56 protein-coding genes and 2 tRNA genes (1 of these 58 running past the window's edge) are annotated in these 54,971 nt (G+C 62.3%); 35 read left to right on the top strand and 23 right to left on the bottom strand.

The window, feature by feature from the left end; all coding sequences use genetic code 11:
* The 3 genes in view from GTW25_RS17135 to purM are tightly spaced (at most 56 nt apart) and all read right to left on the bottom strand, a layout consistent with a single transcriptional unit that may run on beyond the window.
* On the bottom strand, positions 1-8 hold the 5' end (the start) of the coding sequence (locus GTW25_RS17135) for a type II toxin-antitoxin system ParD family antitoxin (RefSeq protein WP_252913434.1). 268 nt of this gene lie to the left of the window's left edge; only the first 8 of its 276 coding nucleotides appear in the window; it begins with the start codon at positions 6-8; its stop codon lies off the left edge, out of view.
* Positions 9-64: 56 nt separating this feature from the next.
* The gene (gene purN, locus GTW25_RS17130) at positions 65-775 is read right to left on the bottom strand and encodes a phosphoribosylglycinamide formyltransferase (RefSeq protein WP_252913433.1); all 711 of its coding nucleotides are present in this window, start codon (positions 773-775) and stop codon (positions 65-67) included.
* Entirely contained in the window at positions 772-1,836 is a 1,065-nt protein-coding gene (purM, locus tag GTW25_RS17125; protein ID WP_252913432.1) for a phosphoribosylformylglycinamidine cyclo-ligase, read from the bottom strand. Before purM ends, purN begins: the two co-directional genes overlap by 4 nt.
* 153 nt (positions 1,837-1,989) lie before the next feature.
* Here purM and GTW25_RS17120 point away from each other — a divergent pair, with 153 nt between their 5' ends.
* The 3 genes from GTW25_RS17120 to GTW25_RS17110 all read left to right on the top strand — a co-directional run bounded on the left by GTW25_RS17120 (position 1,990) and on the right by GTW25_RS17110 (position 4,090).
* Positions 1,990-3,117: an AI-2E family transporter gene (locus GTW25_RS17120; protein WP_252913431.1), complete on the top strand. Its 1,128-nt coding sequence runs from the start codon at positions 1,990-1,992 to the stop codon at positions 3,115-3,117.
* Between the two features lie 7 nt (positions 3,118-3,124).
* Entirely contained in the window at positions 3,125-3,805 is a 681-nt protein-coding gene (gene hdaA / locus GTW25_RS17115) for a DnaA regulatory inactivator HdaA (protein WP_252913430.1), read from the top strand.
* Positions 3,806-3,868: 63 nt separating this feature from the next.
* Positions 3,869-4,090: a hypothetical protein gene (locus tag GTW25_RS17110; protein WP_252913497.1), complete on the top strand. Its 222-nt coding sequence runs from the start codon at positions 3,869-3,871 to the stop codon at positions 4,088-4,090.
* 26 nt (positions 4,091-4,116) lie between these two features.
* Here the strand turns inward: GTW25_RS17110 and GTW25_RS17105 are convergent, their stop codons facing one another.
* From GTW25_RS17105 to GTW25_RS17085, 5 genes are all read right to left on the bottom strand, one after another.
* A complete protein-coding gene (locus tag GTW25_RS17105) occupies positions 4,117-4,317 on the bottom strand; it encodes a hypothetical protein (RefSeq protein WP_252913429.1) in 201 nt (66 codons plus the stop codon).
* Between the two features lie 252 nt (positions 4,318-4,569).
* Positions 4,570-4,646, bottom strand: a tRNA-Arg gene (locus GTW25_RS17100).
* 13 nt (positions 4,647-4,659) lie between these two features.
* On the bottom strand, positions 4,660-4,965 hold the full coding sequence (locus GTW25_RS17095; RefSeq protein ID WP_252913428.1) for an ETC complex I subunit: 306 nt from the start codon (positions 4,963-4,965) through the stop codon (positions 4,660-4,662).
* Positions 4,966-4,987: 22 nt separating this feature from the next.
* Positions 4,988-5,064: transfer RNA gene (locus GTW25_RS17090), tRNA-Pro, on the bottom strand.
* Positions 5,065-5,144: 80 nt separating this feature from the next.
* On the bottom strand, positions 5,145-6,311 hold the full coding sequence (locus GTW25_RS17085; protein WP_252913427.1) for a cystathionine beta-lyase: 1,167 nt from the start codon (positions 6,309-6,311) through the stop codon (positions 5,145-5,147).
* A gap of 336 nt (positions 6,312-6,647) precedes the next feature.
* Here GTW25_RS17085 and GTW25_RS17080 point away from each other — a divergent pair, with 336 nt between their 5' ends.
* The 4 genes from GTW25_RS17080 to GTW25_RS17065 are packed head-to-tail and all read left to right on the top strand — an operon-like array spanning position 6,648 to position 10,921.
* A complete protein-coding gene (locus tag GTW25_RS17080; protein WP_252913426.1) occupies positions 6,648-7,676 on the top strand; it encodes an amino acid ABC transporter substrate-binding protein in 1,029 nt (342 codons plus the stop codon).
* A gap of 60 nt (positions 7,677-7,736) precedes the next feature.
* Positions 7,737-8,930, top strand: coding sequence for an amino acid ABC transporter permease (locus GTW25_RS17075; RefSeq protein WP_372493226.1), 1,194 nt, complete (start codon positions 7,737-7,739; stop codon positions 8,928-8,930).
* A 4-nt stretch (positions 8,931-8,934) separates the two neighbouring features.
* Positions 8,935-10,092 carry an amino acid ABC transporter permease gene (locus GTW25_RS17070; RefSeq protein ID WP_252913424.1) on the top strand — a complete coding sequence of 386 codons (1,158 nt, stop codon included), beginning with the start codon at positions 8,935-8,937 and terminating at the stop codon, positions 10,090-10,092.
* Between the two features lie 25 nt (positions 10,093-10,117).
* Positions 10,118-10,921, top strand: coding sequence for an amino acid ABC transporter ATP-binding protein (locus GTW25_RS17065; protein ID WP_290128104.1), 804 nt, complete (start codon positions 10,118-10,120; stop codon positions 10,919-10,921).
* A 56-nt stretch (positions 10,922-10,977) separates the two neighbouring features.
* Here GTW25_RS17065 and GTW25_RS17060 read toward each other — a convergent pair whose 3' ends face one another.
* Genes GTW25_RS17060 through GTW25_RS17050 form a run of 3 tightly spaced genes read right to left on the bottom strand, consistent with a single transcriptional unit; the run spans position 10,978 to position 12,912 of the window.
* Positions 10,978-11,442 (bottom strand): GNAT family N-acetyltransferase, encoded by a 465-nt coding sequence (locus GTW25_RS17060; RefSeq protein WP_252913423.1) that lies wholly within the window; start codon positions 11,440-11,442, stop codon positions 10,978-10,980.
* The gene (locus GTW25_RS17055) at positions 11,439-12,665 is read right to left on the bottom strand and encodes an FAD-dependent monooxygenase (protein WP_252913422.1); all 1,227 of its coding nucleotides are present in this window, start codon (positions 12,663-12,665) and stop codon (positions 11,439-11,441) included. Before GTW25_RS17055 ends, GTW25_RS17060 begins: the two co-directional genes overlap by 4 nt.
* Before the next feature lies 1 nt (position 12,666).
* Positions 12,667-12,912 carry a zinc-finger domain-containing protein gene (locus tag GTW25_RS17050; RefSeq protein WP_252913421.1) on the bottom strand — a complete coding sequence of 82 codons (246 nt, stop codon included), beginning with the start codon at positions 12,910-12,912 and terminating at the stop codon, positions 12,667-12,669.
* A gap of 139 nt (positions 12,913-13,051) precedes the next feature.
* Here GTW25_RS17050 and GTW25_RS17045 point away from each other — a divergent pair, with 139 nt between their 5' ends.
* The 3 genes from GTW25_RS17045 to GTW25_RS17035 all read left to right on the top strand — a co-directional run bounded on the left by GTW25_RS17045 (position 13,052) and on the right by GTW25_RS17035 (position 17,664).
* Entirely contained in the window at positions 13,052-15,250 is a 2,199-nt protein-coding gene (locus tag GTW25_RS17045; RefSeq protein ID WP_252913420.1) for an RNA degradosome polyphosphate kinase, read from the top strand.
* Positions 15,251-15,257: 7 nt separating this feature from the next.
* On the top strand, positions 15,258-16,766 hold the full coding sequence (ppx, locus tag GTW25_RS17040; protein WP_252913419.1) for an exopolyphosphatase: 1,509 nt from the start codon (positions 15,258-15,260) through the stop codon (positions 16,764-16,766).
* Positions 16,767-16,938: 172 nt separating this feature from the next.
* The gene (locus GTW25_RS17035) at positions 16,939-17,664 is read left to right on the top strand and encodes a DNA helicase (RefSeq protein ID WP_252913418.1); all 726 of its coding nucleotides are present in this window, start codon (positions 16,939-16,941) and stop codon (positions 17,662-17,664) included.
* A 14-nt stretch (positions 17,665-17,678) separates the two neighbouring features.
* On the opposite strand, the gene rnd is transcribed toward GTW25_RS17035, so the two are convergent.
* Both rnd and GTW25_RS17025 read right to left on the bottom strand, forming a co-directional pair.
* Positions 17,679-18,842 carry a ribonuclease D gene (gene rnd / locus GTW25_RS17030; RefSeq protein WP_252913417.1) on the bottom strand — a complete coding sequence of 388 codons (1,164 nt, stop codon included), beginning with the start codon at positions 18,840-18,842 and terminating at the stop codon, positions 17,679-17,681.
* A gap of 54 nt (positions 18,843-18,896) precedes the next feature.
* Positions 18,897-20,132 carry an MFS transporter gene (locus GTW25_RS17025; RefSeq protein ID WP_252913416.1) on the bottom strand — a complete coding sequence of 412 codons (1,236 nt, stop codon included), beginning with the start codon at positions 20,130-20,132 and terminating at the stop codon, positions 18,897-18,899.
* Positions 20,133-20,321: 189 nt separating this feature from the next.
* Here GTW25_RS17025 and GTW25_RS17020 point away from each other — a divergent pair, with 189 nt between their 5' ends.
* The 4 genes from GTW25_RS17020 (at position 20,322) to GTW25_RS17005 (ending at position 23,827) form a co-directional block, all read left to right on the top strand.
* The gene (locus tag GTW25_RS17020) at positions 20,322-20,693 is read left to right on the top strand and encodes an SH3 domain-containing protein (RefSeq protein WP_252913415.1); all 372 of its coding nucleotides are present in this window, start codon (positions 20,322-20,324) and stop codon (positions 20,691-20,693) included.
* A gap of 122 nt (positions 20,694-20,815) precedes the next feature.
* The gene (aspS, locus tag GTW25_RS17015) at positions 20,816-22,609 is read left to right on the top strand and encodes an aspartate--tRNA ligase (protein WP_252913414.1); all 1,794 of its coding nucleotides are present in this window, start codon (positions 20,816-20,818) and stop codon (positions 22,607-22,609) included.
* Between the two features lie 19 nt (positions 22,610-22,628).
* Positions 22,629-23,240, top strand: coding sequence for a pyroglutamyl-peptidase I (locus tag GTW25_RS17010; protein WP_252913413.1), 612 nt, complete (start codon positions 22,629-22,631; stop codon positions 23,238-23,240).
* Positions 23,240-23,827 carry a DUF922 domain-containing Zn-dependent protease gene (locus GTW25_RS17005; RefSeq protein WP_252913412.1) on the top strand — a complete coding sequence of 196 codons (588 nt, stop codon included), beginning with the start codon at positions 23,240-23,242 and terminating at the stop codon, positions 23,825-23,827. Before GTW25_RS17010 ends, GTW25_RS17005 begins: the two co-directional genes overlap by 1 nt.
* Positions 23,828-23,836: 9 nt before the next feature.
* Here the strand turns inward: GTW25_RS17005 and GTW25_RS17000 are convergent, their stop codons facing one another.
* Positions 23,837-25,018 carry an aq_1923 C-terminal domain gene (locus GTW25_RS17000; RefSeq protein ID WP_252913411.1) on the bottom strand — a complete coding sequence of 394 codons (1,182 nt, stop codon included), beginning with the start codon at positions 25,016-25,018 and terminating at the stop codon, positions 23,837-23,839.
* Between the two features lie 171 nt (positions 25,019-25,189).
* Here GTW25_RS17000 and parC point away from each other — a divergent pair, with 171 nt between their 5' ends.
* Both parC and GTW25_RS16990 read left to right on the top strand, forming a co-directional pair.
* Positions 25,190-27,475, top strand: a complete 2,286-nt coding sequence (gene parC, locus GTW25_RS16995) for a DNA topoisomerase IV subunit A (protein ID WP_252913410.1) — start codon at positions 25,190-25,192, stop codon at positions 27,473-27,475.
* 39 nt (positions 27,476-27,514) lie between these two features.
* Positions 27,515-27,760 (top strand): PepSY domain-containing protein, encoded by a 246-nt coding sequence (locus tag GTW25_RS16990; protein WP_252913409.1) that lies wholly within the window; start codon positions 27,515-27,517, stop codon positions 27,758-27,760.
* Between the two features lie 334 nt (positions 27,761-28,094).
* Here GTW25_RS16990 and GTW25_RS16985 read toward each other — a convergent pair whose 3' ends face one another.
* From GTW25_RS16985 to cysP, 5 genes are all read right to left on the bottom strand, one after another.
* Entirely contained in the window at positions 28,095-29,849 is a 1,755-nt protein-coding gene (locus tag GTW25_RS16985; RefSeq protein WP_252913408.1) for a DEAD/DEAH box helicase, read from the bottom strand.
* A gap of 93 nt (positions 29,850-29,942) precedes the next feature.
* On the bottom strand, positions 29,943-30,965 hold the full coding sequence (locus GTW25_RS16980; protein WP_252913407.1) for a sulfate/molybdate ABC transporter ATP-binding protein: 1,023 nt from the start codon (positions 30,963-30,965) through the stop codon (positions 29,943-29,945).
* A complete protein-coding gene (gene cysW, locus GTW25_RS16975; RefSeq protein ID WP_252913406.1) occupies positions 30,962-31,849 on the bottom strand; it encodes a sulfate ABC transporter permease subunit CysW in 888 nt (295 codons plus the stop codon). The genes GTW25_RS16980 and cysW overlap by 4 nt, the downstream gene beginning before the upstream one ends.
* Before the next feature lies 1 nt (position 31,850).
* Positions 31,851-32,675 carry a sulfate ABC transporter permease subunit CysT gene (cysT, locus tag GTW25_RS16970; protein ID WP_252913405.1) on the bottom strand — a complete coding sequence of 275 codons (825 nt, stop codon included), beginning with the start codon at positions 32,673-32,675 and terminating at the stop codon, positions 31,851-31,853.
* Between the two features lie 243 nt (positions 32,676-32,918).
* Positions 32,919-33,920, bottom strand: coding sequence for a thiosulfate ABC transporter substrate-binding protein CysP (gene cysP / locus GTW25_RS16965; protein ID WP_252913404.1), 1,002 nt, complete (start codon positions 33,918-33,920; stop codon positions 32,919-32,921).
* 233 nt (positions 33,921-34,153) lie between these two features.
* Here cysP and GTW25_RS16960 point away from each other — a divergent pair, with 233 nt between their 5' ends.
* Together GTW25_RS16960 and GTW25_RS16955 are read left to right on the top strand one after the other, a co-directional pair.
* Positions 34,154-34,633, top strand: coding sequence for a pyridoxamine 5'-phosphate oxidase family protein (locus GTW25_RS16960; RefSeq protein WP_252913403.1), 480 nt, complete (start codon positions 34,154-34,156; stop codon positions 34,631-34,633).
* A gap of 134 nt (positions 34,634-34,767) precedes the next feature.
* Positions 34,768-36,276, top strand: coding sequence for a helicase HerA domain-containing protein (locus tag GTW25_RS16955; RefSeq protein ID WP_290128103.1), 1,509 nt, complete (start codon positions 34,768-34,770; stop codon positions 36,274-36,276).
* A gap of 7 nt (positions 36,277-36,283) precedes the next feature.
* Here GTW25_RS16955 and GTW25_RS16950 read toward each other — a convergent pair whose 3' ends face one another.
* From GTW25_RS16950 to hemB, 3 genes are all read right to left on the bottom strand, one after another.
* Positions 36,284-37,030 carry an arginyltransferase gene (locus tag GTW25_RS16950; RefSeq protein ID WP_252913402.1) on the bottom strand — a complete coding sequence of 249 codons (747 nt, stop codon included), beginning with the start codon at positions 37,028-37,030 and terminating at the stop codon, positions 36,284-36,286.
* Positions 37,031-37,117: 87 nt separating this feature from the next.
* Positions 37,118-37,597 carry an RDD family protein gene (locus tag GTW25_RS16945; RefSeq protein WP_252913401.1) on the bottom strand — a complete coding sequence of 160 codons (480 nt, stop codon included), beginning with the start codon at positions 37,595-37,597 and terminating at the stop codon, positions 37,118-37,120.
* 70 nt (positions 37,598-37,667) lie between these two features.
* Positions 37,668-38,699 carry a porphobilinogen synthase gene (gene hemB, locus GTW25_RS16940; RefSeq protein ID WP_252913400.1) on the bottom strand — a complete coding sequence of 344 codons (1,032 nt, stop codon included), beginning with the start codon at positions 38,697-38,699 and terminating at the stop codon, positions 37,668-37,670.
* A gap of 161 nt (positions 38,700-38,860) precedes the next feature.
* Here hemB and GTW25_RS16935 point away from each other — a divergent pair, with 161 nt between their 5' ends.
* From GTW25_RS16935 to GTW25_RS16890, 10 genes are all read left to right on the top strand, one after another.
* On the top strand, positions 38,861-39,220 hold the full coding sequence (locus GTW25_RS16935; RefSeq protein ID WP_252913494.1) for a DUF6163 family protein: 360 nt from the start codon (positions 38,861-38,863) through the stop codon (positions 39,218-39,220).
* Between the two features lie 159 nt (positions 39,221-39,379).
* Positions 39,380-39,895, top strand: coding sequence for a transcriptional regulator LdtR (ldtR, locus tag GTW25_RS16930; protein ID WP_252913399.1), 516 nt, complete (start codon positions 39,380-39,382; stop codon positions 39,893-39,895).
* A gap of 242 nt (positions 39,896-40,137) precedes the next feature.
* Complete coding sequence (locus GTW25_RS16925) at positions 40,138-41,388, top strand: L,D-transpeptidase family protein (RefSeq protein WP_252913398.1); 1,251 nt, start codon at positions 40,138-40,140, stop codon at positions 41,386-41,388.
* A 168-nt stretch (positions 41,389-41,556) separates the two neighbouring features.
* On the top strand, positions 41,557-42,870 hold the full coding sequence (glyA, locus tag GTW25_RS16920; protein ID WP_252913397.1) for a serine hydroxymethyltransferase: 1,314 nt from the start codon (positions 41,557-41,559) through the stop codon (positions 42,868-42,870).
* Between the two features lie 36 nt (positions 42,871-42,906).
* Positions 42,907-43,377 (top strand): transcriptional regulator NrdR, encoded by a 471-nt coding sequence (gene nrdR / locus GTW25_RS16915; protein ID WP_252913396.1) that lies wholly within the window; start codon positions 42,907-42,909, stop codon positions 43,375-43,377.
* Positions 43,374-44,480, top strand: coding sequence for a bifunctional diaminohydroxyphosphoribosylaminopyrimidine deaminase/5-amino-6-(5-phosphoribosylamino)uracil reductase RibD (ribD, locus tag GTW25_RS16910; protein WP_252913395.1), 1,107 nt, complete (start codon positions 43,374-43,376; stop codon positions 44,478-44,480). Before nrdR ends, ribD begins: the two co-directional genes overlap by 4 nt.
* The gene (locus tag GTW25_RS16905; RefSeq protein ID WP_252913394.1) at positions 44,480-45,091 is read left to right on the top strand and encodes a riboflavin synthase; all 612 of its coding nucleotides are present in this window, start codon (positions 44,480-44,482) and stop codon (positions 45,089-45,091) included. The genes ribD and GTW25_RS16905 overlap by 1 nt, the downstream gene beginning before the upstream one ends.
* Before the next feature lie 421 nt (positions 45,092-45,512).
* On the top strand, positions 45,513-45,977 hold the full coding sequence (ribH, locus tag GTW25_RS16900; RefSeq protein WP_252913393.1) for a 6,7-dimethyl-8-ribityllumazine synthase: 465 nt from the start codon (positions 45,513-45,515) through the stop codon (positions 45,975-45,977).
* The gene (gene nusB, locus GTW25_RS16895) at positions 45,974-46,480 is read left to right on the top strand and encodes a transcription antitermination factor NusB (RefSeq protein WP_252913392.1); all 507 of its coding nucleotides are present in this window, start codon (positions 45,974-45,976) and stop codon (positions 46,478-46,480) included. Before ribH ends, nusB begins: the two co-directional genes overlap by 4 nt.
* A gap of 157 nt (positions 46,481-46,637) precedes the next feature.
* Positions 46,638-48,779, top strand: coding sequence for a sodium-translocating pyrophosphatase (locus tag GTW25_RS16890; protein ID WP_252913391.1), 2,142 nt, complete (start codon positions 46,638-46,640; stop codon positions 48,777-48,779).
* Between the two features lie 76 nt (positions 48,780-48,855).
* On the opposite strand, the gene GTW25_RS16885 is transcribed toward GTW25_RS16890, so the two are convergent.
* On the bottom strand, positions 48,856-49,374 hold the full coding sequence (locus tag GTW25_RS16885) for an outer membrane protein assembly factor BamE (RefSeq protein ID WP_252913390.1): 519 nt from the start codon (positions 49,372-49,374) through the stop codon (positions 48,856-48,858).
* 119 nt (positions 49,375-49,493) lie between these two features.
* Here GTW25_RS16885 and GTW25_RS16880 point away from each other — a divergent pair, with 119 nt between their 5' ends.
* The 7 genes from GTW25_RS16880 (at position 49,494) to GTW25_RS16850 (ending at position 54,305) form a co-directional block, all read left to right on the top strand.
* Positions 49,494-50,060, top strand: coding sequence for a ubiquinol-cytochrome C chaperone family protein (locus GTW25_RS16880; protein ID WP_252913389.1), 567 nt, complete (start codon positions 49,494-49,496; stop codon positions 50,058-50,060).
* Positions 50,057-50,602: a YceD family protein gene (locus GTW25_RS16875; RefSeq protein ID WP_252913388.1), complete on the top strand. Its 546-nt coding sequence runs from the start codon at positions 50,057-50,059 to the stop codon at positions 50,600-50,602. Before GTW25_RS16880 ends, GTW25_RS16875 begins: the two co-directional genes overlap by 4 nt.
* Positions 50,603-50,773: 171 nt before the next feature.
* A complete protein-coding gene (plsX, locus tag GTW25_RS16870; RefSeq protein WP_252913387.1) occupies positions 50,774-51,835 on the top strand; it encodes a phosphate acyltransferase PlsX in 1,062 nt (353 codons plus the stop codon).
* Positions 51,836-51,845: 10 nt separating this feature from the next.
* Positions 51,846-52,817 (top strand): beta-ketoacyl-ACP synthase III, encoded by a 972-nt coding sequence (locus GTW25_RS16865; RefSeq protein ID WP_252913386.1) that lies wholly within the window; start codon positions 51,846-51,848, stop codon positions 52,815-52,817.
* Positions 52,818-52,928: 111 nt separating this feature from the next.
* Complete coding sequence (locus GTW25_RS16860; RefSeq protein ID WP_252913385.1) at positions 52,929-53,270, top strand: integration host factor subunit alpha; 342 nt, start codon at positions 52,929-52,931, stop codon at positions 53,268-53,270.
* Positions 53,271-53,385: 115 nt separating this feature from the next.
* Positions 53,386-53,928 carry a MerR family transcriptional regulator gene (locus GTW25_RS16855; RefSeq protein ID WP_252913384.1) on the top strand — a complete coding sequence of 181 codons (543 nt, stop codon included), beginning with the start codon at positions 53,386-53,388 and terminating at the stop codon, positions 53,926-53,928.
* Between the two features lie 68 nt (positions 53,929-53,996).
* Complete coding sequence (locus GTW25_RS16850; protein ID WP_252913383.1) at positions 53,997-54,305, top strand: ElaB/YgaM/YqjD family protein; 309 nt, start codon at positions 53,997-53,999, stop codon at positions 54,303-54,305.
* Positions 54,306-54,971 lie beyond the last annotated feature (666 nt).

Below are 54,971 nucleotides of genomic sequence, written 5' to 3'. Positions count from 1 at the left end.
GGGGCCATTGATTTTCTCCATGGTAGGAAATAATCTTACCATGGATTTCGGGTATCGCAACGACCTAAGGCGTGAACCGGGCGAGGCTTTCGAGGTCGGGCTCGTCGCCGCCGACGGCCGGCGAGAGGACGATCCCGCGCCCGCCCGACGTGCCGAGATTGTCATAGGCGACGCGATTGCCGACAAGTTGGGCGCGTCCGGTCGCGACGAGATCGAGCGCGAGCGGGTAGAGCTGGTGTTCGGCGGCAAGTACCCGGCGCGTCAGGCTTTCCTCGTTGTCGTCGGGCAGCACCGGCACGGCGGCCTGCGCGACGATCGGCCCATCATCCATTTCCGCCGTCACGAAATGCACCGTGCATCCGTGCACCCGCATGCCGGCGTCAAGCGCGCGCTTGTGGGTGTCCAGCCCCTTGAAAAGGGGAAGGAGCGAGGGATGGATATTGATCATCCGTCCCGTCCATTTGCCAACGAACTCAGGCGACAGAAGTCGCATGTAGCCGGCGAGCGCGACGATCTCCACATTCCAGCTCTTCAACTGCGCGTCGATCGCGGCTTCATGGGTTGCCTTGTCGGAATAATCCTTGCGTGGGAGCGCCCTGGCCTCGATATCGAGCGCTGCGGCGTGATTGAGCCCGGCAGCATCGGCCACGTCGGCGATGACGCCGACGATTTCATAGGAGGAACGTGCCCCACCGGCCGCTTCTGCAAGCGTCTTCATGTTCGAGCCGCGCCCGGAAATCAGGACGGCGACGCGCTTTTTCGGCAGTCCGTTCATAGGCCGAGATGCCCCCGATAGACGACGCCGGTCTCGCGGCGCGCGATGATGCGGCCGATCGTCATGACGCGCTCGCCTTCCTTTTGAAGAACGGCGGCGACCTGTGCGGCCTGTCCCGATGCGACGACGAGAATCATGCCGATGCCGCAATTGAAGGTGCGCTTCATCTCGACGGCCGACACGCCGCCGGTCTTGGCCAGCCACGAAAAGACGGGCGGAAGATCGATCGCGTCGAGGTCGAGTTCGGCCGCGAAGTCCTTCGGCAGGACGCGCGGTATGTTTTCGGGGAAACCGCCGCCCGTGATGTGGGCGAGCGCCTTGATGCCGTGCGTGGAGCGGATCGCGTTCAAGAGCGGCTTCACATAGATGCGCGTCGGCTCGAGCAGCGCTTCGCCCAGCGTGCGGTTCTGGTCGAACGGTGCCTTGGCCGACCAGTCGAGCCCCGAGAGTTCGACGATGCGGCGCACGAGCGAAAACCCGTTGGAATGAACGCCCGACGAGGCAAGGCCCAAAATGACGTCCCCTTCGGCAATGTCGTCGGCCGGCAGAAGCTGGCCGCGCTCGGCCGCGCCGACCGCGAAGCCCGCAAGGTCATAGTCGCCGTCGCGGTACATGCCGGGCATCTCGGCCGTTTCGCCGCCGATCAGCGCACAGCCGGCCTGCCGGCAGCCCTCCGCGATGCCTGAGACGATCGCTGCGCCCTGGTCGGGATCGAGCTTGCCGGTGGCGAAATAGTCGAGGAAGAAGAGCGGTTCGGCGCCCTGAACGACGAGATCGTTGACGCACATGGCGACGAGATCGATGCCGACCGTGTCGTGGATGCCCGCCTCGATCGCCACCTTGAGCTTTGTGCCGACGCCGTCATTGGCGGCAACCAGGACGGGATCGGTGAAGCCCGCAGCCTTCAGGTCGAACAGGCCGCCGAAGCCGCCGATCTCGCCATCGGCGCCCGGCCGGCGGGTGGAGCGCACCATCGGCTTGATCTTCTCGACCAGCGCATTGCCGGCGTCGATATCGACACCCGCCTGGGCATAGGTGAGCCCGTTTTTCAGCTCGCTCATCGTCAAACTCCGCCTGTCCGTCCGCGATCGTGCCGCTCTTGGCAGAAGCGGCGCTTAACTGCAAGGCGCCACGCTCATGGCGCACCCACTTGACCGCGCCAACTCGCGGCGCCTATGTCGTTGTTTTGCGCCGGAGCCGATCGGATCGCCGCCATGAAATCGCCCAAGCTTCCCATCCCGCCCGCAGCGGAACAGCCCCGCATGTCCTGGCGCATGCAGGTCATGTTCTGGATTCTGGCGATCCTGGTCCTCGTTCTGTTCCTCGTCGTCTTTTCGTCGGTGCTGCTGCCGTTTCTCGCCGGCATGATCCTCGCCTATTTCCTCGATCCTGTGGCCGACAGGCTCGAACGGATCGGATTTTCGCGCCTGTGGGCGGCCGTGACGATCCTCATCGTCTTCGTTCTCCTGCTCGTCGTAGGGCTTGCCATCGTCGGCCCTATCATGGCCAACCAGCTTGCGGATTTCATCTCGAACGTGCCCGATTATTTCGCGCGGCTGCGCGGTCTCGTCACGTCCGTCGACATCGAATGGCTCTCCTCGCGCGTCGGAATCGAGCCGCAAGGCCTCGAGGAGGGCATCAGTTCGATCTTCTCCGGCGGCGCGGACATCATGACGGGTCTTCTCAGTTCCTTGTGGAGCGGCGGACGCGCGCTGATCGATATCGTGGGGCTTCTCGTCGTCACGCCGGTCGTCGCCTTCTACATGCTCGTCGACTGGGACCGCATGATCGCGCGTGTCGACGAACTGATCCCGCGCGACAATGTCGCCACGGTGCGCCGGCTTGCGCGCGAGGTGGACAATTCCGTCGCCGGGTTCGTGCGTGGGCAGGGCACGCTCTGCCTCATTCTGGGCACCTATTATGCGATCGGTCTGACGCTCGCCGGGCTCAATTTCGGCTTGCTGATCGGCATGTTCGCGGGGCTGATCTCGTTCATTCCCTATGTCGGATCGCTGACGGGGCTTGTGCTCGCTGTCGGTGTCGCCCTGGTTCAGTTCTGGCCCGAATGGCAGATGGTGGCGCTCGTCGCGGCGATCTTCTTCTCCGGACAGTTCATCGAGGGCAACATTCTCCAGCCGAATCTCGTCGGCAAAAGCGTGGGTTTGCATCCGGTGTGGCTGATGTTCGCGCTGTTCGCCTTCGGCTATCTCTTCGGCTTCGTCGGTCTGCTTGTCGCGGTGCCGGCTGCGGCGGCGGTGGCGGTGCTGGTGCGCTTTGCGATCGAGCGCTACGAGGCGTCCGCGCTCTACGGCGGCACGCAGACGCCGCGCAAACCGCTCTGACGCCGCGATGTCGGCTCCAAAGCGCCCGCAGCAACTGCCGCTCGATCTTGCGCACCGTGCCGCGTCGAGCCGCGATGATATCGTGCCGTCGGCCTCGATCGCGCCGGCGCTTCACCTGATCGATCATTATCCGGACTGGCCGGCACCAGTGGTGGTTCTCGTAGGCCCGGCCGGCTCGGGAAAGACACATCTCGCGCGGGTCTGGCAGGATATGAGCGCAGCGGTCTCGCCAAGGCCGGGGCATCTGGCGGCCGCCGCACTCGATCTTGCCGAGCATGGGCCGGTCGTGATCGACGACGCCGATGCGTTGCCGATCGACGAGGCCGGGCTGTTCCATCTGATCAACGCGGTCCGGTCATCGGGAACGCATCTTCTGCTGACCGCGAGCACATCGCCAGCCGCCTGGCCGATCACGCTGCTCGATCTCGCCTCGCGGCTCAAGGCGGCGGCGATCGTGGAGATCGGCGCGCCCGACGACATGCTTCTCGAAGGCGTGCTGACCAAGCTTTTTGCCGACCGGCAGGTCGATGTCGAGCCATCGGTCGTGCAATATGTCGTCAAGCGCATGGAGCGCTCGCTGGAGGCGGCAGGCAAGCTGGTGGCCGAACTGGACAGGCTGGCACTGGCGCGCAAGTCGCGCATCACGCGCGCGCTCGCGGCGGAAGTGGTCGACGACCGTCACGCGTAACGGGCGGCAAGTTTTGGTCTGTTGTGCTCGTGCTGTTTTAGGATAGTCTTTCGTGCGGTGACCATGGAGAAGGCCGTGCCGCTTTATCGAAAGGCTGAGGAAGCCGGAATCATCAAGCCGGCCCAGCTCGCTTTGTTGTCACGGGTCTTTCAGGCGACGTCGCGGGCAGGGGAGAGCGATGCCGAACGCGAGGCGCGCGCGTCGCGAATTCTAGGCTACCATCTGGCTGGCATCGAAGACGAGAACGAACTGACGACGCTGGCAAAACAGCCGCTCCAGCGGTGAATGTGACCGTGTAGCGCTATCCGCGACTATCGGTAGCCGAGAGAGGAAAACTGGTTATGAAACCACCAGTAGCCTAACACCGAAAAAATAAAGATCACGCCGAATAAAGCCCAACCCTTCGGCGTGAGGTTGTCCCCCTTGGCATTACGATAGTCGATGTGCTCGCCCTTGATGAGGAAAACCAAGCCGAATACGACGCAAAGCGGGACTATTGCGAAAGCGCTCAATATATATCGTACGGTCGGCACACCGGCTTGAGCCTATTGCAATGGAGACCACAGAAAGGACCAGAAAACGCCCGCGCCGATTGCAATGGCGCACACGCCTCCAAGCCAAATAGCCAACGGTTGTTCATTGCGAAACTCCCCTGCCGTGCAGATTTTCTTGCACGAGACTCTAACGCTGGCAATAATTTGCGAAGGCTCGGGAACGAAAACTGTAACCGATCTGTAACGGCGATCGGTTGAAATTTGGGGAACTGGCGATCCCGGCAGGATTCGAACCTGCGACCATCGGCTTAGAAGGCCGGTGCTCTATCCATCTGAGCTACGGGACCTGAAGCGGCTGACCTAGTGCGTCCAGGGAATCTTGCGATCGTAGCGGAAGTTCTCCGCATAGGAAATCTGGCGGCGACGGGCGTCCTTGGGTTCCTGGACGCGAAACTCGATACCGTTGCGGGTTGCGTAGGCGACCGCCTCTTCCTTCGTCTCGAAGGTCAGGCGGATCTGGCTCTTCATGTCGCCGGACGTCGTGTATCCCATCAGGGGATCGATCTTGCGCGGCTGCTCGGGATCGAATTCGAGCACCCAGAAGCCGGTCTTTGCCTTGCCGGACTGCATGGCCGTCTTGGAAGGGCTGAAAATGCGTGCGGACATCATGGTCTCCGTTCCGTCCCGATGGTCGGAGCGGCAGGATTCGAACCTGCGACCCTCTGGTCCCAAACCAGATGCGCTACCAGGCTGCGCTACGCTCCGACATCCGGGCTGATGCGCCTGACTAGTTGGTCGTGCGCGGCTTCGCAAGGGGCAAAATGCGCTTTGCCCCTTGTAACGGCTCATGCCGACAGGGCGGCAAGTCCCCGTTCGATGTCCGCCTTGATGTCGGCGACGTCCTCGAGCCCGATCTGGAGACGGATCACCGGTCCCCCATAGTCCTTCTTCGAAACGGTACGGTCCGAAAGATCGACATGGACGGCAAGGCTCTCATAGCCGCCCCAGGAATAGCCGAGCCCGAAGATTTTCAGCGCGTCGAGAAACGCATGCGCCTCGCGCTGGCCGCCCTTTGCCAAAACGATCGAGAAAATGCCGCTCGAACCTTTGAAGTCGCGTTTGAACAATGCGTTGCCGGGGTGGCTTTCAAGCGCCGGATGAAGGACTTGTGCGACGTCCTCACGCCCTTCCAGCCATCTTGCGAGCGCAAGCGCGCTTTCCTGGTGCCGTTCGAGCCGCAGCCCCATGGTGCGCAGGCCGCGCAGCACCTGATAGACATCGTCAGGCCCGGCGCACACGCCTGTCGTCAGATAGGTGTCCCAAAGCCTCTCCCAGCAAGCTTCATTGGCCGAAACGGTGCCGAGAAGCACGTCGGAATGGCCGGCTGGATATTTGGTCGCGGCATGGATGGAGATGTCCACGCCGTGGTCGAGCGGGCGGAAGTAAAGCGGGGTTGCCCAGGTGTTGTCCATCATGACGACCGCCCCGCCCGCATGCGCGGCCTTGGAGATCGCCGGAATATCCTGCATGTCGAAAGTGTTGGAGCCTGGCGCTTCGGTGAAGACGACCGACGTGTTGGGCTTCATGCGATCCGCGATCGCCGCGCCGAGACCCGGCTCGTAATATTCGACCTCGACGCCGAGACGCTTCAGCATCGTATCGGCGAAACGGCGCGTCGGATTGTAGATCGAATCGACCAGCAATATGTGGTCGCAGGCCGACACGAAGCCCAGAAGCGGGATCGTGACGGCGGCAAGCCCCGAGGGAACCGCGATCGTTCCGACCGAGCCTTCCAATTCGTTGATGGCTTCACAAAGCGCGTCCGTCGTGGGGGTGCCACGCGTTCCGTACGTGTATTTCTGGCCGCGCGATGCCATCGTCGCGGCATCCTTGAACAGGACGGTCGATGCGTGGACTACGGGCGGATTGACGAAGCCGTGATAGTCGCGCGGATCGTAGCCGCCATGGGTAAGAACGGTGTTGGGCCCACGGGGACCGAAATCCTTGGTCATGCTTTTCCACCACTTGTTGCATTGCTTCGCGCAGCCTTAGCGTCCTGCACGATCTGGTGCAACGCAAGGATTTGCTCAACCTCTAGGCATTGACGCGGATCGAGGCGACGTTGGGGAACGTGGCGAAATCGTGTCCGTCCGACAGGGCCACAAACGTATTCAGGCTTGACCCAGCAAAATTTATGGCCTTCGATGCCGATTGTGGATGGGAGCACAATGTCGGTCGCCGACAATGAGGCGACGTCGTGGCGACCCGGCGGTCGTGCGGCCGCTTCCGGAAATATAACAAGACCGAAGCGCTGCAAGTGCTTCGAAATAAAGAGGGTAAGTGGGCAAATGAACAAGCTTTTGGTGGGTATTCTTGGCGGTGCGGTTATGGCGTTGGGCGTTTCGGCCGCGTCGGCCCAGACGCTGAACGACGTCAAGTCGGCCGGCTCCGTGAAGTGCGGCGTCCATACCGGTCTGGCCGGCTTCGCCGCGCCGAACGACGCGGGTGAATGGGCCGGCTTCGATGCCGATTTCTGCCGCGCCGTGGCGGCTGCGGTCTTTGGCGACGGCGAAGCGGTGACCTTCGTTCCGACCAACGCGACCGAGCGCTTCACCGCGCTTCAGTCCGGCGAAATCGATCTTCTGTCGCGCAACACGACGTGGACGCTCAGCCGCGATACCACGCTCGGCCTCACCTTCGCGGGCGTCAACTACTATGACGGCCAGGGCTTCATGATCAATTCGACGGCCCTGCCGGACATCAATTCGGCGTTGCAGCTTTCCGGCGCGGCGGTCTGCGTTCAGTCGGGCACGACGACGGAACTCAACCTGGCGGACTATTTCGCGGCCAACAACATGGAGTACAACCCGGTTGTTTTCCAGGGCTTCGAAGAGACGAACGCCGCTTATGAGGCTGGCCGTTGCGATGCCTACACGACCGACGCATCGGGCCTTTACGCACTTCGCCTGACGCTCGCCAATCCGGACGAACACGTCGTTCTGCCCGAAATCATTTCCAAGGAGCCGCTCGGGCCTGCCGTTCGTCAGGGCGACGATCAGTGGTTCAACGTCGTCAAGTGGTCGCTCTACGCGATGATTCAGGCCGAGGAACTGGGCGTCACCCAGGACAATCTCGAGGAGATGCTGAACTCGGAGAACCCGGAAATCCGTCGTATCCTTGGTCAGGAAGATGATTCCACCATCGGTGAGGGCCTCGGCCTCGAAAACGACTGGGTCGTCAACATCATCCGCGAAGTCGGTAATTACGGCGAGGTCTTCGACCGCAACATCGGCGCCGGCAGCCCACTCGCGATCGCCCGCGGCCTTAATGCGCTGTGGACCGACGGCGGCCTGCAATACGCAATGCCGATCCGCTGATCACCGAGTGATGTTACGGAAGGCGGGATTGTCCCGCCTTCCGCCTTTGCGGCCGGAGGGATGATGGCTTCGCAAACTCAAGTGAGCGGCGCGGAGCCTGCGCGCGCTTCATGGATCAATGATCCGAAATTCCGCGGAATTTTCTTTCAGCTCGTCGTCGCCGCAGCGATCATCGCATTCGTATGGTGGATCGTCGGGAACACGACGGAAAACCTGCGCCGTGCGAATATCGCATCAGGTTTCGGCTTTCTGAACGGCCGCAGCGGCTTCGATCTGAGCCAGTCTCTGATCGCCTATTCATCGAATTCGACCTTCGGTCGGGCGCTTGTCGTCGGTCTTTTGAACACGATGCTCGTCGCGGTGACCGGTATCATCACCGCCACCATCGTGGGCTTCATCGTCGGCATCGGGCGTCTGTCGAAGAACTGGCTGATTGCGCGCATCTGCACGGTCTATGTCGAGGTCTTCCGCAACATCCCGCCGCTGCTCGTCATCTTCTTCTGGTATCTGGGCGTTCTGTCGGTGCTGCCCGGACCGCGCGACAGCGTCGATCTCCCTCTCGGCTCCTACCTGAACAATCGTGGGCTCTTCCTTCCGCGCGTGATCTGGGATCAAGCCGCCTGGGTCATCCCCGTTTCCATTGCCGCCGCGATCATTGCGATCGTTGCGATCGGTATCTGGGCGCGTCGCAGACAGGCCGCAACGGGACGGATTTTCCCGATGTTCCGCGTCGGTCTGGCCATTTTCATCGGCCTTCCGGTCATAACCTATTTTCTTGCGGGCTCTCCCGCGACGGTCGAACTTCCCGAATTGTCGACCTTCAACATTCGCGGCGGCTGGACGATCCGACCCGAATTCCTGTCGCTCTATCTGGCGCTTTCCTTCTACACGGCCTCCTTCATCGCGGAGATCGTTCGCGCAGGCGTGCTCGGCGTGTCGAAGGGTCAGTCGGAAGCGGCCTACTCGCTCGGCCTTTCGCCGCGCCGCACTTTGCGGTTGGTGGTCGTCCCGCAGGCGCTGCGCATCATCATTCCGCCGCTGACCAGCCAGTATCTCAACCTGACGAAGAATTCGTCGCTTGCGATCGCGGTCGGCTATGCGGACCTTGTGGCCATCGGTCAAACGACCATGAACCAGACCGGTCAGGCGATCGAGGTCGTTGCGATCTGGATGGTGGTCTATCTCGGCCTCAGCCTGCTCACGTCCGGCTTCATGAACTGGTACAACGCCAAAATGGCGCTGGTGGAAAGGTAAGACCATGCAGGAACATGATCTCTCCTATGTCCGCATGGAAATGATCAATGCGCAGACGGCACCGGAGCGCGATCGCGGTGTCGTGAGGTGGCTGCGCACCAATCTTTTCGCCACGCCGATCGATACGGTGCTGACGCTGTTGGCGATCCTGCTGCTCGCCTACACTTTGCCGAATTTCCTGCGCTGGGCCTTCGTCGACTCGGTCTGGACGGGCGCCAACCGCGAGGTCTGCGCCACGGTCAGCCAGGGCGGCATCCAGCCTGACGGCTGGTCGGGTGCATGCTGGGCGTTCGTGAATGCGAAATTCGCGCAATTCATGTACGGTCGCTATCCCGTCTTCGAACGCTGGCGGGTCGACTACACGGCGATCGCCTTCGTGGTCCTTCTGGTGCCGCTCCTGATCCCCCGCATTCCGTTCAAGGCGATCAACGCGGCGCTGTTCTTCTTGGTCTTCCCGATCGCGGCCTATTTTCTTCTGGTCGGCGGTCATTTCGGCCTGCGCTACGTGCCGACCTCGCTGTGGGGCGGTTTGCTCGTCACCATGGTCCTGTCCTTCGTCGCGATCGTGATATCGCTGCCGATGGGCATCCTGCTGGCGCTCGGGCGACGATCGAAACTGCCGGTCATCAAGATGATCAGCGTGATCATCATCGAGACCGTTCGCGGCGTGCCGCTCGTGTCGGTCCTGTTCATGGCCAGCGTGATGCTGCCGCTGTTCCTGCCTGCCGGCATGACGTTCGACCGGTTTTTGCGCGCTCTGGTCGGGCTTTCGATTTTCGCGTCCGCCTATATGGCGGAGGTGGTGCGCGGCGGTCTTCAGGCAATTCCTAAGGGCCAGTACGAAGGCGCATCCTCGCTGGGTCTCGGCTATTGGCAGTCGATGCGCCTGATCGTTCTGCCGCAGGCGCTGAAGCTGGTCATTCCGGGCATCGTCAACACCTTCATCGGGCTCTTCAAGGATACAAGCCTGGTCTACATCATCGGCATGTTCGACCTGCTCGGCATCGTGCGCCAGAATTTCGCCGATGCGAGCTGGGCCTCACCGCAGACCCCGATGTCGGGCCTGATCTTCGCAGGCTTCGTCTTCTGGATGTTCTGCTTCGGCATGTCGCGTTACTCTATTTTCATGGAACGCCGGCTCGATACCGGCCACAAGAAATAAGGCCGCTGGCCAAGGGGAATGAACAATGGCTATGGATAATGCCGCAACGGCCAGCCAGATCGAGATCGATCGCTCCAGGATGCAGGTGTCGGACACCGATGTCGCGATCGAGATCATCGACATGCACAAATGGTATGGCGATTTCCACGTCCTGCGGGACATCAACCTCAAGGTCATGCAGGGCGAGCGCATCGTCGTGTGCGGCCCCTCGGGCTCTGGAAAATCGACCATGATCCGCTGCATCAACCGTCTGGAGGAGCACCAGAAGGGGCAGATCATCGTTGACGGCAAGGAACTCACCAACGATTTGAAGAAGATCGACGAGGTGCGGCGCGAAGTCGGCATGGTGTTCCAGCACTTCAACCTGTTCCCGCATCTGACGATCCTGGAAAACTGCACGCTTGCGCCGATCTGGGTTCGAAAAATGCCCAAGAAGAAGGCCGAGGAAATCGCGATGCACTATCTCGAGCGCGTCAAGATTCCTGAACAGGCGCTGAAATATCCCGGCCAGCTTTCCGGCGGCCAGCAGCAGCGCGTGGCGATCGCCCGCTCACTGTGCATGAATCCGCGCATCATGCTTTTCGACGAGCCGACATCCGCGCTCGATCCGGAAATGATCAAGGAAGTTCTGGAGACGATGGTCGGGCTGGCCGAGGAAGGCATGACCATGATTGTTGTGACCCACGAGATGGGTTTCGCGCGCCAGGTCGCCAACCGCGTGATCTTCATGGATCAGGGCCAGATCGTCGAACAGAACGAGCCGGAAAAGTTCTTCGATAATCCGCAGCACGAACGCACGAAGCTGTTCCTCAGCCAGATTCTGCACTGAGGGGCATCGGTCGCGGAAATCCCCGCCTGTGGCATTTTTGCGTGCGGCGGGTGCGGTCAGATGTGCTTTTGCATGATCGAAAAGCGTTCGCCTGCCTGGTCGAACGTTTCGATCGTCGTCCAGCCCACCTGGCGGTAGAGTTCCATCGCTGATGCGGTGTACAGCGACAGCCGACCGATATTCGCGTTGCGCACGAGCGTTTCGAGTCCATCGATCAGGCGCAGGGCATGGCCTTTGCCGCGATGCTCGGGCGCGACATAGAGGCCCGCCAGCCAGGGGTTGAGGTCAGGCCGGCCTTCGAGATCGTCAAGGCATAGCGTCACCATGCCGACCGGACGCTCGCCGTCGAGCAGGACGAGTACGGTAGGAAAAAGATCGGCGCTGGCCGCCGCAGCCTCTTCCTCCCGCAATACATCGGCGAGACCGATGCCGTCGTCCTTGAAGAACGCTTCCCACCGCCATGTGCCGGTGATCGAAGTGAGTTCCGGTCTTTGGCCTGTCGTGACGATGGTCAAAATCATCGGATAGATTCGTCAACCTGCCAGCCATAAAGCCAGTCGAGATCGGCCGCGAGCTTTTCGGGCGAGCGGGTCTTGAGGAAGAGGTTGCGCGCGATGGCGACTGGCCCGCGCGCGTGCCAGGCGAACTGGTTGAGGCCACCGCGCAGGCCCACGCGGCGAATGCGCGGGCGGCGCAGGGCGACATAGCGGGCGAGCGCTTCGGGCAGGGCGTTTTCGGCCACCAGTTTTACAAGCACGAACGAATCTTCGATCGCCATCGCCGCGCCCTGCGCTGCGAAGGGAGCCATGGCATGTGCTGCGTCCCCGATGAGCGCGAGCCCGTTCGGGTGCGTCCAGCCGCAGTTGGGGCTGGCGATGTGAAGCGGCCACATGGTCCAGTTCGGCACGAGCGCGGCGAGTTCGGCGATCGCCGGATGGGCGCCGTCGATGAGCTTTGCGAGCAGGACCGGATCGCCTTCGCGCACCCAGCCGGTGCGTGACAGCGTGCCGCTCGTGACGATGACGATATTGAGCGATCCATCGCCAAGCGGGTAGGCGACAGCATGGAATTTCGGCGAAGCGAATGTCGTGACCCGGTCGTCCGGCGCGATCCGGCGGAATGCCGCGCCTTCTTGGGGCGCAAGGGTTGCACGCCAGGCAACGGTTCCAATCGGACGCGTCTGCCCTTCAGGCCCACCATGGTCGCGGATCGTCGACCAGACGCCGTCGGCGCCGACGATAAGCCGCGTGGGGACCGTCCGTTCACCTTCATTTTCGCGGATTGCCAGTTGCGGGATGCCGTTATCGGTTTCGACATCGAAATCGCTGACTTCGGCTCCGGTCGTCAATGTGATGAGCGGTTCCTGCGCGACGCGCTTCAGCAGCGCCGATTGCAAAGCGCCGCGCGCGGCCACCAGATACGGCGCACCCCAGCGCTCCTGCCCGAACGCGCCGAGCCGCACCTCCGCGATCACCTTGAGGCTGATCGCATCGCGGATAGTGACGGCTTCGGGAATTGCATAGCGGCCGTCGAGCGCCTCGATCACGCCCAGACGATCGAGAATGCGCGTCGCATTGGGCGAGATCTGCAAACCTGCGCCGATCTCGTGAAGCTCGGGCGCGCGCTCGAATATCCGGACGGGCAGGCCGCGTTCGGCGAAGGCGAGGGCGGCCGTCAGCCCGGCAATACCGCCACCGACGATCGCGACGGGATGATCCTCGAATCCCTCGGCCGCAATCCCCACGTCAGACGGCGGGTTCGCGGTAGAGCGCGCCGGCGGGCACGGTTTCGGTCGCCTTCAGCGCTGCGTTGAAGCGGTAGAGCGTCGAGCAATAGGGACAGACCTTCTCGTCGCCGTCGCCCATGTCGAGGAAAACATGCGGGTGATCGAATGGTGCGTTTGCACCCACGCACATGAATTCCTTCACGCCGATCTCGATCGCCGCATGTCCGGCGTCGTTCTGAAAATGAGGAATTGCGTGGCCGGCCATGACGGACTCCGAAGATCTCAGGATATCAGGCCTTGAGCGTTTGCAGCATTGCCCCGGTCAATGCAAGATGGCCGATATGAAACTGTCGCAAAAGGCTGGCAGGAGTGGGTAAACTCCGCTCGAGGAATGGTCTGGACACATGAACGAGATGAAGCCGGTAGAACGCAGTTTCGCCAGCCCGGTAGCGCAACTGGCCAAGTCGCCCGAGGCGAACCCCGATCGGTTCGTCAATCGCGAGTTTTCCTGGCTCCAGTTCAACCGGCGCGTTCTGGAAGAATCGCACAATCCGAACCATCCGCTTCTCGAACGGCTGCGTTTCCTGTCCATCTCGGCCACGAATCTCGACGAATTCTTCATGGTGCGCGTGGCGGGTCTTGCCGGGCAGGTGCGCGCCGGCATCGCCATCAAGAGCCCGGACGGCCGCACGCCCGCAGAACAGCTCGAACAGATATTGCTCGAGGTTTCGAGCCTTCAGGCGGATCAGCAGCAAAGCTTTTCATTGCTGGCCGATCTTTTGCGGAAAGAACGGATCGAGATCGTACGCTCCGCCCCCTTGTCGAAGGAAGACAAGGCATGGCTCGAGGATCATTTCCTCGAAGCGATCTTTCCGGTTTTGACGCCGCTTTCCGTCGATCCGGCGCATCCTTTTCCCTTCATTCCCAATCTTGGGTTCTCGATGGCGCTGCAATTGCGTCACCGAAAGGAGGGGGAGGAAATGTCGGCGCTTTTACGCCTGCCGCAGGCGCTCAACCGCTTCGTCCGCCTGCCTGACAGGCGCGGGCATGTCCGCTTCATCGCGCTGGAGGACGTCGTCGAGCTGTTCATCGGGCAGCTTTTCCCCGGCTATGAGGTCAAGGGGTCGGGCACCTTCCGCATCATTCGCGACAGCGATATCGAGGTCGAAGAAGAGGCCGAGGATCTCGTGCGCCTGTTCGAAACGGCGCTGAAGCGCCGCCGGCGCGGGCAGGTGATCCGCATCGAGTTCGACGACGAGATGCCCGCGCCGCTGCGCGATTTCGTCGCCTCACAGCTCAATGTCGGCCCCTCGCGCATCAGCGTTCTGACCGGACCGCTCGCGATCAGCCAGATTTCGGAGATTGTTTCGCTGCCGCGCGACGATTTGAAGTTCCGGCCCTTCAATCCGCGTTTTCCCGAGCGCATCCGGGAACATGGCGGGGATTGCTTCGCGGCGATCCGCGAAAAGGACATCGTCGTCCACCATCCCTACGAGACCTTCGACGCCGTGGTGCAGTTTCTGCGGCAGGCGGCGCTCGATCCCGAAGTCGTCGCGATCAAGCAGACGCTCTATCGCACCTCGAACGACAGCCCCATCGTGCGCGCGCTGATCGATGCCTCGGAGGCCGGCAAGTCGGTCACGGCGCTGGTCGAATTGAAGGCGCGGTTCGACGAAGAGGCGAATATCCGCTGGGCGCGCGATCTGGAGCGTGCCGGCGTTCAGGTCGTCTTCGGCTTCATCGAGTTGAAGACGCATTCCAAGATGTCGCTCGTCGTGCGCCGTGAAGAAGGAAAGCTGCGCAACTACGTGCATCTGGGCACCGGCAACTACCACCCCATCACCGCACGCATCTACACGGATTTGTCTTTCTTCACGAGCGACCCGCAGATCGCGCGGGACGTGGCGCAGATTTTCAATTTCATCACCGGCTATGCCGAGCCGACGGACCAGATGAAGCTTGCGGTTTCGCCGTTCACGCTGCGCCAGAGGCTGCTCGATCACATTCGCTCCGAGATCGACTTCGCCGGGCAGGGCAAGCCCGCGCAGATCTGGCTGAAGCTGAACTCCCTGGTCGATCCGATGGTGATCGATGCGCTCTACGAGGCGAGCCGGGCGGGCGTCGAGATCGACATCGTCGTGCGCGGCATCTGCTGTCTGCGCCCGCAGGTGCCGGGTCTGTCGGACAACATAAGGGCGAAATCCATCGTCGGCCGTTTCCTCGAACATTCGCGAATCTACTGCTTCGGCAATGGCCACGGCCTGCCGTCCGATGAGGCGATCGTCTATTTTTCGTCGGCCGACATCATGCCGCGCAACCTCGACCGGCGGGTCGAAACCATGGTTCCCATCACCAATCCGACCGTCCACGAACAGGTTCTGGGTCAGATCATGCTTGGAAACCTGATGGACAACCAGCAAAGTTTCGAAGTATTGCCGGATGGGACCTCGCGGCGGATGGCGCCCGAGGAGGGGGAGGAACCCTTCAATGCGCAGGAATATTTCATGACGAATCCGTCGCTTTCCGGTCGCGGAAATGCCCTGAAGTCGCATGCGCCCAAGCGCATCGCGCGCCATCGCCGCAAGAAGCAACAGGCTGGCTGACCCCCGCATGATCGCAAATTCGCAGGGCCGCCTGCCGGATCGCCGTCCGGTATCGATCATCGATATCGGCTCGAACTCGATCCGTCTGGTGATCTATGAGGGCATTGCCCGCTCGCCGACCGTTCTGTTCAACGAAAAGATGTTGGCCGGTCTCGGTCGCGGCATCGTGACGACCGGCAAGCTCGATCCCGACGGCGTTCGCCGCGCGGTTGAGGAATTCGGCCGCTTCCGTGCCCTGTCGGAGCAGGCGGGCGCCGAAAGCCTTCATGTGATCGCGACGGCCGCCGCGCGCGAGGCCGAAAACGGCCCGGATTTCATCCACCGCGCCGAGGAAATCCTCGGCACGCCGATCAAGGTGCTGACCGGCCGGCAGGAAGCCTATTATTCGGCGCTCGGCATCATTTCCGGCTTTCACAAGCCGGACGGGATCGCAGGCGATCTGGGCGGCGGAAGCCTGGAGCTTGTGGATGTCAGGGATCGCGAGATCGGCGACGGAATCACGCTGCCGCTCGGCGGCCTGCGGCTTCAGGAAATGGCTCAGAATTCGACGACGGCCGCAACGCGCATCGCGCGCACCGAACTGATCCGCGCAAAGCTGCTGCGGGCAGGGCAGGGCCGAACTTTCTATTGCGTCGGCGGCACCTGGCGGAATCTCGCGCGGCTTCACATGCTGGTTCGCGGCTATGACCTCAACGTCATGCACAATTACGAAATGCCGATGGACGGGCTTTCCGATTTCCTGAAGCAGGTGGAAGCCGGCGAACTCGATAAGGCCGGCGGCATTGATCGCATCTCGAAGAGCCGCCGCGCGCTTCTGCCCTATGGCGCGACCACGCTGCTCGAGGTCCTGCGCGCGATGAAGCCGGACAGGGTCGTCGTCTCGGCGCAGGGCGTGCGCGAAGGCTATCTCTATTCGCTGCTGCCGCAAGACAAGCAACTCGACGATCCGTTGATTTCGGCGGCCGAGGAACTTGCCGTGCTGCGCGCGCGCTCGGTAAGGCATTCGCGCGAACTGGCCGAATGGGTCGGCGAAACCTTCCGCGTCTTCGGCATCGAGGAAACGGAAGACGACGCACGCTATCGCCACGCCGCATGCCTTCTGGCCGATATCGGCTGGCGCGCGCATCCCGAATATCGCGGAACGCAGTCGCTCAACATCATCGCGCATGCGTCCTTCATCGGCGTCGACCATCCCGGCCGCGCCTTCATCGCGCTGGCCAACATGTTCCGCCACGAGGGAATTTCCGCCGACGGCGTCTCACCGGAAATGCGGGCGCTCGCAACGCCCCATTATGTCGAGCGCGCGCGCATTCTCGGCGCATTGTTGCGCGTCGTCTATCTCCTGTCGGCGTCCATGCCGGGCATCATCCCGAGGCTGAAATGGGCGAGCGACAACGGAACGCTGCGCCTCGTCGTGCCGCAGGAGCATGCGGGCCTGAGGGGAGAACGTCCCTCAGGGCGCATGGCGCAGCTTGCAAAGGTGCTCGGCCGGCCGATGGAACTGGTTGTCGGCTGAGGCGTGTTTTCGCGAGCGTCGAATCATGTATTCTCAGCATCGGGTGCCGCCTGCGCCTCCTCCCTCCATCGGGGCAGCAGAATTCATGCAGGGCGTTTTCAACAAGCGAACCGACTATTCGAGCGCGCGCATGAGGAGGGGTTGCGACTATCGCTCGTTATAGGAGGTTTCGATGAAACTCACCCGACCTGTCTTCCGCCTGAAACGCGATGCCCGCATTGCTTCGAAGGCCCACGGCATCCCACTTCACAGCGCCCTCGATCGCGTCGCCGCCGACGAGGGATACAAGAGCTGGAGCTTGCTGGCAGCCGCTCATGCGTCGGCCTCGCCCGAGGATTTTCTGTATTCCCGACTCAGCCCCGGAAGCCTCATTCTGATCGGCAGCCGTCCCGGACAGGGAAAGACCATGATGGGAATGAAGCTTGCCGCCCGGGCAGTGAGATCGGGCAGCACCAGCACGTTCTTCACGCTGGAATATTCCGCAAAAAGCGCTGCCGAACGCGTCAGGCAACTCCAGATGCCGGAGGGCTGCGAGCAGTCGTTCCGCATCGATTGCTCGAACGACATATGCGCCGACTACATCGCAGCGCAATTGCAGACGTCGCCGAATGGCGCGCTCGCCGTTATCGACTATTTGCAGATACTGGATCAGCGCCGGGAAACGCCGCCGCTCGACGATCAGGTCAGGTCTTTGAAGGCATTTGCCAGGCGGCAGGGATTGATTTTCGCCTTCGTTTCACAGATCGACCGGTCGTTTGAAATGGCCGGCCGCTCATGTCCGGATTTGCGAGACGTTCGCTTGCCGAACGAACTCGACCTGTCCCTGTTCGACCATGCGGTGTTCCTGCATGACGGGCAGGTCAGGATGCACCAGCCGCGAAATCATCAGGCGAACTGACGAAAGACGGTGTTTCAAGCCTCGTCGCGAATGTCGAACGCGACGATCCGGCGCTTGTCGAACTTGATGCCGACTTCGCCGCGAACGAGCTTGAGCGCTTTCTCGCCGAAAACCTCACGCCGCCACCCCGACAGGGCGGGCACGTTGGCCTTCTCGCCTTCGCCGGCGATCTTGTCGAGATCGTCGCCGGAGGCGAGCACCTTGGGCGCGACGCCTTCCTGTTCGGCGATCATCTTGAGCAGAACCTTCAGGAGTTCGACCGCCGCGCCCGATCCTTCCGGCTGATGAACCTGCTTGGGCATCTTGGGCAGTTGGTCCTTCGGGATGTCCAGCACCTTGCCCACGACTTCGAGGAGTGACGCGGCGGTGGAGGAGCGCTCCCAGCCCTTCGGCGTCGAGCGCAGCCGGCCGAGTGCGGTCTGGTCGCGCGGGGCCTGCTGGGCGATCTCGTAGATCGCGTCGTCCTTGATGACCCGGTTGCGCGGCACGTCGCGTTCGCGCGCCTCGCGATCGCGCCACGCGGCCACTGCCTGCACGATGGCGAGTTCCAGCGGCTTGCGCATGCGCATCTTCAGGCGCTTCCAAGCGTCGTCGGGGTGCGGGTCGTAGGTCCCGCGTGCGGTGAGGATTTCCATTTCCTCGTTCAGCCAGTGCGCGCGGTCCTCGCGGGTGAGCTGATCCGTCAGATGCCGATAGACATCGATGAGGTGGGTTACGTCCGCCAGCGCATATTCGAGCTGCTTGTCGGTAAGTGGGCGGTGCCGCCAGTCGGTAAAGCGCGAGGACTTGTCGAGACGCTGGCCGGTCACCTTCTGCACGAGCTGGTCGTAAGAGACGCTGTCGCCGAAGCCACAGACCATGGCGGCGACCTGCGTGTCGAACACCGGGTGAGGGATGAGATCGCCCAGATGAAAGATGATTTCGATGTCCTGCCGCGCGGCGTGAAAGACCTTGGTGATCTTCTCGTTCGCCATCAGGCGGAAGAACGGCTTGAGATCGATGCCCTTGGCGAGTGGATCGATCAGCGCCGTGACGCCGGGCGCAGCCATCTGGATCAGGCACAGGATCGGCCAGAACGTCGTCTCGCGGATGAATTCCGTATCGACGGTGACGAAGTCGGATTTCTCGAATTCGGCGATGGCGGCCTCGAGTTCGGCCTGATCCTGGATGAGATGCATGTGTTGCGAGGTTTCCTGTCCTTTGCTTCTCCATTCCAGCCGGGGGCAGGCACGTCAACCGCTATCTTTGTCGCGAGGCCGATGCGCCAGCCGTGCGAAGAAGGGTGACGTGCGGATGAGCGCGGTGAACCGTCCGCGTTCTTCCGGCGGCGGTGCGGACCGCACACGCATGCGATAAAGCGTGACGGCGATGAAGAACGCATAGACGCCCGCCAGATAATAAAAGAGCGCCGGGTTGCCGAACTGCGTCAAAAGCAGCGACGAGGTGAGCGGGCCGATGACCGCGCCGATCGCGTAGAAGAACATCAGCGCTGCGGCGACCTTCACATAGCCGCCTTCGCCCGCATTGTCGTTTCCGTGCGCGGCGGCCAGCGAATAGATCGGCATGGCGAAGGCCGAGAAAATGAAGATCAGAACGAAATGGGAAAGTGCGCCGCTTTGCGTCATGAGCGCGATCGCAAGTGCCGCCAGCATGGCGGCGGCCGAGGTCAGGACAAGCACCTTGCGCCGGTCCCAGCGGTCCGACAGCGAGCCGAGCGGATATTGCAGGACGACGCCGCCGATGACGCCGAGCGAGATGAAGGTGGCGATCTGGCTGACGGAGAGTCCGATCGACTGCGCATAAAGCGGCCCGACGAGCCGGAACGCGCTGTTGGCAAGCCCGGCGACGGCGGAGCCGATGCAGGCGAGCGGCGAGATCAGCCACACGCTTTTCAGGTCGAGCTTCAATTCCTTCGGCGGGCTGGGATTGGACCGATCCCCGAGTGAGACCGGCACCAGCGACAGCGTGATCATGATCGCCATCACGCCGAAGATCGTGAACCCGTTCGTGCCGAACAGCGGGATCATGAACTGGGACAGCGTGGTGCCTACGAGATCGATCACGCGGTAGACGGATGTCGCGCGGCCGCGCGTGGCGTTGCCCACGCTCGAATTGATCCAGCTTTCCATAACGGTGAAAAGACCGGCGAAGCAGAAGCCGATCAGGAAGCGCAGCACGATCCATGCGACGGGATCGATGAAGAGGACGAGCGCCAGGGTGCCGCTCGCCGCCATTGCCGCGAGGGCTGCGAAACAGCGGATGTGACCGACGGAGCGCAGCATCTGCGTGATCGTCATGCAGCCGAGGAAGAAGCCGGCGAAATAGGCCGCGCCGATAACGCCGATCAGCCCGGTCGAAAACCCTTCCTCCTGGCCGCGCAGCGCAATCAGCGTTCCCTGCAGGCCGTTACCCGCGAGCAAAATGCCGGCGGCGATCAGGAGCGGAAGAAGAGGGCGGATGGAGATCATGAAAATCCGGGTCGGTCCCGTCCTCTATACTCTGCCTTGGGCACGCCGACCATGATCCAGCACGCCGGAGGAGTAGCCCCACATCAGTGGAGGTTGGCGATTAGGAATATGGAGTCGATCATGTTAGTGTCGATTTGTTACAGTTCGAAACTTTGTGTGGGCGCAGTCTCCCGGATAGGAACGAAATCGATGGTGAAGTTCATGCCCGGCACGATATCGATGACGCTGGCGATGTTGGTCTCGATCGCGACGGCGTTGCCCGCCGGCGCCCAATCGCGCATGTCGGTCACGGACGACGCCAATGTCCGCAGAACCTGCCCGTCGCTCGAATGCGGTGTGGTCGGCCGCTTCCATCTTGGCGAATCCATCGTCGTCTATGAAAGCGTCGATGGCTGGTCGCGCGTTTCGGAATATTACACCGCCGGTTGCTTCGATGGCCATGCCGCCTTCGTCGACAGCGGATCGGACGCATGCACGGCGGAGAACGGCATCCGCAACGGCGAACTCGCCGAGTGGATACGTTCCGATTTTCTGAGCACGGTCGGAGACATCGCCGGCTGACGGCGCCCGCCGTCGAAAATCTTGACAAAATGGGTCCCGCATGCGCTTTTCGCGCGAAATTTCGGGCCGGTCTGTTCGACGGCGAGCCCGGCGACCATCGAACCAGTCTGGAAGAACCTCCCATGCATGCCTATCGCAGCCACACTTGCGCGCAACTTCGCAAATCCGATGTCGGCGCCAATGTGCGTCTTTCCGGCTGGGTGCATCGCGTGCGCGATCATGGCGGGCTCCTCTTCATCGACATGCGCGACCATTACGGCCTGACGCAGATCGTCGCCGATCCCGATTCGCCATGCTTCAAGGTGGCCGAGACCGTGCGCGGCGAATGGGTCATCCGCGTCGACGGTGAAGTGAAGGCTCGCACGGCCGAGACCGCCAACGCGAACCTTCCGACCGGCGAAATCGAGATTTTCGCCCGCAGCATGGAAGTCCTGTCCAAGGCGAAGGAACTGCCGCTGCCGGTCTTCGGCGAGCCGGATTATCCCGAGGATATCCGCCTCAAATACCGCTTTCTCGACCTACGCCGCGAAACGCTGCACCGGAACATCGTCCAGCGCACGAAGATCATCGCCGAGATGCGCAAGCGCATGGGCGATGTCGGCTTCACCGAGTTCTCGACGCCAATCCTGACGGCCTCGTCGCCGGAAGGGGCGCGCGACTTCCTCGTACCGTCGCGTTTGCATGAAGGCTCGTTCTACGCGCTGCCGCAGGCGCCGCAGATCTACAAGCAGTTGATCATGGTGTCCGGCTTCGACCGTTATTTCCAGATCGCGCCCTGCTTCCGTGATGAGGACCCGCGCGCCGATCGCCTGCCGGGCGAATTCTACCAGCTCGACCTCGAAATGAGCTTCGTCGAACAGGAAGACGTGCTGTCGACCATGGAGCCGGTGCTGCGCTCCGTCTTCGAGACCTTCGCGGACGGCAAGCCGGTCACTCAAACCTTCCCGCGCATCGCCTATGACGACGCCATGCGCAAATACGGTTCCGACAAGCCGGATTTGCGCAACCCGATCGTCATGGAAGCTGTGTCCGAGCATTTCGCCGGATCGGGCTTCAAGGTGTTCGCAAACATCCTCGCCAACGACCCGAAAGCGGAAGTCTGGGCGATTCCCGCCAGGACCGGCGGCTCCAGAGCCTTCTGCGACCGCATGAATTCGTGGGCGCAGGGCGAGGGCCAGCCGGGTCTCGGCTATATCTTCTGGCGCAAGGAAGGCGACAAGCTCGAAGGCGCAGGGCCGATCGCCAAGAATATCGGCGAGGAGCGCACGGCGGCAATCGCGGCACAGCTCGGCCTCGGCGACGGCGACGCCTGCTTCTTCGTCGCGGGCGATCCGAAAAAGTTCGTCGCGTTCGCAGGTGCGGCCCGCACCCGTGCCGGCGAGGAACTGAACCTCGTCGACCGCGACCGGTTCGAACTGTGCTGGATCGTCGATTTCCCCTTCTTCGAGTGGAACGAGGACGAAAAGAAGATCGACTTCGCCCACAATCCGTTCTCGATGCCGCAAGGCGGCATGGAGGGGCTTGAAGGCGGCGAGCCGCTTTCACTCAAGGCGTTCCAGTACGACATGGTCTGCAACGGCTTCGAGATCGCATCCGGCGGCATCCGCAACCATCTGCCTGAGACGATGGTCAAGGCGTTCGAGATGGTCGGCCTTTCCCGCGAGACGGTCGAGGAGCGTTTCGGCGGCCTCTACCGCGCGTTCCAGTACGGCGCGCCGCCGCATGGCGGCATGGCGGCCGGCATCGACCGGATCGTGATGCTGCTGGTCGGTGCGAAGAATTTGCGCGAAGTCACCATGTTCCCGATGAACCAGCAGGCGCAGGATCTGTTGATGAACGCACCTTCGCAGGCGACTTCGCAGCAATTGCGCGAGCTTCATCTGCGCGTCGCGCCGACGGCGAAGAAAGACGCCTGACGACATGGCGGCGGGCGGCATGACGAACCATCGTCGCCCGCGCATTCTCCTGACAGGCTTTTCGGTCTTTCCCGGCGCGCCGGTCAATCCGACCGAGGCGCTGGTCGAAAACCTGACCGATACTCCGCCAACGATCGATGCCGAGTTTCGCGCGGCCGTCCTCTCGGTCGAATACGAGACGATCGCAGCGCAGTTATCTGCGCTTTGCGAAGACTACGCGCCGGTCATTGCGCTGCATTTCGGGCTTGCCCAAGCCTGCCACGGCTTCCGGCTGGAGCGCATCGCGCGCAACACGAATGCGCAGGCACGGCCAGACAATCTGGGCAATCTTCCGTCGTCGCAAGCGATCTGCGACGGGCCTGAAACGCTGGTCTCGACACTGCCTCTGAAACGCATTGCGCACCGCTTCGAAGCGGCCGGCCTGCCCGTCGAATGGTCGGAGGATGCGGGCGGCTATCTGTGCAATACGGTGTTCACGCTCTCCGCTGCCCATGCCTGCGACGGGCTTGCTCCGTCGATGACCGGCTTTATCCATGTACCGCCGCCCGATAGGATGAAGTTTGCCGATCTTCGCCGCGGCGCGCTGATCGCCTTGGATGCCTGCGTCACTGAATGGCGAGAGGGGATTTGATGAAACGACCTTTGATTGCCGCATGCCTCGCCATCCTGCCCGCCGTCGCACAGGCCAACTGGCAGGCAACCGAGCGCATCGACGCCTATGCGGTTTCGGGCACGACAGGAATCGATCTTTATCGTTCGATCGGCGAGCGCGGCCCCAAGATCGGCATCGGCAGGGCGATCGCACATACCAATTTCGAGCTTTTGTGGTCGCGGGACTATCGCCCGCAATCCGACGGCTCCTGCGTTCTTGCAACGGCACGGCCGAGTCTGGTGATCACCTATACCTTGCCGAAGCCGTCCGGCCCGCTGTCACCTGCGCTCCAGCGCAACTGGGAAACCTTCATCGAAGGTATTCGTGTCCATGAGCGGGTTCACGGGCGCGATATCATCGAGATGGTCGAGGCGATCGAGGCCTATTCAGTCGGCCTGAGAGCCGAGGCGGACCCCGGCTGCCAGAAGGTGCGGCAGAAGCTGCAAACACGCCTCGGCGAACTCTCGCAGGCGCAGCGGCAGAAAAGCCGGGACTTCGACCGCGTCGAGATGAGCGATGGCGGCAATATCCATCAGCTCATCCTGTCTCTGGTCAACGGCGAATAAACCAGACGCTCAGTCGTTCGCCGTCACGGTCAAGCCGAGTTGCTGCACGAGAAGGTCCGGCGAGGCGGCGCCGGCCGCCAGCACCATGGCGAACGGAACGGGGGTGGCGGGCGCGGCCCGGATCGTCAGCGATTGCGGGTCGTCGAGGAAGGCCGAAACCGCGCCGGTCGCCATCTGCATGAGCTGCGGTGCGTTGAGTTGTGCCAGGATGAGGGGGAAGACCGCCTTGGTCTGATTGACGACATCCGCCCGCGTCGCGCCCTGATCTTCCGCCGCATAGTCGATGACGCGGTTGGTGAGCGAGGCGTCGTCGAAACGGATCTCCATGCCATGGATGTTGATCTGCTGCATGAGGCCGAGCAGGGCCAGCCCCTGCGCGGACTGATCGCCTTCCGGGTTCGCGGCCATCCTTTCGGTTGTCTCGCGCAAAGCCTTGATGAAGGCCGGCGTGTAGCCGCTGATGTCGACCGTGATGCCGAGCGTGCCGGCATCCTCGATGATGAAATCATATTGCGAAAGCTTCAACCGCCCGTCGCCCGCCGCCCAACTGCCGGCGAAATCCATCTGGCCGGAAATCTGCTCGTAGCCGAGACGTTCGATGACCGCTTGCTGCTCGGGATTGTCGGCTGCGGTAAGGTCTGCCGTAAATCGCTCGGCGCCGCCCGTGAAAGCGAGTTCGCCGTCGCCCTCGGGAGGTGTGATCCGTGCATTGAGATTGGTGAGCGAGAAGACTTCGCGGCCTTCCATCTCGAACCGTGCGGCACCCAGCGATGCGTATTCGTAGAAAAAGACTTCCGCGCCGGCGACTTCGACGCCTTCGTCGGGAAGGAACACGGCGTCCATCACCACGTCGGTCAGCGTGACGGTGCCGCCGGACTCGGTCGCTTCGTAGCTCGGCATGGAAATGCGCTCGACGCGATAGCCGTCATCGACCTGCGAGATATCCGTGAACGTGATGTCGCCGATCGGCTGCGGTCCGCCTTCGGCATTGACGGTCACGCCGGTGATGGTCGCATCGTCGCCCGAAATGTCGGCATTGGCCCAGGCCATTTCGATGCCCTGTTCGCTCATCAGCGCCCTGAAGCGTTCGAGTGCGGCATCGGCATCCTGCGCCCAGGCACCGGAAAAAGCCGATGCCGACAGGGTGACGCCAAGCGCCAGCGTTTTTAGTTGGTTCGCGACGAGCTGCATCTTTTCCTACCCGAGAATTTTTATTGTGCGCCACATGATCGCAAGCGCCTCGAAAAGGCAAACGATCAATCTGCAACGCGGTTTCATGGGGCAATGCTTTTCGGTGGATTGACAGGGGCTGTGTCGGCCTCGCACTTGCCGCGAATCCCCGGCCTGGGCTAAGCCAACCCCATGGGAAAGAGCATTTTGCCGCCAGGCGCCGGAGACGGCAACCATATCGAACCGGTCGACCTGAAGAAGGCGCTCGAAGAGCGCTATCTGGCCTATGCGCTCTCGACGATCATGCATCGCGCGCTGCCGGACGTACGCGACGGGCTGAAGCCGGTGCATCGGCGCATCGTGCATTCCATGCGGCTCTTGCGGCTCAATCCCGATCAGGGTTTCGCCAAATGCGCGCGCATCGTCGGCGAGGTGATGGGCAAGTTTCATCCGCATGGCGACCAGTCGATCTATGACGCGCTGGTGCGTCTGGCGCAGTCTTTTTCGGTGCGCTATCCGCTGGTCGACGGGCAGGGGAATTTCGGCAATATCGACGGCGATAATGCCGCCGCCATGCGCTACACCGAAGCGCGCATGACCGAGGTGACGACCGAACTCTTGAACGGGATCACCGAGGACGCCGTCGATTTTCGCCCGACCTACAATGAAGAGGACGAGGAACCCGTCGTTCTTCCCGGCGCATTCCCCAACATTCTCGCCAACGGCTCGTCCGGCATCGCGGTCGGCATGGCGACCTCGATCCCGCCGCATAACCTTGCCGAACTGTGCAAGGCCGCGCTGCATCTGATCGATCATCCCGACGCCGAGGTCGAAGATCTGCTGACGCACGAGCCGCATGCGACCGATGCCGACGAGAACATGGTGCGCGGCCCGGATTTCCCGACCGGCGGCATCATCGTCGACGATTTCGCCAGCATCGTGAACGCCTACAAGACCGGGCGCGGCTCGTTCCGCGTGCGGGCGCGGTGGGAGCAGGAAGATCAGGGACGCGGCACCTATCAGATCGTCGTCACGGAAATTCCCTACGGCGTCCAGAAGTCTCGCCTCGTCGAGAAGATCGCGGAACTGTTGCTTGCCCGCAAACTGCCGCTGCTCGAGGATGTGCGCGACGAAAGCGCCGAGGACATCCGCCTTGTGTTGGTGCCGAAAAGCCGTGCGGTCGATCCCGCCATCTTGATGGAGTCGCTTTTCAAGCTGACCGAGCTTGAAAGCCGCTTCCCGCTCAACCTCAACGTCCTCACGCGCGGCAAGATTCCGAACGTGCTGTCGCTCAAGGGCGTTCTCGCGGAGTGGCTGGAGCACCGCAAGGAGGTGCTGATCCGGCGCTCGCGCCATAGGCTTGGCGAGATCGAGCGGCGGCTGGAAATCCTGGGCGGCCTTTTGATCGCCTATCTGAATATCGACGAAGTCATCCGCATCATCCGCGAGGAGGATGAGCCGAAAAAGGTGATGATCGCGCGCTGGGACCTGACGGATATCCAGGCCGAGGCGATCCTCAACATGCGCCTGCGCAATCTGCGCAAGCTGGAAGAATTCGAAATCCGCAAGGAGCACGATGCGCTGACGGCCGAAAAGGCGCAGATCGAGGCGTTGCTCGCCTCCGACAGGCAGCAGTGGAAGACCATCCGCTGGGAAATCGAGAAAATCCGCGACAAGTTCGGCTCGCACACCGATCTCGGCCGCCGCCGCACGCAGTTCGCGGACGCGCCCGACCACGACATCGGCGACATCCATCACGCCATGATCGAAAAGGAACCGGTCACCGTCGTCGTGTCCGAAAAAGGCTGGCTGCGCGCCTTGCGGGGCCATCTGGCCGATTTCTCGGCCCTGACCTTCAAAGAGGGCGACAAGCTCAGGCTCGCCTTCCACGCGCAGACGACCGACAAGATCATCGTCTTCACGACCGGCGGCAAGTTCTACACGCTGGGCGCCGACCGCCTGCCGGGCGGGCGCGGCCACGGCGAGCCGATCCGCATCATGGTCGATATGGAGAACGATCAGGACATCCTGACGGCCTTCGTCCACGACCCGGCGCGCAGGCTGCTTCTGATCAGTCGCGACGGCTATGGCTTCGCGGTTGCCGAATCCGAGGTCGTCGCGAATACCCGCAAGGGCAGACAGGTCATGAACGTCAAGTCGCCAGACGAGGCGCGCCTATGCCTGCCGCTGACGGGCGATCATCTCGCCATCGTTGGCGAGAATCGCAAAATGCTCGTCTTCCCGCTGGTCGAACTGCCGGAAATGACGCGCGGAAAGGGCGTGCGACTTCAGCGCTACAAGGATGGCGGCGTTTCCGACGCCAAGCCATTTACGATGGAAACTGGTCTGTCATGGACGGATTCGGCAACCCGCGTCTTCACGCGTTCCCAAGCCGAGTTGCTGGAATGGATGGGCAACCGCGCCGCTGCCGGCCGCATGGTGCCGAAAGGCTTTCCCCGCTCGGGCAAATTCGGTTAGCTTGTCGGTGACGGGACCAGATCCAGCATGGAGACTATCGTGAAATCCTTGATCGCCGCCGCTTTTTTATCTGCCGCCTTCGCCGTTCCCGCATTCGCGCAACCGCCGGCGGGTTCGATGCCGCTGTCGGAAATTCTGGCCAACATCGAGGCGGAAGCCGGTTTCGGTTATTTCGACGAAATCGACTGGGACGACGACGGCTATTGGGAGATCGAATATTACCGCGCCGACGGCGCGAAGGTCGAGATCGATATTGACCCGGCATCCGGTCAGGCCCGGCGATAGCAAGAACGCCGCGAGATTCGCGATCGTCATGCTCGGGCTTGTCCGAGCAGCCGTTCATGCGAGAAGCGCAGTAGATCCTCGGCACAGGGCCGAGGATGACGCCGCGTGCGGATCGTCCTTGGCTGATAGTCCAAGCGCGTCCCAAGACGCTCTCGGATAAAACACCAATATCGAGCCCGCCCCGAAGCCGTCATGCTCGGGCTTGTCCCGAACATCTGCGCCCGTTCAAGCGAAAAGCGAGGTGGATCCTCGGCGCAGGGCGGAGGATGACGCGGCGTGCGGGTGCAAAGATGCTTCGGTCTGGGTAGTCGAGGGCGCCGTGAGGCGCCCTTTCTCAATCCCGCTTCGGCTTCTTCTTTTTGAAGCCTTCGCTTTTCGGCTTGTCGAATTTCGGCTTTCCCGGCTTCTTCGACCAATCTTTCGTGTCGGGCTTTTGCCCGCGATGCGGTTTCTTTTCGCTTCGGCCAGCCGCAAAGTCCGGCGTGCCTTCGACGCGCTTCACGCGGATGCCGCGCTCCAGATCGCCCTTCTTGCCGATGACGGCCGCGAAGCGCTCGGCCGAACCTTCCGCGATCTCCACGAAGGTCTCTTCCGGCATCATCTTGATCGCGCCAATGTCGCGCTTGGTGAGGTTGCCATTGCGGCACAGCATCGGAATCAGCCAGCGCGGCTCGGCATTCTGCTTGCGCCCGACCGAGAGCGAGAACCAGACCGCCGGGCCGAAATCGTCGCGGTCGCGCGTCGGCTTGGCGCTGTCATCGAATGAGCCTGGCTTGACGTCAATCAGGTCTTCGGGTGCCGAGCGGCCGGCGCGGTAGGCGCGCACGAAGGCAGCGGCGACCTGTTCGGCGCTGTGCGTCGCAAGGATGCGCTGCACGAAGTCGGCTTCGTCCTCGCCAACCGCCTCCGAAAGCGCCGGGTCGGCCAGAAGCCGCTCATCGTCGCGCTGCATCACCTCTTCGGCGGTCGGCGGCTTGCCCCACTGCGCGGTGATGCCTGCGCCCTGCAGCAACCGGCCCGCGCGCTTGCCGGCGCGGTTTGGGACGATGAGCACGCTCATGCCCTTCCGCCCGGCACGGCCCGTCCGTCCCGAGCGGTGGAGCAGCGTTTCCTTGTTGGTCGGAAGGTCCGCGTGGACCACCAGTTCGAGGTTCGGCAGGTCGATGCCGCGTGCGGCGACGTCGGTCGCGATACACACCTGCGCGCGCCCGTCGCGCATGGCCTGCAAGGCGTGCGTGCGCTCGTTCTGGCTAAGCTCGCCTGAAAGCGCGACGACCGAGAAGCCGCGATTGTTGAAGCGGGCCGTCATGTGGTTGACGGCCGCGCGGGTGGCGCAGAAGACGAGCGCGTTGGTGGGCTCGTAATAGCGCAACACGTTGATGATCGCGTTTTCGCGGTCGGCCTCGGCCACGCTCAACGCGCGATACTCGATGTCGCCATGCTGGCGTGCTTCGTTCGACGCGGTCGAAATTCGCTTGGCATCGCGCTGGTAGGATTTGGCGAGTTCGGCGATGGGCTTCGACACGGTCGCCGAGAACATCAGCGTGCGCCGTTCGGCAGGTGCGGCTTCGAGGATGAATTCGAGGTCTTCGCGGAAGCCGAGATCGAGCATCTCGTCGGCCTCGTCGAGCACGACGGCGCGGATGTCACTCATGTCCAGCGAGCCGCGTGTGATGTGGTCGCGAAGACGGCCCGGCGTGCCGACGACGATCTGCGCGCCGCGTTCGAGCGTGCGACGCTCCGAGCGCATATCCATGCCGCCGACACAGGAGGCGACAGTCGCGCCAGCTTCGGCATAGAGCCATTCGAGCTCGCGCTTCACCTGGAGTGCAAGCTCGCGGGTCGGTGCGACGGCGAGCGCCAGCGGGGTTGCGGCAGGGCCGAAGCGTTGCTTGTCGCCGAGGAGCGTCGGCGCGAGCGCGAGGCCGAAGGCGACGGTCTTGCCGGAGCCGGTCTGCGCGGAAACGAGCGCGTCGCCATCGCCGAGTTCGGGTCCGGTGACGGCCTTTTGCACGGGGGTCAGCGACGTATAGCCACGTTTTGTCAGTGCGGCGGCCAGCGCCGGCAGGATGCCTTCGAATTCGCTCATCGGTCGTCTTTCGGGATTGGGCGCGCAAGCATGGGAGGCGGCGCGAATTTTGCGCCTTCCTAGCGAGGTTCGTACCGAATGTACAGGCGCGGCTTACTCGGCCGCGAAAAGCTGCGCGCGCTCGATCTGCACGAAGCCGCGATCGCCGGCCTTGACGACGATTTCCGGCGGCACGTCGAACTCGAGCGGTTCTCCGCGCTCCGTCGCCGCGATGATACGGCGATTACCGGGACGGTCGATGACACGTTCGACGATGGCCGGAATGCCGCCGCCCGTCGCCGACCATGAAAGATCGCCGGGGCGCAGATAAGCATCAGCCTTGCCGTCGGGAAGCGCGGGCGCCGCAAGCGATGCCCCGCCCAGATCGGCGGTGCCGCCCATGACGGTCGCCGAAAGCTTGTTGGTATCGCCGAGGAACCGAACCACGAACGCCGAATCGGGATTTCGCGTCACCTCCTGCGGCGTGCCCTGCTGAACGATCTGCCCCTGATCGAGAATGACGACACGGTCGGCAAGGTCCAGCGCTTCTTCCTGATCGTGGGTGACGAACAGGGTCGTAATGCCGAGTTCGGAATGGATTTCGCGCAGCCAGCGGCGCAGATCGCGGCGCACATTCGCATCGAGCGCGCCGAATGGCTCGTCGAGCAGAAGCACTTTCGGGTCGACGGCGAGCGCGCGGGCAAGCGCGACGCGCTGGCGCTGGCCGCCGGAAATCTGGCTCGGGAAACGGTCTGCCAAGCCTTCAAGCTGCACGAGGCGCAGCAATTCGGCGACGCGTGCGGTGATTTCCGCCTTGGTGCGCTTCGTCTTCGACACTTTCATGCCGAAGGCGATGTTCTCGCCGACTGTCATGTGCGGAAAAAGCGCGTAGTGCTGGAAGACGAAGCCGACGCCGCGCTCGCGCACGGGGATCGACGTCGCGTCCTCGTCGCCGAAGAAGATCTGCCCTTCATCGACATATTCGAGACCGGCGACCATGCGCAGGATCGTCGTCTTGCCCGAACCGGAGGGGCCGAGCAGCGCGACGAGTTCGCCGCTTTCGATATCGAGCGAGACGCCGCGCACGGCGCGGAAATCGTCGAACGTCTTGGCGATGTCGTTCAGGCGGATTTTCATTGTGTCTTCTCCGCGACGAAGGGGGCGGCAAGGGTGGGGCGCGCGCGCCGTCCGGCGCCCTGACGTTCAAGGAACACCTTGGCGATGATGGTGACGACGGCAAGGCCGGCGAGGATGAAGGCAGCGGCGAATGCGCCGACCGTGTTGTAGTCGTGGTAGAGGAGTTCGATGTGCAGCGGCAGCGTGTTTGTCTGGCCGCGAATGTTGCCCGAGACGACGGAAACCGCGCCGAACTCGCCCATCACGCGAGCGTTGCACAGGACGACGCCATAGAGCAGCGCCCATTTGATGTTGGGCAGCGTCACCGACCAGAAGGTGCGAAAGCCCGACGCACCGAGCGAGGTCGCCGCTTCTTCAAGGTCACGCCCCTGCGCCTGCATCAGCGGGATCAGCTCGCGCGCGACGAAGGGCGCGGTGACGAACATCGAGGCCAGCACGATGCCGGGCAGGGCAAAGAGCACGCGGATACCCGCATCCTGGAACATCGGTCCGAAAATGCCCTGTAGCCCGTAGACGAAAAGATAGGCGACGCCCGCCACGATCGGCGAGATCGAGAACGGAATTTCGATCACCACGATCAGGAAGCGCTTGCCCCAGAAATCGAATTTGGTGACGGCCCAAGCGGCCGCGACGCCGAAGATCGTGTTGATCGGCACCGCGATCAGCGCCGTGACGACGGTCAGGAAGATCGCGTGGCGTGTGTCGGAATCGGTGATGGTCGCCGCGAAATATTCGAAGCCGCGCGAGAATGCCTGAACCGCGATGATGGCGAGCGGAGCGACGACAAGGACCGTGCCCGCAATGAGCGTCAGTGCGATCAGCGTGCGGCGGAACAGGGCGCCGTCGCCGACGCGTGGGGACTTGGTATGGGTCTGCCGGCTCATCTTATGACCTCGCCGTATATCTGAGGCCGCGTGCCTGCAACAGATTGGTCACGATGAGCATGACGAAGGCGGCGATGAGAATGACCGAGGCGATCGCGGCAGCGGCGGCATAGTCGTATTCCTCCAGCCGGATATAGGTCAAAAGCGCCGTGATCTCGGTCTGGAAGGGCTGGTTGCCGGCGATGAATATGACCGCACCGAATTCGCCGAGGCTGCGGGCAAAGCACAGCGACACGCCTGCGAGGATCGATGGGCCGAGGATCGGCAGGATGACGCGCATGAAGATCGAAAGATCGCTGGCGCCGAGAGACTGCGCGGCTTCCTCCAGAGCGGGATCGAGGTCTTCCAGAACCGGCTGCACCGTTCGCACGATGAACGGAACGCTGGTAAACGCCATGGCGATCATGATGCCGAGAGGTGTGTAGGCGACGCGGATGCCGGCATCCATGAGCGGTGCGCCCAGCCAGCCATTAGGCGCGAACAGCGCGGTAAGCGCGATGCCGGCGACGGCTGTCGGCAGTGCGAAGGGCAGATCGACGATCGCATCGACGAGCCGGCGGCCGGGAAATTTGTAACGGACGAGGATCCAGGCGAGCGCGACGCCGAAGACGAGGTTGAACGCGGTGGCGATTGCCGCCGCCGTCACCGTGACGCGGTAGCTCGCCACAGCGCGCTCCGACGAGACGATGTTCCAATAGGCTTCCGGGCCAAGGCTTGCCGCCTTGAAGATCAGCGCGCCGAGCGGCAGCGCCACGATCAGCGCGACATAGAACAGCGTGATGCCGAGCGACAGCTTCAGGCCGGGCAGGACGTTGCGGCGTCTCATGAGCGCAGTCTCATCGATGCAGCCGGCTGCGATCCTTCTCGCCCCCCTCTGTCCTGCCGGACATCTCCCCCACGGGTGGGGAGATCAGCTAATCGCCGATATTGAAGCGCATGATCTCCCTCCTTGCGGGGGAGATGTCCGGCAGGACAGAGGGGGGCAACGGAGAACGCCACGATTTCATCATCCATAAAACGAAATCCGACGGACCGAGGTCCGTCGGATCGGTAGCCACTGTGTAGCGAATTAGCGCTGGCCGTAAAGCTGGTCGAGGATCGCGCCGGAAGCGAAATGCTCTTCCTGGATCTGGTCCCAGCCGCCGAACACGTCCTCGACCGTCACGAGACGGACGTCGGGGAAGTTGTCCGCGAATTCGACGGACACCGCCTCTTCATGGACGCGATGGCCATGTTCGGCCGCGATACGCTGGCCTTCTTCGGTGTAGAGGAAGTCGAGATAGGCTTTCGAAAGCTCCTGCGAGCCGCGGGCATCGGCCACGCGATCCACGATCGCAACCGGGAACTCTGCAAGCAGGCTGACCGATGGCGTCACGAGATCGAACTGGTCCTCGCCGAATTCCTTTGCGATGCCTTTGGTTTCGGCCTCGAACGTGATCAGTACGTCACCGATCTGGCGTTCGACGAAAGTGGTGGTCGCCGCGCGCCCGCCGGTGTCGAAGACCGGGACATTGTCGAAGATCTTCTTCACGAATGCCTGCGTCTGCTCCGCGTCGCCGTCGAAGGCTTCCAGACCGTAGGCATAGGCAGCCAGATAGGTGTAGCGCGCATTGCCCGAGGTCTTCGGATTGGGGAAAACGACCTGCACGTCGTCGCGGGCGAGATCATCCCAGTCGGCGATGCCTTTCGGGTTGCCTTCGCGCACGAGGAAGGACGGCAGCGAGAAGAAGGGCGACGCCTGATTCGCGAACTCGCTCTGCCAGTCATCCGAGACGAAGCCGTTCTGGACGAGAAAATCGATGTCCGTCACCTGATTGAAGGTGACGACATCGGCTTCGAGACCTTCTGCGATGGCGCGCGCCTGGCGCGAGGTGCCGGCGTGGCTCTGATCCACCGTGACATCCTGCCCGCTCTGCTCCTTGTAGGCCGGAATGAATGCCGCGTTCACCGATGCGAAAAGCTCGCGCGCGATATCGTAGGAAGCGTTCAGGATGGAGTTGGCCTGCTGGGCTTGCGCAGGCGCGCTGAACAGAAGAGCGGCTGCGACGCCGGCAAGCAAAATGCGCTTCATTGGAAAAATCCTCGTCGAAAGGGGCATAATCTGAAATGCCAATCTAATCGGGGCGCTCAACGGCAAGAAGGTTCAGCCCAACTCGGCTTTGGGCTGAAGTAGAACAGAATTCCAAAATAGATCGTCGTGAAAGAACTTATTTCCATTCTTGGTCGAACGGGCCGTCATCGGCAGGAACAGGGGCGGGTGTCGGGAGTTTGAGGATCGACGTTACACCCACACGAGGATTGATCATGAGCGATCACGACAAGACCGACCACGTCTGGAAACTGATGAAGAAGATCGGTTTTTGCATGCTGGCCACGAAGGACGGTGCCGAAATCCGCGGTCGCCCGATGGCCGCGCATCTCGAACGGGACGAGCATGCGATCTATTTCCTGACGGACGCCGACAGCCACAAGGATGACGAGATCGAGCGCGACCCGCATGTCGGGCTGTTCTTTGCGGATGCGGGCGACCAGAAATACGTTTCGGTGACCGGCCGCGCAGCGGTCTCGAACGATCGTGCGAAGATCAAGGAATTGTGGTCGACGCCCGCCAAGGCGTGGTGGGACGACCCCGAAGACCCGGCGATCCGTGTGCTCAAGATCACGCCCAACGATGCGCAATACTGGGACAGCCCCGGCACCGTGGTCAGCTACATCAAAATGCTGAGCGCCGCCGTTTCGAGTTCGCGGCCGGATATGGGCGACAACGAAAAAGTGAAGCTTTGAACGTTCGGTAGAATGAATGAAAGGCCCGCCTCGTGCGGGCTTTTTATTGTAAGGGACCTGTGGATTGCGGTTCGCCGGGTCGCGTTTGTTCACCAGCGGGTGCTAGAAGGATCGTCTCTGATCGGAGACGTGCATTGAAAGTCGGCATCGATATCGGCAAGGGCGCGCGCGGTGCGCCGGCCATGATGGACCTTGAGGAACTGCTTGCCACGCGCCTGCTCGTGCAGGGCAATTCCGGCTCGGGAAAATCGCATCTTCTGCGACGGCTGCTCGAACAGAGCGCGCCGTGGGTCCAGCAATGCATCATCGATCCCGAGGGCGACTTCGTCACGCTGGCCGACAGGTTCGGCCATGTCGTCGTCGATGCCGCCCGCACCGAGGCGGAACTGGTACGCATCGCCGGCCGCATCCGTCAGCATCGCGTCTCCGTGGTCGTCAATCTGGAAGGGCTCGACGCGGACCAGCAGATGAAAGCAGCGGCCGCTTTTCTGAACGGCATGTTCGACGCCGAGCGCGAATTCTGGTTTCCTGTACTCGTCGTGGTTGACGAAGCGCAGCTTTTCGCGCCCGCCGCCGCCGGCGAGGTGTCCGACGAGGCACGTCGTGTATCGCTGGCCGCGATGACCAACCTGATGTGCCGCGGCCGCAAGCGCGGCCTTGCAGGCGTCATCGCAACGCAGCGCCTCGCCAAGCTCGCCAAGAACGTCGCGGCCGAAGCGTCGAACTTTCTGATGGGCCGCACCTTCCTCGACATCGATATGGCGCGCGCCGCCGATCTCCTCGGCATGGACCGCCGGCAGGCCGAGCAGTTCCGCGACCTTCAGCGCGGATCGTTCGTGGCGCTCGGGCCGGCTTTGTCACGTCGTCCGATGCCGGTGACGATCGGCGACGTCGAAACCTCCGCGCGTTCCGTTAGCCCGAAACTGATGCCTTTGCCTGAAACCTCGGAGGAAGCGCGCGAGGCCATCTTCCAGCGCGGCCCCGAGGAGATCCGCCAGCCGGCACGCCGCTACACGCCTCCGCCGCCGACGCCGACCGCCGACATTCTGGAGCAGCTTTCAAAGCCGCGCGAAACGGCCGAGGAAACGAGCCAGCCGCTCTTTCCCGAGATCGACACCGTGGAGCGCGAGCGGCTTTTGACGCTCGTCATGAGCGAAATTGCCGACGACCCGGAACTGCCGTTTCGCACGCCGGCCGTGCTTTATCAGGATTTCCTCGTGCGCTGCCGCATCCGGCGCGTGCCGGGCGACGCGGTGGACCTGCCCGACTTCAAGCGCCGGCTGGCGATCGCCCGCACCGGTGTTTCGCCCGAGACGGCGCAGGGCGAAACCTGGCGCATTGCGCTCGACCTGTCGAAGGGGCTGGCGGAAGACATTCAGCCGATCTTCCTCATCATCGCGCTTGCGGCGGTGGAGGGGCGGCCCTGTCCGGCCAATCTGGCTCTGGCCCGCGCTTATGGCAGCCATTCGGCGAACCGCGCACGCCGGCTTTTGACCTATTTCGAGGAACGCGACCTGATCGTCGTTCGCACGGATTTGACGGGCAAGCGCATCGTCGTCTTTCCCGACCTTGGCTGCGAGACCGCGCCCGACCAGCCGGACCGCGCCGACGAGGCAACCCTGCCGCGTGAGGCGGCGGAGTAGCGAAAGCTTACTCCACCCGGTCCCAGCCTTGCGGGCCGAGATGCTCCTGCGGCTTGAAGCGCACCTTGTATCCCATCTTGCGCGAGCCGTTGACCCAGTAGCCGAGATAAAGATGCGGCAGGCCGAACGCCTTTGTGCGGGCGATGTGATCGAGGATCATGAAGGTTCCGAGCGAGCGGTCCTCCATGTCGGGCCGGAAGAAGGAATAGACCATCGACAACCCGTCGGCCATGCGGTCGGAAAGTGCGACCGCGATTAGTTCGCCCTGACCTTGGCCGGTGATGAAACTGTCCGGCCCGCGCTTCCTGTATTCGATGACGCGGGTCTCGACATGAGTGTCTTCAACCATCATCGCATAGTCGAGCACGGTCATGTCCGACATGCCGCCGCGCTTGTGCCTTGCGTCGAGATAGCGACGGAAAAGCGAATATTGCTCGCTCGACGGTTCAGCCTTGTGTTCGGTGCCGATCAGGTCCGCATTGCGGGAAAGCACCCGCTTCATGTTGCGCGTCGGTTGGAATTCGCCGGCGAGGATGCGAACCGACACGCAGGCCCGGCACGTCTCGCAGGCCGGGCGATAGGCGATGTTCTGGGAGCGGCGGAAGCCGCCTTGCGTCAGAAGATCGTTCAGCGCCGGCGCTTTGTCGCCGACGAGATGCGTGAACACCTTCCGCTCGAATTCGCCTTCGATATAGGGGCATGGCGAAGGGGCGGTCAGGAAAAACTGGGGCGACTGCTTGGGCTGGTGCGTCATGGACGGTCGAGTCGGAATGTCTGCCGCGTTGGAGCTATGAAATCTCCACTCGCGCGACTTGGCAAGCGGTCGCGAAAAGAAATCCGATCAACGATCGGTGCGCGCAACGACGGTGCCTAGAAGAAGGTCGTGAACGGCGCGTTTGCGATCGAGGAAAAGCGTGGCCAGCAGGATGAATGGCGTCAACAGCGCATTGCCGGCCCAGAACAGGACGGAGTGCAGAACTGCCAGCGCGCCTTCGACGCGCCCGCCGTCCAGCCGTTCGAGGCGAATATTCATCATGCGCATGCCGACCGTCGCCTGGCTCGGGCTGCCGAGCGTGTACCAGATGTAGAAAAGCGCGACGACTGGAAACAGGACACCGAACAGCACCCAGCCGAGACCCAGCGTCAGCACGCCGAGAATGGCGATGACGATCGCGAACGGGATCATCAGGAGGCCGACGATCAGATAATCGATGCAGAATGCAAGGACGCGGCGCGTGCGAACGCCTTCATAGACGCGCGCATCGTCGAGGCGGTCGCTCAGGATTTCGCCCGTGTGGATATGGTCGCTCGATGAAGTCATCCGTCAGTCCTTCGTTGCCTTGGCCGATAGATGGGAAACGGATGGCCTTCCTGCAAGTTGCGGGAACCGCTCACCCTTTCAGCAACTCGGCCACGCGCGGCGCGAAATAGGTGAGGATGCCGTCGCAGCCGGCCCGCTTGAAGCAGAGCAGACTCTCCAGCATCGCCCGCTCGCCGTCGATCCAGCCATTGGCGGCGGCTGCCTCGATCATCGCGTATTCGCCCGACACCTGATAGGCGAATGTCGGCAGGTCGAATTCGTCCTTCATCTGCCGGATGACGTCGAGATAGGGCAGGCCGGGTTTCACCATCAGCATGTCGGCGCCTTCGATCACGTCCTGTTCGGCTTCGCGCAACGCTTCCGACGCATTGGCCGCATCGAGATAATAGGTCTTCTTGTCGCCTTTCAGGAGCCCGCTGGTGCCGATCGCCTCGCGATACGGGCCGTAAAAGGCCGAGGCAAATTTCGCCGCATAGCTCATGATCGCCACATCCTGGAAGCCGGCCGCGTCGAGCGCGTCTCGCACCGCGCCGATGCGCCCGTCCATCATGTCCGAGGGCGCGACGATGTCGGCGCCGGCCGCCGCTTGGAGAACGGCGGCTGCGGCTACCTGCGCCACCGTCTCGTCATTGACGATGACGCCCTCGCGCAGGATGCCGTCATGGCCATGGCTGGTGAAGGGATCGAGCGCGGCATCGGTGATGATGCCGATTTCGGGCACCGCTTCCTTGATCGCGCGCGTGGCGCGGTTGATCAGATTGTCCGCGTCGAGAATGTGCGATCCGGTCTGGTCGCGCAGCCCGATCTCGATATTGGGAAAGATCGCCAGTGCGGGGATGCCGAGCCTTGCGGCGCGCCTGGCCTCGCTGACTGCGACGTCTATCGAGAACCGCTCGACATGCGGCATCGAGGGCAGGGGATCGCGCCGGTTCTCGCCGTCGATGACGAAGATCGGCCAGATCAGGTCGTCGACCGTCAGCCGCGTTTCCTGAACCATGCGCCGCAACCAGTCCGCCTTGCGCGTGCGGCGCAGCCTGCGCCCGCCGGTGATTTCGTCCACTGTGCGCGGGCCACTGGTTGCGGGGCGGGTCATCTTGTTCATAATGTCGTCTCCAGATAGCGCGGATGTATCATGAGCATGTGGTTCGGTCCAATATGCGCGCCTATTCGAAGCCATTCATTCGCAGCCCCCGGAACCCAGATTTGATCCGTCCGCTTTATTCCGCCGCATCGGGCATTTCCTCGTCCGACGTGTTCTTCGAGATGTTCCTGCGATCGGTCGCCGCTTTGTGCGCCGGGCTGGGGCTCCTCTACTGGGTGCGCCTGGTCGGATTTTACGACGGGCTGACCTGGCGGTTCGACCTGATGCCGGTCCATTGGCAGATCGCGGCTGTGTGCCTTGCCGTTCTTTATCCGTTCGCCGCGAGCGGGCTGTGGATGCTGGCTTCGTGGGGGCCGGTGATCTGGTTCGTTTGCGCAGTCGCTGAAACGGTCATGTATGCCGGCTTCCCCCAGATGTTCGGCAGCCGCGATCTCGTGCTGATCGTCCATGCGCTGACGGCAATCATCTATATAGGCTTCCGGCTGCAACGCGCGGTGCGCCGCCGCAGAGAGGAAAAATGAACCTTCCGGTTTGTCATCTGCTTAACCCTGAAATGCGCGAGTTCCAGGTAAGCACATGTTAAGCCTGTGTTTTAAGTCGAATTTTAGATGCATTGCGTAGGGTCGTGACCAAGGTGAGATCAAAAACAAAATCACCGGCGTTTAACGAGAGGCACGACAATGATCAATTCGCGTACGGCGTCGAAGAACGCCCAGACAAATCTCGAAGGCAACGACAGCATCCGTTCGCTTTATCTTGAATCTCTTCAACTGGTCGAGCGCCTGCACCGCCGTCTTCTTGACGTTATCAAGGATGAGTTCGACCGCAACGGCCGCAGCGACATCAACGCCATCCAGGCGCTGCTGCTCTTCAATATCGGCTCTTCCGAACTGACGGCCGGCGAACTGCGCTCGCGCGGTTACTATCTCGGCTCGAACGTCTCCTACAATCTGAAGAAGCTCGTCGATCTCGACTTCATCCACCACCAGCGTTCGCGCATCGACCGTCGTTCGGTTCGTGTCAGCCTGACGCCGAAGGGCCGCGAGATCGCCGATCTGGTCGGCGCGCTTTATGACCGTCACATCGGTTCGATCGAGAAGGTCGGCGGCATCGGCGAGGACGAGTTCCAGCAGATGAACAAGGCTCTCCAGCGCCTCGACCGCTTCTGGAACGACACGATCGCCTACCGCATGTAAGGCTTCATGCGGATGTCGTGCCCGCGCCGGCGTAGCGATACGCCGGTGTCGCCTTCGGGCAACACTGCTCGCCGGTGTGAAATGTGGTCACGATGACGCCATATTGCCGCGACATCGGGAAGCATGCGGATTGCTCTTGCGCCGCAGGCTGGATGGTCGCGTTTCGTTAAGGTTAACCGTCTAGTCTTGCCGCTTGTGCCGCGTATCCATTCGCCGTCATGTCTGAAGCGTCGGGAACCACGATGAAAACCAGCCGCAGAACTTTCCTTACAGGTGCGGGCGCGCTTGCCGCCGCCGCCCTCTCGCAAAGCGCACACGCGCAGAACGGTATCGACTCGATCATCGGCGCGAGCCGGCGCGGGTGGGACGATCAGTTCGACGCACAGGGCTCGTCAGGTGGGCAGGTCGCCACGACCCGGCCGATCTTCAGCTCCGACACGCTGGTTCATGTGCAAGATGCAATCGGCCAATATCAGAATATCGCCGCAAATGGCGGTTGGCCAATGGTTCCCGACCAGAACAAGCTCCAGCTTGGCGTCGTCCATCCCGACGTCGAAATCATGCGTCGCCGCCTGATGATCTCCGGCGACCTGTCGGAGCAGGCAGGCATCTCGCCCTCCTTCGACACCTATGTTGACGCGGCACTCAAGCGCTTCCAGACACGTCACGGCATTCCGGCCGACGGTGTGACAGGCCCGTATACTTACCGCTCGCTGAACGCCTCGGCTGACGTTCGCCTCGGTCAGCTTCAGCGCAATCTCGACCGGCTGGGCGAAACGGTCGGCTCGACGGCCAACCGCTACGTGATGGTCAATATTCCGGCGGCTGCGATCGAGGCGGTCGAGGGTGGCCGTGTCGTCTCGCGGCATGTTGCCGTCGTCGGCAAGATCGACCGCCAGACGCCTATTTTGAAGTCCAACATTCACCAGATCATCGTCAATCCCTACTGGAACGCGCCCGAATCGATCGTGCGCCGCGACATCATTCCGCTGGTGCGCAGCAACCCGAACTATCTGGAAGAAAACGGCATCCGTATTCTCGGCCCCAATGGGCAGGAAGTCGATCCGCTCACGATCAACTGGCAGACGGAAGAGGCCGCCCGGCTTCGTTTCCGTCAGGATCCGGGCCGCATCAACGCGATGGCGTCGGTGAAGATCGACTTCCACAATACGCACGCTGTCTACATGCACGACACGCCGCAGCAGAGCCTCTTCGCCGATCAGGAGCGCTTCCACTCGTCGGGCTGCGTGCGCGTCCAGAACGTGCGCGACCTCGTCACCTGGATTTTGCGCGAGACGCCGGGCTGGGATCGCAGCCGCTTCGAACAGACGATCATCAACGACGCCGATGTGGCCGTTGCCGTCACCAATCCGGTGCAGGTGCATTTCAGCTATGTGTCGGCCTGGTCGAACAGCGACGGCGTCGTGCAGTTCCGCGACGATATCTACGCGCTGGACGGCTCGTCCGAATTGCAGATTTCGTCCGCGACCTGATCGCGCCTTCGTCGAAGCTTTGCACGGCCGTCCTCGGGCGGCCGTTTTCGTTTCGCCCGGTCGCGGCTGCGATATGAAAATGCGCGCGCAAGCCGTGGAAGCCGTCGCGATAGTGTGATAATCGCGCCGCTTCATCTTCGATACCAGCGCCAGAAGGGTTGATCTGACATGGCCACCGCGACCGCTGCTTCCGTTCATGCAAACGGCTTCTTCACGCAAACGCTCGCCGAGCGCGATCCTGACATCTTCGATGCCATCGAGAAGGAACTGGGTCGCCAGCGCCATGAGATCGAGTTGATCGCATCGGAAAACATCGTTTCCCGCGCCGTTCTGGAAGCGCAGGGTTCGATCATGACCAACAAATATGCCGAAGGATATCCGGGCAAGCGCTATTACGGCGGCTGCCAGTTCGTCGATATCGCCGAGGAACTGGCGATCGAGCGCGCCAAAAAGCTCTTCGGTTGCAACTTCGCGAACGTCCAGCCGAACTCCGGCTCGCAGATGAATCAAGCTGTCTTCCTCGCGCTGCTCCAGCCGGGCGACACCTTCATGGGTCTGGACTTGAATTCGGGCGGTCACCTCACGCACGGCTCGCCGGTCAACATGTCGGGCAAGTGGTTCAACGTCGTCTCCTACGGCGTGCGCAAGGACGACAACCTGCTCGACATGGAGGAGGTCGAGCGCCTTGCCCACGAGACGAAGCCGAAGCTGATTCTTGCCGGCGGCACCGCCTATTCGCGGATCTGGGACTGGAAGCGTTTCCGCGAAATCGCCGATGCGGTCGGTGCTTATCTGATGGTCGACATGGCGCATATCGCCGGTCTCGTCGCGGGCGGTGTTCATCCCTCGCCGATCCCGCACGCCCATGTGGTCACGACCACAACGCACAAGTCACTGCGCGGACCGCGCGGCGGCATGATCCTGTCGAATGACGAGGCGATCGCCAAGAAGATGAATTCGGCCGTCTTCCCCGGTCTTCAGGGCGGCCCGCTGATGCACGTCATCGCCGCCAAGGCCGTCGCGTTCGGCGAGGCGCTGCAGCCAGAATTTAAATCCTACGCCGCCGATGTCGTGGCAAATGCCAAGGCGCTCGCCGAAAGCCTGAAGGAAACGGGTCTCGACATAGTTTCGGGCGGCACGGACAACCATCTGATGCTGGTCGATCTTCGCCCCAAGAACGCCACCGGCAAGCGCGCCGAGGCGGCCCTTGGTCGTGCGAACATCACCTGCAACAAGAACGGCATTCCCTTCGATCCCGAAAAGCCGTTCGTCACATCCGGTATTCGCCTCGGCACGCCGGCCGGCACCACGCGCGGTTTCGGCGTCGCCGAATTCCGCGAGATCGGCAAGCTGATCGCGGAAGTACTCGACGGCCTCAAGGCTGTGAATTCGGACGAGGGCAATGCCGCTGTCGAGGAGGCGGTGCAGAAGAAGATCGTTGCGCTCACGGATCGCTTTCCGCTCTACCCTTATATGGGCTAAGGAAACGGGCAGCACCCGATAACGCGAAGGCTTTGCATGCGCTGCCCCTATTGCCAGTCCGAAGACACCCAGGTGAAGGATTCACGGCCTGCCGAAGACGGGCAGGCCATCCGCCGCCGGCGCGTCTGCCCCGTTTGTGGCGGACGTTTCACCACTTTCGAGCGCGTACAGTTGCGCGATCTCGTGGTCTTGAAAAAGTCCGGCCGCAAGGTGCCCTTCGATCGTGACAAGCTTGCGCGATCGGTCGAGGTCGCGCTGCGCAAGCGCAATGTCGAGCCCGAACGCGTCGAGCGGGCGGTAACCGGTATCGTGCGCCAGCTTGAAAGTTCGGGCGAGACGGAAGTCCATTCGGACGAGATCGGTCGCCTTGTCATGGATGCGCTGAAATCCATCGACGATGTGGCTTATGTCCGCTTCGCGTCGGTCTACCGCAACTTCCGCGAAGCCCGTGACTTTCATGAACTTCTTGGCGAGTTGAAGGGCGACGAAGACCCGGAGCGGGAATGATTTCGGCCGACATCGACCGGCGCTTCATGGCAGCCGCAATCCGGCTGTCCCGTCGCAATCTCGGTCTCACCGGCACGAATCCCTCCGTTGGAACCCTGATCGTACGAGACGATGGAGAAGGGCCGCGCATCGTCGGTCGCGGCGTCACGGCGCTGGGCGGCCGGCCGCACGCGGAAGCGGAAGCGCTGGGCGAGGCGAAAGCGCTTGCGCGCGGCGCCACGGCCTATGTCACGCTCGAACCATGCGCGCATCACGGTCGCACGCCGCCATGCGCCGAGGCGCTGGCGCGCGCAGGTATACGGCGTGTCGTCGGTGCGGCCGCCGATCCCGATCCGCGTGTGGCGGGCAGGGGCTATGCGATCCTCGAAGCTGCCGGCATCGAGGTCACGCGCAACGTTTTGGCCGATGAAGCAGCCGATCTCTTACGCGGCTACCTAACGCGCGCGACGAGAAACCGGCCGGAAGTGACTCTGAAACTGGCGATTTCGGCCGATGGCATGATCGGTCGAAGGGATGAGGGGCAAGTCGCAATTTCCGGCCCTGTTTCCCGTCGGCAGTCTCATCTCTTACGCGCGGAAAGCGACGCGATCCTCGTCGGCATCGGAACGGCAAAGGCCGACGATCCGGAATTGACCTGCCGTCTGCCCGGTCTCCAGAAGCGCTCGCCGATCCGCATCGTGCTCGACCGAAATGCGCGGCTGCCGCTGGCTTCAAAATTGGTGACGAGCGCGCGCGAAACACCCGTTCTGCTTGCGACCGGCGTTGAATCCGACGGGCAAAGGCGCGAGGCGCTGGAACGTGCCGGCGTCGGGTTCATCGCATGCGATGTTCATGACGATCGCATCGCATTGCCGGAGTTGCTCGACGATCTGGCCGCGCGCGGAATTCTGACGCTTCTGGTCGAAGGCGGCGCGGCGACGGCCCGTCATTTTCTCGCTGAGGGTTTGGTCGACCGGCTGGTGCTGTTTCAGAGCAAGATCGTGATCGGTTCCGGCGGCATCGCTTCGCCGCTCAGCGTCGAAACCGTGCCGCAAGGTTTCAACCGCGTTCGCCGCGACAGTTTCGGCGACGACATCTGTCATGAATATGTGAGGCATTTCTGATGTTTACAGGCATCGTAACCGATATCGGAGAAGTCGAGAGCATCGCGGATCGCGACAAGGGCATTCGGCTGCGTATCCGCACGATCTACGATCCCGCGACCATCGACATCGGCGCGTCAATGGCCTGTTCGGGCGTGTGCCTCACCGTCGTTGCGCTGCCGGAAGCTTCGTCCAATACGCGCTGGTTCGAAGTCGAGGCTTGGGAAGAGGCTTTGCGTCTGACCTCCGCCGGAAGCTGGCAGGCCGGAACGCGTCTCAATCTGGAGCGCGCCTTGAAAGTCGGCGACGAACTCGGCGGGCACATCGTCTCGGGCCACGTCGACGGCATGGCCGAGATCATAGAGCGGATCGATGAAGGCGAAGCGGTGCGGTTCCGCCTGCGCGCGCCGTCGTCCCTGTCGAAATTCATCGCTCCCAAGGGATCCATCGCGCTCGATGGCACGTCGTTGACCGTGAACGCGGTCGATGGCGACGAATTCGACGTCCTGCTCATTCATCACTCGTTGCAGGTCACGACATGGGGAGCGCGTCAGGTGGGCGACAGCGTCAATCTCGAAGTCGACACCATGGCGCGCTACGCGGCGCGGCTGTTGGAAGTGGCTGGCCGGTGAGCATGATAGACAATGAGCGGACGAAACTGCTCGCCAATGCCCTCGATCGCGCATCGACGGCATGCTTGACGGTTGGCATCATCACACCGCTCGCCGGCTATATTTACGGATCGGTTGATCTAAGCATCGCTTTTTCGCGCATTTGGCCTGCAGTGTCGGTGCTGGGTTAGCTGGTGCTCGCGATTGCACTACATTTATGGGCGCGCAGGACGCTGAAAGGGTTGAAGCAATGAATGACGCTAATCTTTTCTGGCTTCTTTGGGGTGTTGGCCTGCCGATATTGATCGGCGCCGGTGCTTACACGGCCGTGCGCCTGCACGAGCGTTCGCTCAAGCGCTGACCAAAGGTCGTTTTCACAATTCTGCGGCTTGCGAAGGCGGCAGGATCGGCCTAAGTCACCGGGCCAATCCCGGAGACGTTCATGCCCAATCAGGAACCCCTCAAAGTTCTGATCGTCGAAGCGCGCTTCTACGACGATCTCGCCGATGCGCTTCTCGACGGCGCCAAGGCGGCGCTCGACGCAGCCGGGGCGACCTACGACGTGGTCACGGTGCCCGGCGCGCTTGAAATTCCGGCGGTCATCTCCCTGGCGCTCGACGGCGCGGATGGCGGCGGCACCGATTACGATGCGTTTGTCGCTCTGGGGTGCGTGATCCGTGGTGAAACCTATCATTTCGACATCGTCGCCAACGAATCCTCCCGTGCGCTGATGGACCTGTCGGTGAACGAATCGCTTGCCATCGGCAACGGCATCCTGACCGTCGAAAACGAGGATCAGGCATGGGCACGCGCCCGCAAATCCGAGGGCGACAAGGGCGGCTTTGCAGCGCGCGCGGCGCTCACCATGGTCAAAATCCGAAAGCGGCTCGCCGGAGCGGCACGATGAGCGAAGCGAACGACGCCGGAAACACGCCGCCCGTCCGCGCCGCAAACAAGCGCGGCGCGGCAAGGCTCGCGGCCGTTCAGGCGCTCTACCAGATGGACGTATCGGGCGTCGGTCTGCTTGAGATCACCGCCGAATATGAAGCGCACCGCCTCGGCAAGGAAGTCGACGGCGCCGTCTATCGCGAGGCCGATGCCCAATGGTTCCGCGCCATTTTGTCGGGCGTCGTCGATGAGCAGAAGACGATCGACCCCGTCATCCGTCAGGCGCTGACCGACGATTGGCCGCTGTCTCGCCTCGATTCCACCTTGCGTGCGATCCTGCGCGCCGGCGTCTACGAATTGATGAAGCGCGCCGACGTCCCCGTAGCGGTCATCGTCACCGAATATGTCGATATCGCCAAGGCGTTCTACACCGAGGACGAGCCGAAACTCGTCAATGCGGTTCTCGACCGCGTCGCGCGCCGCCTGCGCAATGAAGGCAGAGGCGGTACGCCGAAAAACTGAGGCGGCAACCGCGCCTGACCTAAGGTCACAATAACTCCTTGATGTTGGCGAAACCCTTCGCATAAGCTGGCCCTGAAGGCTGGATGCGTAACGATTCCGGTCTCATCCAACAGGCCCGGGAGGGGATCTGCGGGCCAGAATTCAGGGAAAAATCGGCATGACCATGCTTTACGTCGTCATCGCCTGCGGTTTGCTGTCCATCGTTTACGCGATCTGGGCGACCCAGTCGGTCCTTGCGGCCGATCAGGGCAATGCACGCATGCAGGAGATCGCGGGCGCGATCCGGGAGGGCGCGCAGGCTTACCTCGCTCGTCAATACACAACAATCGCCATCGTCGGCGTCGTCGTCTTCCTTCTGACATGGTGGCTACTGTCCGGCACCGCCGCCATCGGCTTCCTCATCGGCGCCATCCTGTCGGGCGTCGCGGGTTTCATCGGCATGCACGTTTCGGTGCGTGCCAATGTGCGGACCGCGCAGGCGGCATCGAACAGCCTGTCGGCCGGTCTCGACATCGCGTTCAAGGCGGGCGCGATCACGGGCATGCTCGTCGCCGGCCTCGCCCTCCTCGCGGTGGCCGTCTATTACTGGGTCCTGGTCGGCCCGCTGGGCGCGGCACCGTCCGACCGCGTGGTCATCGATTCGCTCGTCGCACTCGGTTTCGGCGCATCGCTGATTTCGATCTTTGCGCGTCTGGGCGGCGGTATCTTCACCAAGGGTGCTGATGTCGGCGGCGATCTCGTCGGCAAGGTCGAAGCGGGGATTCCCGAGGACGATCCGCGCAATCCGGCGACCATCGCGGACAATGTCGGCGACAATGTCGGTGACTGCGCGGGCATGGCGGCCGATCTGTTCGAAACCTACGCGGTGACCGTCGTTGCGACCATGGTTCTGGCCGCGATCTTCTTCATCGGCTCCGACGTGCTCGCCAGCGTCATGATCTATCCGCTCGCGATCTGCGGCGCATGCATCATCACGTCGATCGTGGGCACGTTCTTCGTCAAGCTCGGTGCCAATGCCTCGATCATGGGCGCGCTTTATCGCGGGCTGATCGTAACCGGCCTTCTGACAATCGTCGGCGTCGCCGCAGCGACCTCGCTGACCATTGGCTGGGGCTCGATCGGTGTCGTCAACGGCATCGACATCACCGGTACGAATCTCTTCTTCTGCGGGCTGATCGGCCTCGTCGTCACGGCGCTGATCGTCGTCATTACGGAATACTATACCGGCACGAACAAGCGGCCGGTGAATTCCATCGCGCAGGCATCGGTGACCGGCCACGGTACGAACGTAATCCAGGGACTTGCGGTTTCGCTCGAATCGACCGCGCTTCCGGCCATCGTCATCATTGGCGGCATTCTTTCCACGTTCCAGCTTGCGGGCCTGTTCGGAACCGCGATCGCCGTGACGACGATGCTCGGCCTTGCCGGCATGATCGTGGCGCTCGATGCGTTCGGGCCGGTCACTGACAATGCGGGCGGCATCGCGGAAATGTCGGGCTTGCCGCCGGAAGTGCGCCAGTCCACCGACGCGCTCGATGCGGTCGGCAACACGACCAAGGCCGTCACGAAGGGCTATGCCATCGGTTCGGCGGGCCTTGGCGCGCTGGTGCTGTTCGCAGCCTATTCCTACGATCTGGAATATTTCATCGCCAACCCGGACCAGTATCCGTATTTCGCGGGCATGGAGGACGTGTCCTTCTCGCTGTCCAACCCTTACGTGGTCGCGGGTCTGCTCTTCGGTGGGCTCATTCCCTATCTCTTCGGCGGCATCGCGATGACGGCCGTCGGCCGTGCGGCGGGCGCTATCGTGGAAGAGGTACGTCGTCAGTTCCGCGAAGATCCCGGCATCATGGCCGGCACGTCGAAGCCGAACTACGCCCGTGCGGTCGATCTTCTGACCAAGGCCGCGATCAAGGAAATGATCATCCCGTCGCTGCTTCCCGTTCTGGCGCCGCTGGTGGTCTATTTCGGCGTGCTTCTGGTGTCGGGCTCCAAGGCCGCCGCCTTCGCCGCGCTCGGGGCGACGCTTCTCGGTGTCATCGTCAACGGCCTGTTCGTCGCCATCTCGATGACGTCGGGCGGCGGTGCCTGGGACAACGCCAAGAAGTCTTTCGAAGATGGCTTCATCGACAAGGACGGCACCCGGCATTTGAAGGGGTCCGATGCGCACAAGGCGTCCGTCACGGGCGATACGGTCGGCGATCCTTACAAGGACACGGCAGGTCCGGCCGTCAATCCGGCGATCAAGATCACCAACATCATGGCTCTGCTGCTGCTCGCCGTGCTCGCGCATAGCTGATCGGCGATAACCGCAAACGGAAAAGCCGCGGGGTGATCCCGCGGCTTTTTTTGTGGCTCGAACGTAAGGCGGTCTGTCAGAAGCCGACAGTACCCGGCGCATTGCCTGCGGTCGGACCGCCGCCAACGCCCGTGATGAGCTGCTGGATGAAGCCTTGGTCGCGTCCGCCGGTGGGCGTGGTGCGCGAGATGAAGTCGAACACGCGTCCGTCTTGTAACCCGTAATTGGCAATGTTGGTCACGCGGTTGTCCGCGCCGAAATAGACCGCGAGAATGCGCCGGTCGACCACGCGCGGGTTCTGGAACGCGACGTTTCGGACTGCCGTCTGCGAGATGTAGTAATAGGTTTCGTTATCGAACGTCGCCGTCGTCGTCGGCGTGCCGAGCGCGAGCTGAACCTGCTCGCGGCTGGAACCGACCGGAACGAGTTCGAGCATCTGCTCGTCGATCACGTAGCCTTGAGTGAAGGTCTGGCGCGGGTTCAGATTGTCGGAAACCGAACAACCGGCGACACCTGCGGCGAGGATCAGGGTGAGCCCCGATGTGACAAGCCGTGCACGGCTCTTGAAATTCCGTCCTTGCAACGACAACTCCATGACTTGGATCGGACGCCGCTTGCGCCCGCGGGCAAAAGCGGTAAACCAGCTTGCGCGCCGATGCAACATGGGCCGCCCCGAAACCATCCGATGAACCCGCTTGAAGGAGCCCCGACGGGATGTTCAGTCGACTGTTCGGCACACGCCGGGACGAAAACGCGGAGATCGTCGGAAAGCTTTACGACAAGATCGTGGCCGCCGCGCGCCAGCCCGTGTTTTATGCGGAATGGAACGTGCCGGATACGCCGCTTGGCCGCTACGAGATGATGGCGCTCCATATGTTTCTCTTTCTCCATCGCACGCGGGGCGCGACGGGTAGCCTGGCCGCGCTATCCCAGGATCTGACCGATGAGTTCTTCAAGGACGTGGATCATTCGCTGCGCGAACTCGGCATCGGCGATGTCGGCGTTCCCAAGCGCATGAAGAAGCTGGCGCGCATGTTTTATGGACGCGCCGAATCATACGGTACCGCGCTGGATGCTGGTGATCGCGACGCTTTGATGCAGGCGCTGGCCCGCAATATTCTCCCCGGCGCACAGGAATGGCCGCAAGCCGGCCAACTGGCGGACTATGTCACGGCTTCGGCTTCCGCATTGAAAAGCCAGGCCGATGACAGTCTGGTCGCAGGCGAGGTCGCTTACCTGCCTGCCGAGACAGTGCCGCAAGAGAAGGGAGTGGCGCAATGACCGCGACGGACAACCCCATCTCCTTTCCCGTAAACGTCCTGCGGCTGCCTGCCAGCGGCATGCCGGTCAAATTCGAAGCCGATGACGAGCAGAGGCTCGCGCTTGCAAAAACGCACGATCTCGTCGAGGTCAAATCGCTCGGCGTTGATCTTTCGGTGGCCAACTGGAAGCGCGACGGCGTCAAGGTGACGGGAACGGTCCGGGCCGCCATCGTGCAGTCCTGCGTTGTTTCGCTCGAACCCGTCGATGCCGTGGTGGATGCGGACATCCATGCGCTTTTCGTGCCGGAGGGCTCGCGTCTTGCACGCCCGGACGTTCTGGAAGGCGGCGAGATGCTGCTCGATGCCGAAGGCGAGGACGGACCCGAACCGTTTTCCGGCGACACGATCGACGTCGGCGCTCTGGCCGAGGAGTTCTTCGCGCTCGGCATCGATCCTTATCCGCGCAAGGCGGGTGCCGGTCCGTCGCCGGCGGTGGCGGATGGCAACGAGGAGCGCGGGCCGCTTTACGAAAAGCTCAAAGCGCTGAAGGGCAGGGCTTGATTCGGCATTGCCGTCGATGGAGCCCCTTCTCCTTGTTGACGAAACGGCTGTGACGGTGACACCGGCGGCTTCGCCGTGCATAAGCCTGTTGCCCGATAAGGCGAAAACGGTATTTTCGCCGCACTTTGCTGAAATTTCGCCCCTTTGGGGTCAATGAAAGACGGTTGCCGCGTGATACGCATTTCCATCGACGCCATGGGAGGAGACCATGGACCGAAGACGACACTTGCAGGGCTGGCCCGCGTTGCGGAGCGCCGACCGGATGTGCGCTTCCTGATCTATGGGCGCGAAGACGAGGTGAAGCCCGTTCTTGTCAGCCTGCCGAAGCTGGAAGCGGTTGCGCAGTTCCACCATTGCGATATCTCCGTTCAGATGGACGCCAAGCCGAGCCAGGCCCTGCGGCAGGGGCGCTGGAAATCGTCCATGTGGAAGGCGATCGAAGCGGTCAAGACCGGCGAAGCCGATGTGTGCGTGTCGGCCGGCAATACCGGCGCGCTGATGGCGATGTCCAAATTCTGCCTGCGCACCATGGCCAGCGTCGAGCGCCCCGCGATCGCCGCGATCTGGCCGACCGTGCGTGGTGAAAGCGTGGTTCTCGACGTCGGCGCGACGATCGGCGCGGACGCCCATCAATTGATCGATTTCGCGATTCTCGGCTCGGCGATGGCACGGGCTCTGTTCGATATAGAGCGTCCCTCTGTCGGCCTGCTCAATGTCGGCGTCGAGGAGATCAAGGGCCAGGAAGAGGTCAAGGAAGCCGGACGCATCCTGCGCGAGATCGATCTGAAATCGATGGACTATCGCGGTTTCGTCGAGGGCGACGATCTGGGCAAGGGCACGGTCGACGTCGTCGTGACGGAAGGCTTTGCCGGCAACATCGCCCTGAAGACGGCGGAGGGAACGGCGCGCCAAATCGCGCAATATCTGCGTGAGGCCATGTCCAGCAGCTTCATGTCGAAGATGGGCTATCTGTTCGCTAAAGGTGCGTTCGCGCTCCTGCGCGAGAAGATGGACGTGCGCAAGGCCAATGGCGGCGTGTTCCTCGGCCTCAACGGCATCGTCGTCAAAAGCCATGGCGGCACCGACGATGAAGGGTTCGCGGCGGCTGTCGAGCTTGGCTACGATATGGCTAAGGGCAACCTGAAGGACCGGATAGAAGCCGAACTGAAGCTGTTCCACGGGCGATTGCGACCTTTGCACGCCGACGACGAGCAGGCAGCGGCCGGAAAGTGAGATGGGTTCAATGATCAGATCGGTTGTCCTGTCGGCAGGCAAGTCCCTGCCGCGCCGCTTGGTGAAGAATGCGGAACTCGAGGGGGTGATCGAAACCTCCGACGCCTGGATCGTCCAGCGTACCGGCATTCGCCAGCGCTATATCGCGGCCGACGATGAAACGACGGCGTCGCTCGGCGAGGCGGCCGCGCGCGCCGCGCTCGACGCCGCCGGTCTGACGGTCGACGACATCGACCTGATCGTGCTGGCGACCTCGACGCCAAACAACACCTTTCCCGCGACGGCCGTCGAAATCCAGGAACGGCTTGGCATGCGTCACGGCTTCGCCTTTGACATGCAGGCGGTCTGTTCCGGCTTCGTCTACGCGATCAACACGGCCGACCTTTATCTGCGCGGCGGCATGGCCAAACGGGCGATCGTCATCGGTTCGGAGACCTTCTCGCGCATTCTCGACTGGGAGGATCGCTCCACCTGCGTCTTGTTCGGCGACGGCGCCGGCGCGGTCATTCTCGAAGCGCAGGAAGGTGAGGGCACGATTGGCGACCGCGGCATTCTTGCCGCAAGCCTGCGTTCCGACGGTTCGCACCGCGAGAAGCTCTATGTGGACGGCGGCCCTTCGACTACCCGCACCGTCGGGGTCCTTCGCATGGAAGGCCGCGAGGTCTTCAAGCATGCGGTCGGCATGATCACCGACGTGGTCGTTTCCGTCTTCGAGCAGGCCGGGATCACGGCCGACGACATCGATTGGTTCGTACCGCACCAGGCCAACAAGCGCATCATCGACGCATCTGCCAAGAAACTCGGCATCGCGGACGAGAAAGTCGTCATCACCGTCGACCAGCATGGCAACACGTCGGCTGCCTCCGTGCCGCTCGCTCTGTGCGAGGGAGTGGAAACGGGACGCATCAAAAAGGGCGATCTCGTGCTGCTCGAGGCGATGGGCGGCGGCTTTACCTGGGGCGCGGTGCTTGTCCGTTGGTAAGCGGCCGATAAACCAAGCCGTGCCAATGGGTTCTTGACCTCGACACCCCAATTTCCTAACGTCGTGACCGGATTGAGAATTTCCAGTTTTCCAGAATGGTTGGGACGACCTATGGGGGGAACGACTTTAACGCGTGCCGATCTTGCGGAAACGGTCTACCGGCAGGTGGGGCTTTCGCGCACGGAATCCGCGCAACTGGTCGAGATGGTCCTCGACGAGATTTGCGATGCGATCGTTCGCGGCGAGACGGTGAAACTGTCGTCCTTCGCGACCTTTCAGGTTCGCTCGAAGAATGAACGCGTCGGCCGCAACCCCAAGACCGGCGAAGAAGTCCCCATCCTCCCGCGCCGCGTCATGACATTCAAGGCATCGAATGTCCTGAAAGAACGCATCCTCGATGCGCACCGCGCCGCTTCGCTTCCTGAGGTGACCGCGAAGGCGGCCAAGGGCTGACGCCAAGTCCCAGACCATCAACATCATTTGCTGGCCGGTTGATGGCATACGCTTGAATATTCGCGACTAAGGGACTGTAATGAGCGGCGAATCGCGAGCCGAAAGCGAAATCGCCATGGAAAAGTCCCCAGACGCCTTCCGCACCATCAGCGAGGTCGCGGACGATCTCGACCTGCCTCAGCACGTTCTGCGCTTCTGGGAGACCCGGTTTTCCCAGATCAAGCCGATGAAGCGCGGCGGTGGTCGTCGCTATTACCGACCACAGGATGTCGAACTGATCAAGGGCATACGGCATATGCTCTACGATCAGGGTTACACGATCAAGGGCGTTCAGAAACTGCTGCGCGACAATGGCAATCAGTTCGTCATCGCGATTGGCAATGGCGATCTGGCGGCCGTCGAGGCGATTGCGCAGCGCAAGCAGGCCGAAGCGCAGGTGGCCGATCTGCCGGCGGCCGGTGATGACGGCGAAGGCGAGATCGTCGTCGGGCAGGCCAGGGCCAAACCTGCAAGGCGGTTTTTTGGACTGGGCCGTTCCGAGGAGGACGGTCCCGTGGCTGCCGACGACGAGCGCCTGTCGCGCGACAACAGGGCGCTTCTCCAGGAAGCCCTGTTCGATCTTCTGGAATGCAAGCGCCTTCTCGATCAGGTGCGCTGAATCCGGTGGAACCAAGCGCATTCGCTGCCGTTGATGGACAACCACTGTGGCGGATGGAAGGACCACTTATGTCATATTCGATTTTCGGCGGACGTCGTTCCTGGGATGACGAGCTGGAGCGCAGGATTTCGCACCTCAGCAAAGAGCTGAGCGCGCTGACGCGGGAAGCGCAAAAGCGCGGCTCGCATCTTTACGGCGATACGCGCGACACCGCGTCGGATGCCTATGGGGAATTGAGCGATCGTATCCACGACTGGATGCCGGTCGTGCGTAAGCAGGCGCGGCAGGCCGAGCAGACCGCCCGAGACCACCCGGCACTTGTTCTGGCAGGTGTCGCGGTCGTGGGACTTGCCGCAGCGTTGCTTCTGCGCCGCTGATCCAAATAGATAGCTTCGAAAGGGCCGGCATTGCCGGCCCTTTCTGCATGGGCAGTCAAACGAAAATGGGTAAGCGTCGAGATCCGAAGGGATCGCGCAAGTCCGCGTTCAAGACTCGCCAAAATCCCAGGTCGCCCAGATCAGGAATATCGCGGCACTGACCAGCAGAATCTCGAACCACCCAAAGTAACTCAATATAGACATGACAATCCTCCCGAGATTGTCGGCCCTTTCAGGTCGATACTAACGCAACGTCATTTCCTCGTTTTGGTTGCAAAAGCACGTTATAATTGCACGTTCTTGGTGATTTATCGAAAGTCTGCGCTGTACATCGCCTGGATGTGATCTTGGAAAAACAAGGGCTCGCATATTTTTATCGGGCGAGCGCAGATTATCGCGGGAGCCCGAGCGACGCGTGTGCGTGTCCTCGGTGTTTTGGAGTTGATCGTCACAACACCAGTCGCGCCAAAGCTCAACGCGGCGGCTAAAATATGGTTGAAATCTTGAAACTCTTATCAACGGTGGTAGCTAAGTCGTTGAAGAACGACCCGAGACATAGGTGACGTTTTGTACCGGACACATGGGTAACACTTTTCGGCTTTGCCGGGAGGTGTTGATGCCGTGGATGGAGTGTTCGGTGATGGAAGAACGTCTACGCTTCGTGGC

Source organism: Aliihoeflea aestuarii, assembly GCF_024105665.1.
Classification (GTDB): Bacteria; Pseudomonadota; Alphaproteobacteria; order Rhizobiales; family Rhizobiaceae; genus Aliihoeflea; species Aliihoeflea aestuarii.
This window is presented reverse-complemented; position numbering and strand designations above follow the sequence as displayed.

Coding starts and splice junctions, on each gene's coding strand:
- purN (WP_252913433.1), bottom strand. CDS start 775: ATGAACGGACTGCCGAAAAAGCGCGTCGCCGTCCTGATTTCCGGGCGC.
- purM (WP_252913432.1), bottom strand. CDS start 1,836: ATGAGCGAGCTGAAAAACGGGCTCACCTATGCCCAGGCGGGTGTCGAT.
- GTW25_RS17120 (WP_252913431.1), top strand. CDS start 1,990: ATGAAATCGCCCAAGCTTCCCATCCCGCCCGCAGCGGAACAGCCCCGC.
- hdaA (WP_252913430.1), top strand. CDS start 3,125: ATGTCGGCTCCAAAGCGCCCGCAGCAACTGCCGCTCGATCTTGCGCAC.
- GTW25_RS17110 (WP_252913497.1), top strand. CDS start 3,869: ATGGAGAAGGCCGTGCCGCTTTATCGAAAGGCTGAGGAAGCCGGAATC.
- GTW25_RS17095 (WP_252913428.1), bottom strand. CDS start 4,965: ATGTCCGCACGCATTTTCAGCCCTTCCAAGACGGCCATGCAGTCCGGC.
- GTW25_RS17085 (WP_252913427.1), bottom strand. CDS start 6,311: ATGACCAAGGATTTCGGTCCCCGTGGGCCCAACACCGTTCTTACCCAT.
- GTW25_RS17080 (WP_252913426.1), top strand. CDS start 6,648: ATGAACAAGCTTTTGGTGGGTATTCTTGGCGGTGCGGTTATGGCGTTG.
- GTW25_RS17075 (WP_372493226.1), top strand. CDS start 7,737: ATGATGGCTTCGCAAACTCAAGTGAGCGGCGCGGAGCCTGCGCGCGCT.
- GTW25_RS17070 (WP_252913424.1), top strand. CDS start 8,935: ATGCAGGAACATGATCTCTCCTATGTCCGCATGGAAATGATCAATGCG.
- GTW25_RS17065 (WP_290128104.1), top strand. CDS start 10,118: ATGGCTATGGATAATGCCGCAACGGCCAGCCAGATCGAGATCGATCGC.
- GTW25_RS17060 (WP_252913423.1), bottom strand. CDS start 11,442: ATGATTTTGACCATCGTCACGACAGGCCAAAGACCGGAACTCACTTCG.
- GTW25_RS17050 (WP_252913421.1), bottom strand. CDS start 12,912: ATGGCCGGCCACGCAATTCCTCATTTTCAGAACGACGCCGGACATGCG.
- GTW25_RS17045 (WP_252913420.1), top strand. CDS start 13,052: ATGAACGAGATGAAGCCGGTAGAACGCAGTTTCGCCAGCCCGGTAGCG.
- ppx (WP_252913419.1), top strand. CDS start 15,258: ATGATCGCAAATTCGCAGGGCCGCCTGCCGGATCGCCGTCCGGTATCG.
- GTW25_RS17035 (WP_252913418.1), top strand. CDS start 16,939: ATGAAACTCACCCGACCTGTCTTCCGCCTGAAACGCGATGCCCGCATT.
- rnd (WP_252913417.1), bottom strand. CDS start 18,842: ATGCATCTCATCCAGGATCAGGCCGAACTCGAGGCCGCCATCGCCGAA.
- GTW25_RS17025 (WP_252913416.1), bottom strand. CDS start 20,132: ATGATCTCCATCCGCCCTCTTCTTCCGCTCCTGATCGCCGCCGGCATT.
- GTW25_RS17020 (WP_252913415.1), top strand. CDS start 20,322: ATGGTGAAGTTCATGCCCGGCACGATATCGATGACGCTGGCGATGTTG.
- aspS (WP_252913414.1), top strand. CDS start 20,816: ATGCATGCCTATCGCAGCCACACTTGCGCGCAACTTCGCAAATCCGAT.
- GTW25_RS17010 (WP_252913413.1), top strand. CDS start 22,629: ATGACGAACCATCGTCGCCCGCGCATTCTCCTGACAGGCTTTTCGGTC.
- GTW25_RS17005 (WP_252913412.1), top strand. CDS start 23,240: ATGAAACGACCTTTGATTGCCGCATGCCTCGCCATCCTGCCCGCCGTC.
- GTW25_RS17000 (WP_252913411.1), bottom strand. CDS start 25,018: ATGCAGCTCGTCGCGAACCAACTAAAAACGCTGGCGCTTGGCGTCACC.
- parC (WP_252913410.1), top strand. CDS start 25,190: ATGGGAAAGAGCATTTTGCCGCCAGGCGCCGGAGACGGCAACCATATC.
- GTW25_RS16985 (WP_252913408.1), bottom strand. CDS start 29,849: ATGAGCGAATTCGAAGGCATCCTGCCGGCGCTGGCCGCCGCACTGACA.
- GTW25_RS16980 (WP_252913407.1), bottom strand. CDS start 30,965: ATGAAAATCCGCCTGAACGACATCGCCAAGACGTTCGACGATTTCCGC.
- cysW (WP_252913406.1), bottom strand. CDS start 31,849: ATGAGCCGGCAGACCCATACCAAGTCCCCACGCGTCGGCGACGGCGCC.
- cysT (WP_252913405.1), bottom strand. CDS start 32,675: ATGAGACGCCGCAACGTCCTGCCCGGCCTGAAGCTGTCGCTCGGCATC.
- cysP (WP_252913404.1), bottom strand. CDS start 33,920: ATGAAGCGCATTTTGCTTGCCGGCGTCGCAGCCGCTCTTCTGTTCAGC.
- GTW25_RS16960 (WP_252913403.1), top strand. CDS start 34,154: ATGAGCGATCACGACAAGACCGACCACGTCTGGAAACTGATGAAGAAG.
- GTW25_RS16950 (WP_252913402.1), bottom strand. CDS start 37,030: ATGACGCACCAGCCCAAGCAGTCGCCCCAGTTTTTCCTGACCGCCCCT.
- GTW25_RS16945 (WP_252913401.1), bottom strand. CDS start 37,597: ATGACTTCATCGAGCGACCATATCCACACGGGCGAAATCCTGAGCGAC.
- hemB (WP_252913400.1), bottom strand. CDS start 38,699: ATGAACAAGATGACCCGCCCCGCAACCAGTGGCCCGCGCACAGTGGAC.
- GTW25_RS16935 (WP_252913494.1), top strand. CDS start 38,861: ATGTTCCTGCGATCGGTCGCCGCTTTGTGCGCCGGGCTGGGGCTCCTC.
- ldtR (WP_252913399.1), top strand. CDS start 39,380: ATGATCAATTCGCGTACGGCGTCGAAGAACGCCCAGACAAATCTCGAA.
- GTW25_RS16925 (WP_252913398.1), top strand. CDS start 40,138: ATGAAAACCAGCCGCAGAACTTTCCTTACAGGTGCGGGCGCGCTTGCC.
- glyA (WP_252913397.1), top strand. CDS start 41,557: ATGGCCACCGCGACCGCTGCTTCCGTTCATGCAAACGGCTTCTTCACG.
- nrdR (WP_252913396.1), top strand. CDS start 42,907: ATGCGCTGCCCCTATTGCCAGTCCGAAGACACCCAGGTGAAGGATTCA.
- ribD (WP_252913395.1), top strand. CDS start 43,374: ATGATTTCGGCCGACATCGACCGGCGCTTCATGGCAGCCGCAATCCGG.
- GTW25_RS16905 (WP_252913394.1), top strand. CDS start 44,480: ATGTTTACAGGCATCGTAACCGATATCGGAGAAGTCGAGAGCATCGCG.
- ribH (WP_252913393.1), top strand. CDS start 45,513: ATGCCCAATCAGGAACCCCTCAAAGTTCTGATCGTCGAAGCGCGCTTC.
- nusB (WP_252913392.1), top strand. CDS start 45,974: ATGAGCGAAGCGAACGACGCCGGAAACACGCCGCCCGTCCGCGCCGCA.
- GTW25_RS16890 (WP_252913391.1), top strand. CDS start 46,638: ATGACCATGCTTTACGTCGTCATCGCCTGCGGTTTGCTGTCCATCGTT.
- GTW25_RS16885 (WP_252913390.1), bottom strand. CDS start 49,374: ATGGAGTTGTCGTTGCAAGGACGGAATTTCAAGAGCCGTGCACGGCTT.
- GTW25_RS16880 (WP_252913389.1), top strand. CDS start 49,494: ATGTTCAGTCGACTGTTCGGCACACGCCGGGACGAAAACGCGGAGATC.
- GTW25_RS16875 (WP_252913388.1), top strand. CDS start 50,057: ATGACCGCGACGGACAACCCCATCTCCTTTCCCGTAAACGTCCTGCGG.
- GTW25_RS16865 (WP_252913386.1), top strand. CDS start 51,846: ATGATCAGATCGGTTGTCCTGTCGGCAGGCAAGTCCCTGCCGCGCCGC.
- GTW25_RS16860 (WP_252913385.1), top strand. CDS start 52,929: ATGGGGGGAACGACTTTAACGCGTGCCGATCTTGCGGAAACGGTCTAC.
- GTW25_RS16855 (WP_252913384.1), top strand. CDS start 53,386: ATGGAAAAGTCCCCAGACGCCTTCCGCACCATCAGCGAGGTCGCGGAC.
- GTW25_RS16850 (WP_252913383.1), top strand. CDS start 53,997: ATGTCATATTCGATTTTCGGCGGACGTCGTTCCTGGGATGACGAGCTG.